This is a genomic window from Lactobacillus kullabergensis (genome assembly GCF_003151025.1).
Taxonomy (GTDB): domain Bacteria; phylum Bacillota; class Bacilli; order Lactobacillales; family Lactobacillaceae; genus Lactobacillus; species Lactobacillus kullabergensis.
Genome location: NZ_CP029477.1, coordinates 1,478,348 through 1,536,018, shown reverse-complemented (window position 1 = coordinate 1,536,018; position 57,671 = coordinate 1,478,348). Strand labels below are relative to the sequence as shown.

The window sequence follows — 57,671 nt, the reverse complement described above, 5'->3', positions numbered from 1 at the left end:
CACTTATTGATGCATTGGGTCCTATACTCAGAACATTTTGTATAAAATTTGATGCTTCATGATTCCTTATTTGAGTATCTAAATTTGTTATAAAGTCATTAAGATTTTGATATGTTAATTGCTGCAAAAATGCCTGACCTGAATAATTATTTAATAGTTGAATTGAATCTGAGTCAGAAAATGAATTGCGGAAATACTCTGATAAGGCTGACTCAGATTCTTTACAATGATAATTTGTTGTAATTTTATTTATTTGCTCTTGAGAATACTCAGCATAGGGACTAAGATATCTTGTAATAGATTGAGGAAAAGAATGAATATAAGGCATAATACAATTTGAGTATATACTCATAAACAATGATATTCCTTTCATGTACATTTCTAACTCATCTTTTTTTAACAAACTTTCTTTATCAACAAGACCAAGTTTTTTTTCTGATCTATATTTGTTTATAAGTAGAGCTCCAAAAAAGTTAAATTTGTTCTCCATTTCAGTATCTACGTATATAGTTCTACTATTATAAAAGTTGCCATTCTTATCTTCTAATAAAGTTTTATGTATTTTTCTGAATTTAATTACATAATCTAATTTTGTTAAAGTTTCAGTACATTTAACTAGATCATTTCTAAGCATAATTAAAAATCCTTTCTTTTTAATAAATTTACTATGTTAATTATCCGTTTTATGATCAGATAGTAATAAAGAGCTCGAATATATATGTTTAGTGTTTTCAATGTAATCGAGTATTATATTGGGAATATACCTATGAATATAACTTAGAAAAACTTTTATATAATTGACATCTCCACTAGGATCTTGGCGTATATACGGTGTCCAGATTTGTGGATAATATCGGCATAAAGTACAAAGACCGAATAAAGCAATATAAGATCCAAATAATCCATAAATCTTTTCTGATAGATCATTAACTTCGTTAAAAGAAACTGTCAGATAATACTGTCCATTATAAGCACTTTTGATTAAGGACTTGCCGTTTAATTTTTTTCTTAAAACAGCTCCTCCTTTAAAATTACGTTCTGGTTTGAAATAATTTTTATTATACTTTTTATCATTATCAATTAGTAATTCTAATGTGGAAAAATCTATAATTTCTGATTTAGTTACAAAAGCAGTATCATCATTTGTAACAATCCTATTCACTGGAATGATGTGAGTTTTAGTAATGCCAAATTGATTAATAAACTGAAACGCTAATTCAGGAATAGCAGAAAGACAGTCTTGAATTGTCCATATTTCGGATGAATTTAATAATTTTTTTTCAAGACTCTGATAATAATAAGCAAACCCGTCTTTTTTACCATTATGTACAGTAATAGAAAGTTTTAATAAATCTGTCTTATATATATCATCTTTTTTCAGTGTTAAACCATGTCCATTTATTTCAGGAACTATTCCAGTTAGTAAAGCACTTGAAGCAAAAAGTAAATTAATAGTGCCATAATATAATAATATTGGTGAAGTTTGAATTGTTACGTGTGTACTTGCATTGAAGAACTCTTTAGCTTGAAGTATTGACCCAGAAATAGAATTGATTAGTTTTTCAGAAGCTTCTTTATTTTTTAGATATTTTTTAATATTATAAGGGTAAGAATATTTTTCGATATTAACCCATAGATCTCTGATAGGGTTTTCTGAAAATATAATTTGTCTCTTCATTTATATCACTCCAAGAAAATAATTTTTTAATGTAATGATTTTGCTTCATTTAAAAAATATTATCATGTAAATTCCAAATAAAATTTTCATATTTTATAAAGTCTTATTTTACATTGGTTTTATTTTTAATCTGGATAGATTTGATACTCTTATTTTACACCTTATAAAGTGTTTAAAATATAAATTAATATTGTTTGTTAAATCAGTATTTAGAATAGAATAATCAATTATTTGGACTAAAGAAACCTTTAAAATTTTTAAATTTATATTTTCACAGAAAAGACTTATACTAAGAAATACTTGCAATTTAAATAAGCTTTTATATATGGATAAAAGGTTAATAATCAAATGTCCAAACTGATCTAAAGCGTCAAAGCATTAGTTATATATCTATCTGCTAATTTGACACCCTTGCTCATTCATTTTATTATTAGATAAATTTAATAAAATTGATTTAGCATTAAATGAAAGACGCAAGCATATGACATTAAGGGGACTGATTGGCTCCAATAAACGACGAGCAATTTTTATTATCTTACTTTATTTTATTTTTGCTGTTACTGGCTCACTTGACCAATATTTTTTTCAATTTGCAGTTAACGGACTAAGCGTTGGCAATTTGTCCGTTTACATTCGCTGGCAATTAATTGAATTTATCCCGGTAGTTTGTGGTGTATTTATTTTGCCTTTAGCGACTTACCTTTTTAACGCACAGATTCAGGAATATCTTGATCAATTAAGAGGGCAAATGGTAGACCATTTTTATACTGAAAACGATGCGACTGTGGGGCAAATGCAGAACTATCTGCAAAGCAATCTCGATACCTTAACCAGCGATTTTGCTCTGCCCTGGGTTAATGTTCTTAGCAATTTGTTCATCATTTTGCTTTCTGCCGGTGTCCTTTTTAGTTTAAACTGGTCTTTTGTTTTACTAACTGCAATTTTTGTTCTAATTGATTTAAGCTTACCCAAAATAATAGCGCGCAGATACATGACAGTAAGATTCTGTTAATTGATGAAGGCACAAGTGCAATTGATCAGGAGGGAACCAGAACAATCTTGCAAGAACTCCTTAAAATGCCGAGTACTGTCATTTTTATCGCGCATAATTTCGATGAAAAACTGCAAAGTTTATTTGACCGCGAGATTCATTTAAGTAAATAAGTTAATTTTGAACACTAAAAGCGTTGACCAAAATTTGATCAACACCTTTTTTATTTTTGTGTCTTAATTTTATCTTTTTGTGATTACTATTTTGTCTCTTATTGTAAAATGCGCTACAAATTTGATTTGAATTAGTATGCTTAATTCAAATTAAGGAAGAGGTGTCGCTATGTTAATTGAAACACAAGGATTAACTAAAAAATTTGGGAATAAAATTGCCGTTAATAAAGCTGATATCCGAATAAAGCAAGGACAATTAGTGGCGTATTTAGGTACGAATGGTGCAGGCAAGTCAACCACAATAAATATGTTAACAGGACTATTAAAACCAACTTCAGGTATCATTTCAAAAGCCTCAAATCTTAAAATTGGAGTAGTTTTTCAAAATAGCGTTTTAGATAATGTTTTAACAGTCAAGGATAATCTTTACTTAAGGGCACAGATGTATCATAAATTTTCTAATGAGTGGCTTGAACACCTAATTGATTTGATCGGCATCAAAGAATTTTTAAATCAAAAATTTAGCACTTTATCAGGTGGTCAAAAAAGAAAGGTAGACATAGCTCGAGCATTGATTTGTAATCCGGATTTGCTTTTTTTAGATGAACCAACTACAGGACTTGATATCCAAACAAGAAATGCTATTTGGAAATTATTGACTAAACTGCAGCAGCAACAAAACCTTACTATTTTTTTGACAACTCATTATTTAGAGGAGGCAGAAAATGCTGACCAAATGTATATTTTGGAAAATGGTAAAATTCTTGCCAGTGGCTCTGCAGCTGAAATTAAGACGGAATTTGCCCCTAATAAATTGATTCTTACTGTTAAGGAAGCCAAAATTTTACAGATTAAACAAAAAGTTATTCGACTCAGTCAAAATCAAGTTGCGATTGACATATTATCCCCTCAAGAAGCAATTGAAATTTTAAAAAACAATCAAGAAAATATTATCGATTTTTCATATCGCAAAGGAACAATCAATGATGCCTTCCTTCAGATTACCGGAAAGGAGATACATTAAATGTTTGCATTATTTCGTAGAAATTTGAAAATTTATTTCTCTAACATTCCTGCTGTATTCATGTCATGCTTGGGTGCACTGATTTCTTTCTTTATCTATATTGGCTTTTTGCAAAATAATTTAAGAAGTAATTGGCAGCAATTGCCTCATGTGACTAAAATGTTGGATTTATGGATGATAGCGGGTATTGTTGCGGTTTCTGGTATTACTACGGCTTTTCAGGCCTTAGGTCAACAAGTAAGTGACCGCGAAACGCGAGCCGACGCTGATTTTGAACTAACTGGCATATCACGTTTTGCAGAAAATTTTGCTTACATTTTATCCGGAACAACAGTCAGCTTTTTTATGCAAATCATCACCTTTATCGTAATGGCCATGTACTTTTCATTAGTTGATCATATCTCGATTCCTCAATCAGCACTTTTACCCGGACTTTTGTATATCTTGGTAGGTGCGATTGCAGCGACTTTATTAGATGAAATAATCGTGCTTTTCATGCATTCCAGCACTACTTTTAGCAGGCTTTCCGCTGTTTTAGGAGCTGCTGCTGGGTTTGCTGTAGCGACCTATTTGCCATATGGTATATTGGTTTCTGGAGCACAAAGTTTGGTAAAATTAGTACCAAGTAGTTATGAAGCAGCTGCTTTAAGATATTTTTTACTTAAGCAGACACTGGCCACTTTTCCTGCTAATGTAAAACGGCATTTAACTAATTATTTAGGAATACAATTTAAGATGAATAATTGGCGGCTGAATAATATGCTCGTTTTACTATTAATGATTGCAATACTAATTTTAGTAATTGGTTTGCTTTCTTTTATCACTGATAGGAGGAGCAATAAGTAAAGTGAAAATTGAATTTAAAACGGATTCTGATTTAAATGAACAGGAAATTGAAGTTGAAATTAAAGCAGCTCAAAAAAGTGAAGCAGTTAATAATTTAATTAATTATTTGCACAAATTTGGTGAAAAAAGGTATGATCTTTTACCAGTTAAAGTGGAAGACAGAATAGTAACCATTAAACGAACAGAAATTATCAAAGTAGAGATCCAGACAACAGATATTACCTTTTATACTACTAAAAACATGATAAAAACAACTGGTCGATTATATCAGGTACTAGAAAAACTGGGTGATGGGTTTATCCAAGTTTCGAAACATGGCATTATCAATATAAATTTTTTGGAATCGATAGAAGTAGGTTTTGCGGGAAATATGATCGCACTTTTAAAAAACAATCTAAAAGCTGATGTTTCCAGATTATATTTGCCTGCATTAAAAAGAGAGTTGGGTCTGTAAAATGAGAAAATTAAGTAATTTCATTAACTATTTCTTTACCGGTGTGGGCTTTGGTGCAGCTACTTATTTGATAATACTGACTTTTGCTTCTCCTAGTATTCCTACCCGTTTAGGTGTTATTTCTGTTTTAATTATTTCTGGATTAATAGGAATTTTATCAATGATTTTTGCGATGGATGTACCACCTGCTATTGCCTTTAGCGTTCATATCATAGGGACATTTTTGCTGGTGTTGTTAATGTGCTGGATAAATAAGTGGCCGATTAATTTTTGGTTGGTTGGTGTCTTTGTCTTAGTTTATATTGTTATTTGGCTAATCGTTATTTTGTCACAGAGGCAGACTGTAAAAGAAATTAATTCGAGTATTAAAAAAAGAAATGCGAAAAAATAGAGTCTTATATACATTATTAGTTTTTATTATTTAAGTAAAGTTTACTAATGTTAAACAAAATTTTCGTCTCATATTACATTAGTATTTACAAGTTAAAAGACTAATAAATCAAAATTTGCTAAATTGATTTATTAGTCTTTTTTGATGCGATTTTTTGTCAATAATTAGCAAGAAATAACTCTAGCTATTTTTTGCTTGTATTTTTTTAATAACTTTTTATTTGTTTCGTCAGTATATAAGGCATTTACATCAGATAGTTGCCCAGCACTAAATGTGGAAAAAGTTTCTAACTTCTCTTTACTAATGGCAACAACTATATTTTTACTTTGCTTGATTAATGTAGTTTTAAGTGTAGCTTCATCATTGTTTGGATAGGTAATACCCATTTTAAAATCTATAGAGGAAACACCTAATAATGTACATTCCAAATTTAATTGCGAAATTTCATTGATACTCTTTGTTCCTAAAATTACTTTTGTTCTTGGGTTTAAAGAGCCACCAATAATTTCAATTTTAATTTGTTTGTTACGGCTGAGAGATAAGGCAATTACGGGAGAGTTAGTTATTATTGTTCCATGATATTTGTTAAGTAATTCTTCAGCGATAATTTGATTAGTAGATCCACTGTCTATAAAAATAGTTTTGAACTGTATAAGATAATCACAAATTACTTTTGCAATTTTCTTCTTGCTTGCAACGTCTTGAGTTAGACGATAGTCATAATCTAAAACGCCTTGGATTTTCATAACACCACCATGTGTGCGCTTTACAAGTCCTTTATTACTTAAGCTATTGAAGTCTTTTCTTATAGTGTCTTCAGTGACATTGAATTTTTTAACTAAAGCATTAGTTTCTGCTTTACCGTTTTGTTCCACAATTTTCAATATCATTTGTTGTCTTTCTGTTTTTAACATCAAAATCCTACCTTACTTAATTGTTTTATATTGTTTTTTTATTATATATCTTTTTTGAAAAAATTGCCTTAAACATCAAAAATTACTGTTATTTTTTAAATTATGCTTGAAATCGATTACAAAATTGTTGTATTATACATTTGTAAATAATTGTTTTTAATTGTTTATACTAAAAACAATTAAAAACATGATTTAAGGAGGAAAATATGTTAGCAGAATTACAAAAAAGCGGATTACCTATTTACCAAAACAGTAGATCAAAAAAGCTATTGCTTGAAGCACCTTACATGCTAAAAGGATATGGTGAAAAAAATGTTTTGCAAATGAGCGAATTATATGAAGATTCATCACATAATGATAAGCATGAAAATGTATATGATGTTTATCGCGGAATTATTTGCGATCAGGATAGAGAACTCTTTGAACGCTACAAATTTCAATATGATATCACGGTTATTCATCAAGGCCAGGTTGGGTTTGAATGCAAAAAGACTAGTGGTCACTACCATGGCTGGGAAAGTAATAAGAAGCATTCTTATCCTGAGGTATATGAAGTTCTCAGTGGTACGGCAATGTTTGAACTACAAAAGTCAATGAATTTTGATGTTAAAGAAAAAAATGACATAAAAGTTGACGATATCATTTTAGCCAAAGTTGAAGCTGGGCAAGCAATTATAGTTCCGCCAGATTATGGTCACTGTTCCATTAATATTGGCAATGGGGATCTGGTTTTCTCCAATTTAGCTTATCAACCATGTGAAATATTTTATGATAATGTTCGCTATCACCATGGTCTAGGTATCTATATTGGTAAGGAAGATGACAAATTAAAGTTTAAAAAGAACGATCATTATAAAAACCTACCAACAGTGAAAATAGCCTTACCGGTTGAAAATGGAAGCCTCGGAATTAAATTTAATCAACCAGTATATAAGACTTTTCTAGAAACTCCGGATAAATACAATTTCTTGGGAAATCCGGATAAATATGTGGATACAATTATGAAAATGTTTGATATAAAGGAGAGTTTTTAATTATGAAAAAATTACACGTAGCACTTGATTTAGAAACAATTGCACAAGCAGAAAAAGTTTTAGCTGAGGTTGGACCATATGTTGATATTATCGAAATTGGGACACCATTGATGATTTCGGAGGGAGCCCAAGCAGTAAAAGAAATTAAAGACTTATATCCAGATAAAGAAGTTTTTGCTGACATAAAAATTATGGATGGTGGTCAGCCAATGTCCGATGTAGCGTTTAAGGCCGGTGCTGATATGGTTTCTGTCCTTGGAGCTTCTGAGGATGCAACAATTAAGGAAGTTATTGAAAATGCTAAAAAATATAATGGCAAAGTTCTCGTAGACATGTGTTCAGTTAAAAATATTGCTGAACGTGCCAAAACTGTTGATGAGTGGGGTCCGGATTATATTTGTGTCCATGTAGGCTATGACATACAAAACACAGGTGTAAGTCCAATTGAAGAAGTTAAGTTTTTGAAGGGCATTAAAAGTAAAACTGCTGCGGCTGGTGGCATCAAGCTGAGCACATTTGAAGATGCATGCAAAGCAGATATTGATGATGTTGTTGTTGGTGGTGGACTAGCGAAAGTTGATAATCCAGGTGAAGTTGCTAAGAAAATGTATGAGATTATTGGACAATATCGGTAAGAAATATGGAATATAACACAAAAGAAATAGCTACGATTGCTGGTAAAGAAATATCTGATATAGAAAATAAAATATCTGATAAGGATATTGAATTATTAATGAAAAAAATTAAAGGTGCAAAAAAAATATTTGTTGCTGGTGCGGGACGTTCACTTTTAATGTTGCGTGCGTTCGCAATGCGACTAATGCACTTAGGTTTTGACAGCTATGTAGTAGGAGATACCATTACACCTGCTTATAGTAAAGATGATCTTTTGATTATTGGTAGTGCTTCAGGAGAGACTGGCAACTTAATTTCAATTTCGAAAAAGGCGCAGGAGATTGGTGGACAAATTTTTGTTTTGACTATATTTCCAGAGTCTACTCTTGGAAAAATGGCTGACAAATTTTTGAGAATACCAGCTTATACTGATAAGTTACCGGAAAGTGCAGAAAATAAAAAGAACATACTTCCGGGCGGAAGCATGTTTGAGATTTCAATGCTTGTTCTTTTAGACTCAATGATCATTCCACTGGGTGAATATCAAAATGTTGCAACCAATAAGTATTTTGACAGACATGCCAACTTAGAATAGGAGCTGCGAAAAATGATTAAAAATAGTCAAGCAATTTCAGTTCCTAAAAGTATAATAGAGTCTATTTGTAAAAATAGGGATTATTTAAGTGAACTAGATTCATTGGGTGATGGTGATCATGGAATTAATATGTCTAAAGGAATGGATTTAGCACAAAAACTTATTAATGATGAGCATATTAATGATATGACTGGAGGCTTTCAAGCAATTAAAACAGCCCTAATGGATCACATAGGAGGTTCAATGGGACCATTATATGGCATGTTTTTCAGGGGATTTATTAAGGCTACAGCAGATAAAGAGGAAATTAACGGTGATACGGTTAATGAGATGTTGCATAAAGCCTTGAATAATGTTGAAAGCATTACGACTGCTAAGTTAGGAGATAAGTCACTTTTAGATACTTTAATTCCCGCAGTCAAAGGTTTTGATCAAGAGTGGCAAATTCATAAAAATTTGATTTCTAGCTTACAAAATATGCAAAAAGAATCGCAAAAAGGTTTTGAATCAACACGTAATTTAAAAGCAAACATTGGAAGAGCAGAACGCTTAGGAGACAAAACGGTTGGGCATTTGGATGCAGGTGCTGCCTCTTGTAACTTGATTCTGCAAGCTTTTGCAGAATCAATAATTAGTCTTGAAAGAGGAATTTAAAATGCAGCGATTTATTAATAATCCCGATGACGTTGTTGATGAAATTGTTAAAGGGTATCTTCTGGATAATAGAGCTTTAGAAACTTTGCCAAATAATTTTCGTGTTGTGAAAAGGAAAAAAATACCTAAACGGGTAACTTTGGTTTCAGGTGGAGGTAGTGGTCATGAACCTTCATTTATTGGTTACATAAGACCTGGGATGCTTGATGTCGCTGCAATTGGAGAAATTTTTTCATCTCCTACAGCTAAATCTTTCAGAGAAGCGTTTAAAGTAGCAGATCAAGGAGCAGGAGTCGCGTGTATTTTTGGCAATTATTCTGGAGACAACATGAATGTCAAAAGTGCAATTATGGATGTTGCAGATGAAGGAGTAAAAGTTAAAAGTGTTGTATCTCGTGATGATATTGCTTCAGCACCAAAATCTGAAAAAGATCGAAGACATGGTATTGCGGGATTGTACTATATGTGGCTAGTTGCTGGAAAGGTAGCTGAACAGGGTGGATCCCTTGAAGAAGTTTGTGCGGCAGCACAAAGAGCTGCAGACAATACAGCCAGCATATGTGTTGGATTAAAAGAACTGACTATTCCAGCAGTTGGTCATCCGAATTTTAAGATTCCGGATGGAAAGTATGAATTAGGAATCGGGCATCATGGAGAACCCGGACTAGAAAAGTATACTTTAAGTTCGTCAAATGAGATTGCTAAAAAAATGGTAGGAGAATTGATTGAGGATTTAGATATTTCTGAAAAAAATGAGGTAGCAATTATGTTATCTGGACTTGGCAGTACTCCTATTGGTGAGCAGTACATCTTATTTCAAGATGTTATGTACTGGCTCAAAAAACAAGATATTAAGGTGGTATCTACTAAAGTTGGTAATTTGGTAACATCATTGAATATGAATGGGGCAGCATTAACGATATTAAAACTTGATTCCAAATTAAAAGAATGGCTAATAAATAAATGTTAATTTTTAAAGAAGGGGATAGCTTATGAAAAAATTAGGAATGAAGTTTGTGGCAAAACTCACTAATATAGGTGCGTCACTGCAAACTCCGATTGCAATTTTACCTGCTGCAGGGTTACTTTTAGCATTTGGTACTATTTTTACTAGTCAAAGTTTTTTGGCTATGATGCCATTTATGCGAAACCCAGCAAGTGAAAGAATCTTTAATGTGGCATTACAATGTGGGAACATAATTTTTAGTAACTTGCCATTAATATTTTGTGCTGGTGTCGCTATTGGATTGACAAATGATGCTGGAGTAGCTGCACTCTCCTCCATTGTCGGCTATTTAATTATGTGCGTGACAATGGGAGGGACTTTGGGCGTAAGTGATAAAATGGTCCAATCATCTAATGCTTATGCAAACATTTTAGGCATACCGACGTTACAAACGGGTGTTTTAGGAGGCATTCTTGTCGGTGTGATGGTTTCATACATTTATAATAAATTCTATGATGTTAAACTCCCTACAGCTTTTGCATTTTTTGCAGGTAAAAGAAGCGTTCCAATTATCACAGCCTTTGCTGGTTTTGCAATGGGTTTAGTTCTTTGCTTGGTTTGGCCTCCAATCCAAGGAGGAATAAATTGGCTTTCTGATGCAATTGCTAATAGTAGTTCCGTTTTTGCTGGTTTTATGTTTGGTTTTGTTGAAAGACTTACCATTCCATTTGGGATGAATCATATTTGGTGGCCCACTTTTTGGTTACAAGCTGGCTCTTATGTTAATAAAGCTGGGCAAACCATTCACGGCGATCAGTTAATTTTCTTTGCTCAATTAGCTGATAATGTAAAAATAACTGCCGGTACTTTTATGAATGGTGAATTTATATTAAAAATGTTTAGTATGCCGGCTGCTGCTTTAGCTATGTATAAAACTGCTTATCCAAAAAATAAAAAACGTGTGGGAGGAATTATGCTCTCAGGAGCTATTACAGCATTTGTTGCTGGAGTTACAGAGCCTCTTGAATTTCTTTTTATATTTACTGCTCCAGTATTATTTTTAATTCATGCGGTAATTACCGGCTTAGGCTTTTCAGTAGCTAATTTAGTTGGAGCTCACCTTGGTTTATCATTTTCTGGTGGATTTTTTGATTACTTGTTTTTCAATGTTTTAACTAATAGAACAAATTGGTGGATTGTTATTCCAATTGGTATAGTATTTTTCGGCCTATATTATTTTATGTTTAAATTTGCAATAGAAAAATTTAATCTTAAAACAACTGGTAGAGAAGACGAGTCTGCTGAAAGTGAAAATAGTGCTGATACTTCAGAAACAAGTGGCGAAATTTCCAATGTCAAACTGATTTCCGGTATTATAAAGAACTTAGGTGGGAAAAATAATATACAAAACGTTAATGCTTGCTATTCTCGCCTTCGTGTGGATGTAAATGATATTAGTAGAGTTAATAGATCATCATTTACTAATTTAGGAGCGTCAGGTGTAACCTCTGTGGGCAATAATATTCAAATTATATATGGCAACAAAGCTCCTGCTATTAAAGATGAAGTTTTAAAAATGCTAAGAGGCGAAAACATTGCCAGTTCTTCTTTATTGAATAGTGAAGAAGATAAAACAAATTCTGAAAATGTTGATGCTTTAAATGATGTAGTTTCTCCGTTTACTGGTCAGTTTATTCAATTGTCTAAAATTCCAGATGAGGTATTAAGTAAGAAAACTTTAGGTGATGGGTATGGGGTAAATTTAACTGATGGTAAAATAGTTGCCCCTATTTCTGGTAAAGTAACGACTGTTTTTCCAACTAAACATGCACTTGGATTTACTGATAATTTTGGCAATGAAGTATTACTTCATATCGGGATTGATACTGTAAATTTAAAGGGGAAAGGCTTTAATATTCTAATTAAACCAGGAGATAATATTGTTAAAGGACAAAAAATAGCTGAAGTAAACTTAGATATAATCAAAGAAAATAATTTATCTCCTATTTCAGTAATGATTTTCACTAATTTAAGCAAAGAAAGATATACAGTTAAGCCTTTGGAAACAAATAAGGTTAAAGCTGGAGAAGAAAATATTTTAACAATTAACTCAGCTAACTGATCAATCTTTTTTGGGGTCTTTTTGATGTCAAAAATATGGATAAAAAGTCATTTAAATTATTTATATAAATCAAATTATATTCTATTGTTTGTTTCTGCAATAATTTATTTAGTATATGTTTATCTTAATACGTCAAAAATTTATAATTTTGAAAGTTTTGCTGAAACTTTACAACTTAATCCAAAATTTGCAGTTATTATTATGCTTGCATCAATTAACGCATTAGTCGGATGGTATTTATGGACAAAAGAAAGAATTTTTATGATGAACTTAAAAACAATCTGTTTATGGCTATTCGTTTTAATTTGTTGTCAAGCATTCCTTTTAAACCTTGTGCTAACTATAGAGTCAATATTGTTGTTAACAAGTGCTGTGCTAAATCATAAAAATTTTAATAAAGAAGCCTCATTTTCTCTACCTAGTTTTATACTTTTACTATTTGTTTTAGGTATTTATCTTTTATGCTTTTATCTTATGTTGAATTTATAAAATTAAAAAAAGTTTAAAAACAAGGTTAAAGAAATGGAACTTTTTGAATTGTAAGAAATTTTTATTAACTTTTTGACAGTCAATAGAATGAATTTTATTAATTTCAGAATTGGTATACAAAAAAGCGAGTCACATCAATATGACTCGTTTTTTATGATTTTAATTAATCTTCTATTTGCTGATAAATAACATCAGCAACATGTTTAGCAGAATAAAAGACAAATCCTGCCTCAGTACCCGGCATGTTAGGTCCGTAAGTATCACCAATCAACATTCCGGCTGCATCATTCCCTGCAGCGTATAAACCCGTAATTGGTTTGCCATTTTGATCTATAACGTTATGTTTAGTATCTGTCTTTAATCCACCCATTGTGCAAAATGCGCCAATTCCGAGTTCTATGGCGTAGAAAGGTCCATTTTCAACTGGAATCATAAAGTCCACTTTTTTACCAAAGTCAACGTCTTTTCCACTGTGAGCTAGTTTGTTGTAACGATCAACGGTCTTTTTTAAATTAGATAAATTAACTTTATTTGCTAATTCATTGATTGAATTAGCTTTTGTAAGATAAGGTGCACCTTCATCAAAGGCCTTTTGCATTTCTTCTTTGAGATGTGGCAGTTTAGTATCATGGTAATCCCAAGTACCCATTGGTTTGTATAACTTTTCATTTGTCAAATGATCTATCGTACTTTGATCCAAAATTGTAAATACTTTACCTTGAGTAAATAAAGCATTTCCTGCTAATGCAAAGTTGTCTACAACTTCTTCGTTAACAAAGCGATCGCCATTCTCGTTAACCCAAAGTAGCGACTGCTGATCAGCTGCGCCATTAAGTTCAGAATAGCGGTAAACATAACCCGGCTTAGTATGGTCTTTTAAATAGCCACCAAAAAGCATTGCTGTACCCATTGCATATTTTTGTGCTCCTACTTTCCAGGCAAGTTGTAGACCATCGCCGGTATTTTTCTCAGAATTTACTGGAATTAGCTGATCAACATTATAATGAGTTTCGTTCTTGATCAGCTCCTTGTTATTTAAGTATCCACCTGTTGCTAAAACAACAGCCATAGTATTGACAGTTTTTGTAGAGTGATCTGCTAAATTTTCAATATTAACACTTTCAACTTGTCCGTTACTGCTCAAATTGACTTTTGTTACTGCAGTTGATGTAATGACATCTGTCCCCTGCTTTTTAGCTTTTGGTTCCAAAACATCATGAATTACCGACTTACCTAAGCCCTTGAATAGGTGCCATGTCCGATAACCACTGCCTAAGGGAGCAACATCTAAATATTCGACACCTAAATCTTTTAGCCATTTAATTATTCCAGCTGAAGCATCGATGTACTCTTTCCAAACTTGGGTATCAGCGCGGTAATGAGAGTAATTAAGCTCTTCAGATAAGACATCTTCTTTTGTTAGTTTTACATCATGTTGCTTTTGTAAGTAAGAATCTACTGCAAAAGCACCTTCAATATATTCTCCACTACCACCAGTATTTCTGCCTTTTTCAACTACTAAAACTGACAAACCATTGTGGCTTGCTTCATATGCAGCAGTAAAACCAGCTGCACCACCACCGACAATAATTAAATCATATTTATCTTTGACTTCCATTTTTATCCTCCTAAACTTTTTATAAAAATTATAATCGCTTACATCAAAATGGTGTTATAGTTAATTTAGACGTGAGTAGAACATAAATGTACAGGTAAAAGGTATAGGTAAAATGGACAGTGAACAATTAAAAGTATTTTTAGCAGTTGTCCAACAGGGCAGTTTTGGCAGAGTAGCAGAAGAACGTTACGTTACTCAAAGGGCAGTATCACGGCAGATTTCCCGGTTGGAAAACGAAATTGGAGTAAAATTATTTAACCGTACTACTAATAGTATTCGTCTCACAGCGGCAGGAAAATACTTTGCTGGTAGGGCACAGGAATATCTTAATAATTTTGATTCAACAATTTCTGAGTTGCAAAATATTTCAAATTCGGATGAATGCACTCTTTATCTGAGTTATTTTTCCATTTTTGATGCCTTCATAATGGAAAAAGAAATTATTAATTATAAAAGAAAAAAACTTCTACCTGAGATTCGATTCATTACGGTAGAAGAAAGTGTAGAACATATTCTTGCTGATCTTGTTTTAAATAAGCTTGATTGTGCTTACATCAATCATTATGGTTCGTATAACATTCCTCAAGCTTCTCTTTATGAGTTTGTACCAGTTTATTCGAATGAAATGGTTCTAGGCATAAGTAGAGAAAACAGTCTAAGTAAAAAGAAATATATTGATGAAAAGGATCTAGAAGGCAGAACTTTATTTTATTATAGCAATGAAAATTCAGACTTTATGCGTAAGACTTTCACAGCAACTTTGCATAAGAGTGATACTAAATATGAAATTAAAAGAGTATCATCAATTGAACAATTAATGACGAGTACTGCTTTAAATCAGGGAATAGCATATATACCAAAAGGATTAATTGATCACATAATGCAACCTGATTCAGAAATTGTTTACCGTCGTTTTCATTCACAAAAACAAAATCAGAATTATTCTATGCAAATGATTTTTTTAAAAAATAATCATTCTCAGGCTCTTAAAAGCTTTGTTAACTCAGTAAAAAAGTTCCAAGTATAAAAGTTCATACTTTGTTATTGTACTTTTAAGTTTGATTTCTCTTTTGCACATAAACATAAACTGGCCAGCCGCTAAGAGTCAATAAAATACCTGTAAGTGACAAAAGTGGCTGGGTTAGCGTTGTGGTAACAACAATAAATAAAGCACCACAGATCCCAAGAATAGGTGGAAAAGGATACCAAGGAGTTTTATACGGTCGTAAAAGATCTGGTTGTTTTTTACGTAAGATAAGGACGCCTAAAAATAATAAAATTGAAAAAATCCAGGAAACATAAACCAGCATGTTGGTTAATGAATCAAATGTACCAGAAAAAATCATAATGGTTGCAATTACGCATTCAAAAATCATGCTGTTGGTAGGCACAATAGTTTTAGAATTTAATTTACTGAAAAAGTTTGCAGCTGGCAATTTCTTTTCTTTGCCTAAAACATAAGGCATTCTGGATCCCAAAAGAAGGTGGCCATTAATCGCACCAAACACTGAAACTAAAATTCCTGTAGCAACCAAAGTTCCCCCCACACTACCAAAGAGCTTTTTGGCGGTAAGTAGAGCTGTTGTCTGGTTACCTACAACTTTTGACCAGGGAATGACTCTAACATAACTCCAGTTAAGAAGAGTATAAATGATTGTTACCCCAAAAAGTCCCCAAATAATAGCTTTGGCTAAAGTTTTTGCGGGATTTTTGATTTCACTGGCTAAGTTGCCGATACTTAACCAACCATCATAAGCAAAAAGCACAGCTAAAAGAGCCTGTCCGAAGGCCATTGCTCCCGAAGCAGATGCTATTTTAGGCGCTGGAGCTCCTGCTAGCTGATTAGGTCCACTATAAAACAAAGCAAAGATTATAATTGCAGCAATTGGCAATAGTTTAATAACTAAAGTTATTTTTTGTACCTGACCACTCAATTTTGATCCGATCCAATTGATCAAAAGAATTGCCAGCATCACGATTAGAGCAATCACTGTAGTAGACAAGTCTTTAAAATGCGGTATTTCTTTTAGTTGGGTTGCAAATACGATTGAAAGTGCAGCGATATTTGCCGGATAATAGACGATTATTAGCGACCAGCCAAACAAAAAGGCAACTTTGGGACCGTATATTTCTTCCAGATATCTGACGGGTCCGCCATCTTTGGGATATATTGACGCTAACTCAGCTATGCTTAATCCTGCCATTAGAGTAATGAAGCCGGCAAATGGCCATACTATGATACTTAGCCAGGCATTGTGAGTTAAAGCTGAAATGTTAGCAATTTTGAAAAAAGCACCGCCACCAATCATGGTGCCCATGACAGTGGCTAGAGCGGCGAAAAAGTTGAGTTGTCTTTTCATATTTTTACCTTACTTAAATTGAATGATAAAAGTAATTATATGCTTTGATAGACAAAATTAAAAGATGATGATTTGAAAATTAAAAAAACTTTTTCTGAAAGCGTTACGCAGTATTTGCTAATTTATATTTACATAACCCATTTGATCGGGTAAAATAAACATGACTATCGGATAGTTATTACTAATGATTATTAAGTAAGCTAAACCTGTTTGTCACACAATTTAAATCATCAATTTGGTTCTTGTGTGCAAGCAGGTTTTTATTTTTTATTGAAAGGAGGAGAATTGAGTGTTTATTAAGCGTGGGATCAACAATAATGTTTCTTTTGTAGTCGACGACAAAGGTAAAGAATTAATTGTTACAGGAAGAGGAATAGCTTTCGGAAAACATGTTGGCGATGAAGTTGATGAAAGCAAAATAGAATATTATTTTCCAGTATTACCTCAAGAGATCTCCTCAGCTATGGCAAAATTGTTGGTTAATATACCAATTGAATATTATGCAATTGCTAATGACATAGTTGACAAGGCAAAATCAAAGTTAAAACAGGAGTTAAATCAAAGTCTAATCGTAGCTTTAACTGATCATATTTACAGAGCAGTTGAGCAGGCTAAAAAGGGCATAAAAATTTCGAATCCATTGATTTTAGATATAAAAAGGATTTACCCTCAAGAGTTTGAAGTTGGTCTTTTTGGCATCAAATTAATTCGTAATATGACTGGTTGCAATTTGGCTGAAGACGAAGCAGCCACAATTGCTTTACATGTAGTGAACAGTGAGTTGGAAAATAAGGGAGATTTTAACGGTTATCGTGTAGTTGAGATAGTTCATTGGGTTACGAATTACGTTTTTGATTATTTTAAAATTGATTTTGCTGAGAAAGCAGATCCACTGTATTATCAGCGCTTTGATACTCATGTTCGCTTTTTTGCCCAAAGAATTTTAGATAATGATTATAAAGAAAATGACGTTAATTCTTCTCTGCTAGTTGTTTTGTCTGATAAACAATATCAAAGGGAAAAAGATTGTGTGAACAGTCTCAGTGCTGAATTTGCTCAAAAATTTGGCATCACCATTTATCAGGAAGAACGCGCCTATTTAGTACTTCATATTCACAATATGTTGAAAAACATAATCTCAAAGGAGAAATAAAAATGGGAAAATATACCTCATTGAGTAAATTTATAGTAAAAAATGTGGGTGGAAAGGACAATGTTGTCTCATTAATTCATTGTTTTACCCGCTTGCGTTTTGTTTTAAAAGATGAAAGCAAGGCAAATACCGAGGCTCTTAAGAAAAATGAAGAGATAGTTGACGTGATCCAAGCTAACGGACAATATCAAATAGTGATTGGCATGCACGTAGAATCAGTTTTTGACGAGATTAACAGCCTCTACCACTTTAGCGGAGGAGAAACTGTAGCAGACGAAGAGGCCCTGAAAGAAGATACGAAACTAATTGATAAAAAACAATCCTTATGGGATAAAGCAGTAGACCTTTTATCTGGTATCTTTGTCCCAATTTTGGGAGTTTTATGTGCGAGCGGTATGGTTAAGGGACTGCTGGCAATTTTGACCACAGCGGGTGTCTTAAAGAATACAGATGGCACATATATTATCTTGTATGCTATTGGTGACGCTTTATTTTATTTCTTTCCAGTATTTTTAGCAGTTACGGCTGGTAAAAAATTTCATGTTGATCAAATGACCTCGCTTGTTATTGGTACGGCAATTATTTATCCTACTTTGATACAGGCAATGTCAGGCAAAGCTGCAGCAACAGTTTTGTCGGGTACGATTTTTCAAACTAAGGCTTATTTAACTTTCTTACATATACCTGTTTTGTTAAATAACTATACTTCGACTGTCATTCCTATTATCCTTGCAGTTTGGGCAGCATCTTATGTCCAACGTTTTGCTAAAAAAATCAGTCCGGCATCCGTGGCAAATTTTCTTGTACCATTAATAACCATATTGGTGATTGTGCCACTAACTTTATTAGTAGTTGGTCCAGTATCAATTTGGTTGTCAGATATTATTGCTTGGATTGTAAAAGAGTTATATAAACTTAGTCCAATCTTATTAGGTGCCTTTATCGGAGGAATGTGGCAAATATTAGTAATCTTTGGCGTGCACAATGCCATTATCCCAATAGTACTGAACAATTTAGCCACACAAAAATTTGATGTTATTTTTGCCGCCAATATAGCCTGTCCTTTTACTCAGCTTGCAGCACTTTGTGCACTGGCTTTGATCCTTAAAGATACTAAGCAAAAGCGCAATACTATTGCTTCAATTTTCCCAGCAATTTTTGGTATTACTGAGCCGGCAATTTATGGTGTTACTTTGCTACTAAAGAAACCATTTTTCATAAGTTGTATTTCTTCAGCTATTGGTGGTATTTTAGCAATGTTAATGGGAGTTAAATTTTATCAAATGGGTGGACAAGGTATATTTGCTTTTCCTTGCTTCCTTTCTCCTAATGCTACTAATTTTTCCGGTATTATTAGTGCAGTGATAGTAGTATTAATTTCCATGGCAATTTCATTTTGCTTAACCCTCATTTTTTGCAAACCAAAAAAGCAAACAAATAATATTTAAGAAAAGGAGCATTGCAAATGACCAAAATAAATTTAAAGGGCAATCCATTCTACTTGAAAGATGAGCAGATTGATAATATTAAACTGCTCATGTCTAAGATGACAGTCAGAGAAAAAGTGGGCCAATTATTTTGCTTATTGGGCAATTATTCAACCGAACAAGAAATAAAAGAGGTTATTGAGAACTATCGGCCTGGTGGCATGATGTTTCGTCCGCAAAAGAGTTCTAGCATTCAGGACTTGCAGCGTTATATTCAGGAAGTTTCCCCAATACCACTATTGCTTGGCGCCAACCTTGAATCTGGTGGAGACGGCATAGGTACTGATGGGACCTTTTACGGCAGACAAATTGAAGTAGCGGCTTCTAATGATAAAAAGAACGCCTACCGCTTAGGATTAATTTCTGCTCGTGAAGGTGGCGCTGTGGGATGTAATTGGTCATTTGCTCCAGTAGTAGATTTTAATAAAAATTTTGCTAACCCGATTATAAATGTTAGAACATACGGTGATAATCCTGATACTGTTATATCAATGGCTCAGGAATATATGAAAGCATGCCAAAGTTCAGGCATGGCAGTCGCAATTAAGCATTTCCCAGGAGACGGCGTTGATGACCGCGACCAGCATCTTCTGACATCAGTTAACTCACTAAGCGTTTCTGATTGGGATAAAACATATGGCAGGATCTACCAGGCAATGATTGATAATGGAGCACTGACGTTAATGGCCGGTCACATTTATCAACCTGCTTATACGAGGTACTTTAATCCAGATGTGAAAGATGAAGATATTTATCCTGGTTCTCTATCATACGAATTGCTTCATGATTTATTAAGAGAGAAACTAGGATTTAATGGTTTGATTTCAAGTGATGCTACTAACATGGCCGGTTTTAGTTCACAAGGAAAAAGAGCAGAGCTGTTGCCTCAAGCAATTAATGCTGGTTGCGACATGCTTTTATTTACCAGAGATTTGGATGAAGATTTTAATTTTGTGCTGGATGCAGTGAACGAGGGCATAATATCAACAGACAGATTAAATGATGCTGTTACTAGAGTATTAGCTACTAAAGAATCATTGCAACTATTTTTAAAGCAAAGAAATAAGACTTTGGTTCCTGAAAAAGAGGCTTTAAAAGTTTTAAAATGTCCAGAACATGTTAAATGGGCTAAAGAATTAGCTGATGAATCAATTACTTTAGTTAAAGACAAGCAGGATGTTCTACCTTTAACATTGCAGAAAAACAAAAAAATTCTTGTTTTCGTTATAGGTGATGTTGTTAGTGCCAGTGGCAAACCGCCTGTTTCAAGTATTTTTATATCAAGATTGAAAGAAGAAGGGTTTAATGTAACTGTATTTGATCCTGAAAATGAAGATTTAAAGGATTTAATGGTTAATGGATCAGTCAGAGAACTAAAAGCCAGGTTTGATACTGTAATATATTTTGCTAATGTTAAAACAGCCAGCAATCAAACAACCGTCAGGTTAAATTGGCTTAAGCCAATGGGCTATAACGTTCCTTGGTTTGTACATGAAATCCCTACTATTTTTATTTCAATCGCTAATCCATATCACTTGCAGGATGTTCCAATGGTAAAAACTTATATCAATGCTTATACCGCAAATGAATATGTTCCAGCAATTTTAGTAGATAAGTTGCTAGGCAAATCTCCATTTAAAGGTAAGAGTCCAGTTAATGCATTCTGCACTTATTGGGATACACATATCTAGGGAGGGAAATATGCTTAATTTTTTCAAGAGAAATGAAACTATTTATTCCCCATGCTCAGGCCTTTTTAAAACAATTGCTGAAGTTAATGATGAATTGTTTGCTACTAAAAAAATGGGTGATGGTTTTGCGGTAGTTCCTGCGGAGACGGAGATTTATTCTCCAATTACGGGAGTTATAACCATGTTGGCTCCAAGCAAACATGCTATTGGCATTAAAAGTAAAAATGGGACGGAAATAATGATTCACATGGGTATTGACACCGTTGAGCTTAACGGAGCCCCTTTTACCATTAAAATAAAGAAAGGTGATAAGGTCAAAAGAGGTCAGTTACTTGCCAATTTCGATTATAAGCAGGCAAAAGATGCAGGCAAGGAAACCGATGTAATTGTGATCATTTTAAATAACAAGAATATTGATTTGGATCAAACTAGTATGAGTCAGGTTAATTCACAAACAGAGATTGGATCTTTACCTAAATAAATATTTTAGGAGATATATATTAATAAAATTAATAACACATTTGAGGGTAATTTCAAATGTGTTATTATTTTTGGTAGAAGTAGGTTATTTGAAAATTATGCTAATTAAGAGGTTTTAAAGTTTAAATGAATAAAGTTACAGTTATTGGTAGTATTAATTTAGATACTAATTTGCGCGTCAAACAAATGCCCAGACCAGGTGAAACCGTTCATGCGTCAGAACATTATTCTGCCGCAGGCGGTAAAGGCGCAAATCAAGCAGTTGCTGCGGCAAGGTCAGGATGTGAAGTTAGCTTTATTGGTGGTGTAGGTGATGATGCACCGGGAAAAGAGATGTTGGGCTCACTTAAGAGAGAAGGCATTAATACCCAAGGTATTATCACAGCTAAAAAAGAATCAACCGGACAAGCATTTATTACAGTAGATGATAATGGTCAGAATTCAATTACTATTTATGCAGGTGCAAATTATGCTTTTGGACCAGCTGAAGTTGAGCAGAATCAGGATTTGATTAAAGATTCTGACTTTCTTATCGCACAATTTGAGACCCCACTTGCAGCAACAATTAAAGGTTTCGAAATTGCTCATGATGCGGGCGTAAAAACAATTTTAAACCCAGCTCCTGGAATGGCTAAAATCCCTGCTGATTTGTTGAAGCTTACTGATATCATTACACCAAACGAAACAGAAGCTGAAACCATCACTGGGATAAAGGTGACTGATGAAAGAACTGCGCAAATGGCTGCTTCTAAGCTTCATGATCAGGGCGTAAAAATAGTTATTGTTACAATCGGTACTAAAGGAGCATTTTACGACTATCAAAATAAAAGTGAACTGGTTCCAGCTTTTAAAGTCAAGGCTGTTGATACTACAGCTGCTGGCGACACTTTTATTGGTGCAATGACCAGTATATTGCAGCCAGATTTGTCTAACTTAAAAGATGCAGTTCTTTTTGCTAATAAAGCTTCATCAATTACTGTGCAAAAATATGGTGCTCAGCCCTCAATTCCTTATGCAAAAGATATTAAAGTTGGTAAATGACGACCTGATTTTTAATTTTAGTTTCAGAAATTAAGATTGCTTTATTTAGTATAGCGAAAACATCTTTTTAAACCCTATCTTTAGTATAATAAAAGAGTAATTGAGAGTTTGCTGAGATATTTCAACAGTTTTAAAAAGAAAGGCACTTAATTATGACAACAAAAATAGGTATTATTGGAGACGGTCATGTTGGCTGTACGGTTGCACATGAATTAATTATTTCAGGTTTAGTCGATGATTTAGTAATGATCGATGTTAATGAGGGCAAGGTTAACGCTGATGCAATTGACTTTGAAGATGCAATGGCCAATTTGCCATATCATACCAACATCATTGTTAATGATTATGATGCACTAAAAGACGCTGACATTGTCATTAGTACATTAGGGAAAATATCATTAGAAACAAAGGGTGATCGGTTCCAAGAACTTGAATATAACAAAAAGCAATTAAGCCCGATTACAGAATCTATCAAAAATAGTGGCTTTAACGGCATTCTGATTGTTATTTCCAACCCAGTAGATGCAATAACCAGTCTTTATCAGCAATTAACTGGTTTACCCAAAGAACATGTTTTGGGCACTGGTACTTTACTTGATACAGCAAGAATGAAAAAAGTTGTTGCTAAAAAGTTTAATGTTGATCCTCGTTCTGTGAGTGGTTTTGCATTGGGTGAACATGGCGATACTCAGTTTACAGCCTGGTCAACAGTAAAAGTATTTGAACAGCCATTAACTGAATTGGCTAAAAATGAATCATGGCAGCCAAGTGACTTAGAAGATGAAATCAAATTTGGTGGTCAAAATGTGTTTATGGGCAAGCATTACACTAATTATGGGGTTTCGGCTGCTGCGGTGAGAATAGTGCGGGCCGTTTTAACAGATTCACGGACAGAATTACCAGTATCAAGTTACCAAGAAAAGTATGGTACTTACATGTCTTATCCTGCAATTGTTGGTCGAAAAGGCATAGTTCACAAAATTAATTTACAGCTAACTCCAGCTGAAGAAAAATTGTTGGAAAAATCTGCTGCAGCAATTAAAGAAAAGTCACAGGCTTAAGAAGATAAAATAAATACACCAAACGCGCTAAACAAGCGCGTTTTTTATTAGCCCAAAGATAGAAAATGAGAGTAATATTAAGCAAAGTTATTGACAAAAAGTAAGTAAAAGCATAGCATAAGAAGCACTGATAGATGTTTTAGAAAGAAGTGCAGTTAATGAAACAAATGCAAAGACTGGAAAAGAAATGTATTTCATTAGATCATTTGCAAAATATTTGTTTCTTTTAGTATTCGCACTCAAATTTAAAACAATAAGTATTTAGGACCTGCGAATAAAGTATCCGCAGGCCTTTTGTTATGTTAGAACTACTGTGACAAATAATGAGACTTCTGAGTCCATTTAAGTACTGCAGGGGGAGGTTAAAAATGAGCTGGCAAATTATTAATCAAAGTTTGCCTATTTTTGCAAAAGCTTTTCAACTGACTATCTGGTTGTCTGCTGTTGGCATAATTTTTTCTATTGTAGTGGGAGTTTTCTGCAGTTTAATCCAATATTTTAAAGTACCAATTTTGAGTCAACTAATAACAGCTTATGTAGAGTTAGCAAGAAATACACCTTTATTAATTCAATTGTTTTTCCTATACTATGCTTTTCCAGTTATTGGACTAAAAATGTCAGCCCAAACTTGCGGCATTATTGGTCTGGTATTTCTTGGTGGAGCATATATGGCTGAAGGTTTTACAGGAGGTTTTGCCGGGGTCAGTGCCACTCAGATTGATGATGGTAAAGCTTTAGGGATGAATAATATGCAATTAGCCCGTTATGTTGTCTTTCCGCAAGGCTTTGCGCTAAGTATGCCTGCCTTAACAGCAAATATTATATTCCTGATTAAAGAGACTTCTATTTTTTCAGTAATTGCTATTCCTGAATTAACTAATACAGCTCTGGATCTAATTGGAATGTATTACCGGACAAATGAGTATTTGCTAATTTTGGTGATTGCCTACGCAATTATTTTAATTCCAATTATTTTACTTTTAAATTATTTAGAAAGGAAGGTACGCTATGGCACATTCGGCGATTAATGTTTTCTTTGCCGGCAATAACTTTAGCAGAATTTTGCAAGGCTTGTGGACTTCCGTTTGGATTGCAGGTGTTAGTCTGGTTATCGGTCTTGTTTTAGGTACATTCCTTGGTGTATTGCGCACTTTACCTAATAAAATAATTCGGCTTATTTTGCGGCTATATCTGGAATTCTTCAGGATAGTTCCCACCATCGTACTATTATTTTTGTTCTACTATATTTTACCGCGCAGCTTTCACATCAATTGGCCAGCCAGTTGGATGGCAGTTTTAGCCTTTGCCCTATGGGTTGCTGCTGAGTTTAGTGATATCGTTCGTGGAGCAATAGAATCAGTTCCTATTGCTCAAAAAGAATCAGGCTTAGCTTTGGGCTTAAGCAAAGTGCAGCTTTTTCGCTACGTTTTATTGCCCCAAGCCGTGCAGCTTGAGTTGCCAGCAACTATTAATCTGGCTACAAGAGTGATTAAGACTACCTCTTTACTAATGATGATCAGTATTATGGATGTCATCGCGATTGGACAACAGATTATTGAAGCGAATAACCAAAAATATCCGACAGCAGTTTTTTGGATTTACGGTCTGATTTTCTTTTTATATTTCATAATAGATTATCCATTATCAGTATGGTCTAAACGGCTAGCAGCAAAGCAGGACAGGTGAGATAAATGACAAAAGAAGTTTTACGCGTTGAACATCTAAACAAGTTTTATGGTGATTGGCAAGCTTTACATGATATTAGTTTTACTCTGCATCAAGGTGAAGTTTTGACATTATTAGGTCCTTCCGGTTCTGGTAAAAGTACTTTAATTAGGTGCTTAAACGGCTTGGAAGATTTTAAAAGTGGCTCGCTCTATTTTAAAGGACAAAAGATTGAGAACGATGCTAAAAATTGGCAGGCTTTACGTCAAAAAATTGGCATGGTTTTTCAAAGTTATGATTTGTTCCCTAACTTTACCGTTCTTGAAAACATTTTGCTGGCACCGGTAAAAGTACAAAAAAGACCTGAAGAAGAAGTCAAAAAAGAGGCTCTGCAGCTGTTAAAACGAGTAGGATTGGAAAAATACGTTGATACTTATCCTCGAGAATTGTCTGGTGGACAAAAACAAAGAATTGCTATTGTCAGAGCACTGGCCATGCACCCCGAAGTAATGCTGTTTGATGAAGTTACAGCTTCTCTTGATCCCGAGATGGTTCGGGGCGTTTTACAAATTATGACCGATTTATCTCGCGTTGATCATATGACAATGATTATCGTAACCCACGAAATGAACTTTGCACGCCAAATAGCAGATCAGGTTTTATTTCTAGAGGAGGGCAAAATTTTGGAAAATACACCTGGCAAAGAATTTTTTGAACATCCCCAAACAGATCGTGCTCGTGATTTCTTGACTAGTATGGACTTTTAAGGAGTAAATAATGAAGAAAAATAAAAGCAGAAATATTATTATTGGTGTTTTAGTAGTCTTAATTATTGCAGTTGCTGCTTTTTTTGGTATTAAGTCATCAAAAAATAATAGCAATAATGCGAATGAAAGCAGCGTGACTGCGATTAAAAAGCGGGGCGTTTTACGAGTTGCCGTGTTTGGTGATTTGCCTCCTTATGGTTGGGTTGATGATCATGGTAACCGTCTTGGTTATGATGTTCGTCTTGCACGGCAAATGGCTAAGGATTTGGGTGTTAAGGTGAAATTTACCCAGGTTAATGCGAATAATCGCGTAGATACTCTTAATTCAAATAAAGCTGATATCGTTTTAGCTAACTTTACTGAAACACCTGAGCGTAAACAAGTTGTTGACTTTGCCAAGCCATACATGAAGGTATCAGTTGGAGTTATTTCTCCTAAGAATGCACCAATTACAAGCGCTTCTCAGCTAAAGGGTAAAAACATGATTGTCAACAAGGGTACAACAGCAGAAAATTACTTTACCAAAAAGGGTGGGGTTGATTTACTGAAATTTGATTCCAAAACGCAGCAGTTTAATGCTTTTAAAAATAAACGCGCTGCTGCTTTAGCAGATGACAATTCATATCTTTATGCTTGGGTAAAGAAGAATCCTAATTACACTGTTGGTATTAAAAATATTGGCCCTAATCAATTTATTGCTCCTGCAGTTAAAAAGGGCAATAAGTCACTTTTAAATTGGACGAATAAAGAAATTACTAAGTTAGCAAGTAAAAAATTCTTTATTGCTGATTATAATAAGGAACTCAAACCATACTTTGGCAAAGAAGTTAAGCCGAGCGACATTGTTTTAAATTGATGCAGCTGCTATAATAAATAAGTCTTGAATTTTATTATCAAAAATGATAAGGTATTAAACGTTAATCGATTAATCTATGACTTGAAATAGGAGTCATGGCAAAGGAGTAATAATTATGAAACAAGATATTCATCCAGATTACCAACAAGTAGTCTTTATGGATTCAGCAACTGGTGCTAAGTTTGTTGCTGGTTCAACATTAAAGCCAAAAGAAACAGTGGATTATGAAGGTAAAACTTACCCACTAGTTCGGGTTGAAATTACTTCAGATTCTCACCCATTTTACACTGGCAAGCAAAAGTTTGCTCAGGCCGATGGTCGAATCGAAAAGTTCAACAAGAAGTATGGTATGAACAACAAGTAATATCTTCAATCTGGTGGAAGGCAGTCCCATTGGGGCTGCTTTTTTATGTAAAGCACAATTGTTATACTACCTAAATAAGGAGTATAATTATTACTTTAGCAAAAAACTCTTTTCGGCTAGGAGATAAAAAGATGAAAATGCAACTGGCAGAAATAGCCAAAGCAATAAATTCAAAGTGTGAAGGCAATGATCAGACCGTTATTACTTCTGTTGCCTTTGATTCTAGAAAAATCGCTGCTGGCGGCTTATTTGTACCGCTAAAAGGCGATAGAGACGGTCATGATTTTATCAATAGTGCAATTAGCAACGGAGCAAGTGCTACATTGTGGCAAAAGGATCATCCTAATAAGCCTGATAATATTGCAGTTTTAGAAGTTGATGATCCGTTAACTAGTATGCAGGAACTGGCTCAGTACTACTTAAATAAGGTTAACCCTACTGTTGTGGGTATTACCGGATCAAATGGTAAAACCACTACTAAAGATATGACAGCAGCAGTTTTAGCGAAGAGATTTAATGTTCATAAAACTGATGCCAACTTTAATAATGAAATTGGCGTTCCCATGACTATTCTAGATATGAAACCAAATACAGAAATTTTGGTTTTAGAAATGGGTATGGATCATGCTGGACAACTGCATCAACTAAGTGAATTGACCCATCCTGACGTTACAATTATTACTATGATTGGCGAAGCTCATATTGAATTTTTAGGTTCACGTGCAGCAATTGCCGATGCTAAAATGGAAATTACCGACTTTTTACGTGAAGATGGCGAACTTATATATAATGGAGACGAACCGCTTTTACGTGAACGGGCGGCAAAAATACCACAAGCAAAAGTTACCTTTGGTTTTGCCAAAAATGATACAGTTTATGCAACAGGTTATCGCAGTTACAAGCATCATGCTACCTTTACGATTAATAACTCTGATCATAAATTTACTATTCCCATGATTGGCAAACACAACGTTTCTAACGCGCTTTCTGCTCTTTGTGTCGGCAGGCACTTTGGTGAAAGTGATGAAGAAATCGCTACAGCTTTGGAAAAATTTACTCCGACGGCTGACAGAATGGAATGGGAAAAAGGTGATGTTGGAGAAGACATCATGAGCGATGTTTATAACTCTAATCCTACTGCCGTCCGTGCTGTGATAACCAGTTTTGGTCAGATTCAGGTTCCTGCAGGTAGTCGGCGAATCGCTGTTCTGGGTGATATGTTAGAATTAGGAAACAGGTCAGCTGCTCTTCATGCTGGTCTGGCGGATTGTCTCGACCCTCAGGTAATTAATGAAGTTTATTTATTTGGTACAGAGATGAAAAATCTGGCAACTGCACTTAAAGAGAATTATAAACCGGAAAACCTGCATTATTATACCAAAGACCAAATGCAACATATGATTACTGACTTGAAAAATGATATAAAGCCGAACGATATTGTGGTTTTGAAGGGTTCGCATGGGATGCACCTGGAAAAAGTAGTAGAACGGCTTAGATAAGGAGAATTTTGTGAAATTTTCAGAATTAGGATTAAAAGATGAGCTGTTAAAGGCAATTAAGCGTTCAGGCTTTGAGGAAGCTACGCCAATTCAGGAACAAACTATTCCTTTAGCTTTAGCTGGCAAAGATGTAATTGGACAGGCTCAAACAGGTACCGGTAAGACGGCAGCTTTTGCTTTACCGATCTTGCAAAATTTAGATAAGCACAATAAAGTAATTCAGGCACTAATTATTGAACCGACTCGTGAACTAGCTATTCAAACACAAGAAGAGCTTTTTAGACTTGGTCGTGACGAGAATGCACGGGTACAGGTTGTCTATGGTGGTGCTGATATTGGTCGTCAAATTCGTTCTCTTAAAAATCATGTACCAGCAATTTTGGTAGGTACACCGGGACGTTTACTTGATCATTTAAAACGTAAAACGATTGATTTGGAAAATGTTAATACCATTGTTTTAGATGAAGCTGATGAAATGTTAGACATGGGTTTCATCCAAGACATTGAAAGTATTTTGAGTTACGTTAAAAACCGTAAACAGACCTTGTTATTTAGTGCCACAATGCCAAAACCAATTTTGAACATTAGTGAAAAATTCATGAACAATCCTGAAATTGTGCGCATTAAGACTAAAGAATTAACTGCTGACTTAATTGACCAGTATTTTGTGCGTGCTAAAGATTCAGAAAAATTTGACATCATGTGTCGCTTGATTGATGTTGAAAGTCCAGATTTGGCAGTGGTTTTTGTCAGAACTAAACGGCGCGTTGACGAGGTTACCAGGGGACTTCAGGCACGGGGATATAATGCCGCGGGGATTCATGGCGATCTCTCTCAGGCGCGGAGACTTACTGTATTAAAGAGATTTCGCGCTGGCAAGCTGGATATTTTAGTGGCAACAGATGTTGCTGCACGTGGTCTGGATATTTCCGGTGTAACACATGTATACAATTATGATATCCCCCAAGACCCTGATTCTTATGTTCACCGCATTGGTCGTACTGGTCGTGCTGGTCAAAATGGTAGTTCCATCACTTTTGTTACGCCAAATGAAATTGGTTATATGAGAACGATTGAGCAGTTAACTAAGAAAAAAATGACGCCTCTTCGTCCACCATCTGATGATCAAGCCTTACGTGGCCAATTGAAGGTCGCTAAGTCCAAGATTGAAGATATTATGAAAGAGGACTTATCCAAATATACCGATGATGCAAATGAATTGTTAGAAAACTATTCAGCAGTTGATTTGGTATCTGCCTTTTTGAAGAATTTGTCCAAAGACTCTGCAAATGTTGAAGTCAAAATCAGTTCGGAAAAGCCTTTGCCATATAAGGGCAATGGTCGTGGAGGTCGTGGTCATTATAGTCGCGGAAGGAATAGTCGTGGCTATCGCGGTGACCGTAACCGTAGCCGTGGCAATTATCGCGGAGGACATTCTCGCCGTTCTGGTAATGGCAAAAACTTCATTATTAAAAATAAAAAAGGTTAACATTTTACTAAAAAAGAGTTGTGGCAATTTACAACTCTTTTTTAGTACTATATTTTTGATATTAAGAGGAAAACAAAATGATCGTTGGAGTCGGCATTGATGCAATTGAAGTTGAACGTGTAGAAAAAATTATTGCCAAAGGGGATAATTTTGCTCGTAAGGTATTAACTCCCAAAGAATTCGAGCAGTATCAAAAACTATCAGGTAGACGTAAAGCGGAATATTTAGGTGGTCGCTTTTCTATTAAGGAATCCTTTGTCAAAGCTATCGGAACAGGTTTTGGCAAAGGTGTTGGCTTGCAAGATATAGAAACGTTGTGGGATGAATTGGGACATCCAATTACTACTTCCGCTAAATTTGATGGCAAAATTTTTCCTAGTATTACTCATGATCGGAATGAAATAGTTACATTAATTGTTTTGGAGAAATAAACATGGTTCCTGGAATTCACAGACCTGCAGCAGTATATGTTGATTTAGCTGCAATTAGACAAAATATCAAAGAAGAAATTAAACATTTAAGACCTGATCAAAAGCTGTTTGCTGTAGTTAAAGCAAATGCATACGGTCATGGTGCAGTACGAATTGCTCAAGAAGCAGTCAAAGTCGGTGTTAGTGGTTTTTGCGTTGCTATTTTAGACGAAGCGTTAGAATTGCGGAGAGCTGGAATTATTCAGCCAATTCTAGTTTTGGGAGTGACTCCCGTAAAATATGCTCCATTAGCAGCTGTCAATGGTATTTCTTTGACAGTTCCTAATTTAAAATGGTTACAAGATTCTGAGCCAGAACTAAGTCAGAACCACTTGCAATTAAAAATTCACTTAGCGGTAGATTCTGGCATGGGTCGCATTGGCTTTAGCGAAGATGAAGAGTTTATTGCTGCGAATGAATTTTTGCTTAATAATCAAAACTTTAATGTTGAAGGAATGTTTACCCATTTTGCTTCAGCTGATAGCAGTGATGATTCCTACTTTCTGAGTCAAGTTGACCGTTTCGCACATTTTAAAAAATTATTGAAGTTAAAGCCAAGATGGATTCACGTTGATAACACTGCAGCCAGTGTTTTTAATAAGAGGGTTCACAGTGATTTAGTCCGTTTTGGCATTGGCATTTATGGTTTAAACCCGTCATCAAATCCAGCAGGCCCGGATTTAAAAACCGCAATTAAATTGAAACCGGCAATGTCTTTTGTTAGTGAATTAGTTCAGGTTCATACCATTCATAAGGGTCAGGGTGTAGGTTATGGTTCAACTTATATTGCTGATCAAGATGAGATTATCGGGACCGTACCAGTTGGATATGCGGATGGCTTTATTCGTAAATTTCAGGGCTTTAAAATTAAGGTGGGATCTGAGTATTGTCCTATTGTTGGACGCGTTTGCATGGATCAGTTAATGGTTAAATTGCCTTGCAAAATGGCAGTAGGAACCAAAGTGATTTTGATTTCCAATGATCCGCAAGCGCCCAACAGTATTAAAAAAGCTGCTGACTATGTTGACAGCATTCATTATGAAGTTGCTTGTTTACTGGATGATCGTTTACCGCGGATTTATTATAATTAATAAAAGAGGCAAGCAAAAAAGCACATCAAGCTGATGTGCTTTTTATAATGATGATATTTAATTGTTATCTTCTTGATTGATATAAACACCTGGATTTTCATCGCTCATCAGTGTCATTCCAGCTTGAAGATCCTCAATTTCAGCAACAACATAACTTTTACGTTCAAGACGTCTAACAATTTCTTTTAAAGTGTCTTCAGTAAGTCCTGCCGGTAATGTAAACAAGATACGTCTCACAGCATTGTCCGTTTCACCGGCTGTAGATGCATCAAGACTCATTACACCTGCTATTGCACAAAATTTACTGATAATTTTGGTCATTTTAGCCAAATTTCCACGAGAATTATCAGTTAACACTGTAAGTACATACGATCCCGTCTTCACATTCCATGCATCTGATAACATGTCAAGCAGTCTTGAGTGGGTTAAAATACCATAAAATTTATTTTCTTCATCTAGGACTGAAATATAAGGTAAGTCTTTGATTGTGAAGAAAACTTTAAAAAACGGTGAATTAACCTTGATGGTTTTAGTAGCATTTTTTAATAAATACGTAACTGGTAGGCTCATGTCCTTACCCTGAGATTTATGGCGGTAAATATGCATTTTATAAATATTACCGCGGAAAATGGTGCCGGTATCATCTAAAATCGGTACACATCTAAACCCAGAATCTTCCAGAATTTTTAATGCTTCTTCAAGCGTAGCGTGTTCGTTAACTGTTGTTAAGTAATCTTTTTTAATAACTAAAGATTTGATAAGCATGAAACTGCCTCCGTTGTAAAAATAATCCCAACAATTATATCATAAACAAATCAAGGATTAAATAAATATGAAAGTAAAATAACTATTCAAAATGATTTTAGCACTTGCAGTACAATTAAAAAAGCTAATTTAGCTAATGAAATCAAAGTGTAATAGTCTTTGAAAAAATTAAAGCAGTTGATTGTGCTATCATTATTACGATAAAAAGTAAGGGGAAATTTGATGAAAATTATAGCTGGTCTGGGCAATCCAGGCAAAAAATATGATGGAACAAAACATAATACTGGCTTTATGGCTTTAGATTATTATTTAAAAGAAAATAGCCTAACACTTGAAAGGGAAAAGTTTGAAGGAAAATATACCAAGCAGAAGATTGCTGGTGTTGATGTTATCCTTCTTGAACCACAAACATTTATGAATGATTCGGGAAGATCAGTTGCTCAATTTGCCCGCTTTTTCAAGGTTAATCCGCAAGAAATTTTGATTATTCATGACGACATGGATATGCCTTTAGGTAAAATCCGCATCCGTGCAAATGGTAAATCTGGGGGTCATAATGGTATTAAGAGTATTATACGTGATCTCGGCACTAACGACTTCAACAGGCTGAAAATTGGTATTAGGCATCCTGATAATGTTACAGAAGCCAGCGTCGTTTCATGGGTTTTATCACAATTTAATACTGAACAAAAAAAGTTGATGGATGAAGCTTTTACAACGGCTAGTGAAGTCATAACTGACTTTATCGCTGGAAAAAGCTCGCAGTATTTAATGAACAAATATAATTAAAAATGCGTTTAACAAATATTATCGAAAAAGATCATGATCTGATAAATTTTATTGCCAATATTAGCAAAACAAAAAATTCTTTAATCACCGGAGCAAATGCCGGTGCTTTTGACTTGCTCTTATGTCAAATAGTAAAGACTCTAAATGAGCCGTTAATTTTGCTGGAGGAAAACGAAAATAAAGCACAAAAAATATACAGTGAATTAAATGCTATTATGCCGGAAGACAATGTGCAAATTTTTCCGGTTGACGCATCAATTGCAACTCAAACTGCTGTTACTTCGCCTGATGAATTAAGTAGTCGTATTCAGGCGCTTAATTTTTTATTGAGTAGACAGTCAGGAATTATTGTAACTAATCCCCAGGGCTTGCAGTATAAGTTGTCTGCTCCAGAAAAATATGGGGCAGCAAGACGCAAATTCGCTCCAGAAAATGAATATGACCTGGCTGAACTGACCAGCTGGCTTGTGCAGGTGGGATTTCAACGCGAAAATCTGGTGGCTAAACCAGGAGAGTTTGCGTTAAGAGGAGACATTTTAGACGTATACCCTCTTGATAGAGAAAATCCAGTTAGAATTGAATTTTTTGGTGACGAAATTGATACCATTAAGGAATTTGATCTAGCTAGTCAGCGTAGTCAAAAGCAAATTGATCAATTAGTTGTAACTGCCGCTCAAGATCGGATTTTTTCTACTAATAATTTCAAACAAGCAGCACAAAAGATAAGAAAAGCTATAGCAGATTCTCCTGCACCTGAAAAAGATGTTAAGAATCATTTTGCAGAATCCCTAGATGATTTGGAGAATGGGTCTTTACCGCAAAATTACGCTTTTTTGGCAGATTTTTTAATAGCTGAGCCTAAAAATTTATTAGATTATTTGTCAGATTCAGGAGTAGTAATGCTGGATGACTGGCCTTTAATTGAGCAGTCTGTTAAGTCTGTCGATGAACAAAACGCAGGTTTCATTGACGATGAATTGAAAACTGGAGCAATGATCCCGGGACAGGAATTGCGCAGTGACTTTCATAAAAATTGGTCACAAGACAAACATAATCATATTTATTTTTCATTATTTCAGCGCAGTATCGGCCGTATAAAACTAGGACAGTTATTTGATTGGCAGACTAGAGAGCCTCAGCAATTTTTCAGCCAAATGCCTTTGATCAAGTCTGAAATAGAGTCATATCAGAAAAAAAGTCAGACAGTTATTTTACAAGCCGATAACAACAAAAGGGCCAAACAAATTAGTCAAACAATGGCTGAGTTCGGCATGGATGTCCCTGTTGTACAGTCAAACGACTTAATGGAAAATCAAACTCAAATTTGCGTTGGCGGTTTTGCCAGTGGCTTTAGTTTGCCTAATAATAATCTAGTTTATTTAACTGAGCGAGAACTTTTTAATAAGGTATCTCACCATAGTCGACGAATTAAAACTATGGAGAATGCTCAAAGATTGCGGAGTTACACTGAACTAAAGCCAGGAGATTATGTTGTTCATGTTAATCACGGAATTGGACGCTTTGAAGGAATAAAAACGTTAGAAAACAATGGTGTAAAAAGAGATTATATTACCATTACTTACCAGCATGGTGATCAGTTATTTGTTCCAGCAGATCAGCTAAAACTGGTGCAAAAGTATGTTTCTTCAGAGGGCAAGAGGCCACACGTCAATAAACTTGGTGGTAGTGAGTGGGCCAAGACAAAAAGCAGGGTACAATCTAAAGTTGAAGATATAGCCGATGAACTAATTGATTTGTATGCAAAAAGAGAATCAGAAAAGGGGTTTGCTTTTTCAAAGGACGATGACCTGCAGCGACAATTTGAAGATGCTTTTCCTTATGTTGAAACGCCTGATCAGCTGCGCTCAATTAAAGAAATTAAGCACGACATGGAGCAGGAAAAACCGATGGATCGTTTGCTTGTGGGGGATGTAGGCTTTGGAAAAACAGAAGTTGCTTTAAGAGTAGCGTTTAAGGCAATAGAAGATAACAAGCAAGTGGCTTTTTTAGTACCTACAACAATCTTGGCGCAACAGCATTATGAAACGATTCAGGACAGGTTTAAAAATTTTCCCGTTAATTATGCTGTACTTTCCCGTTTTCAAACCCCTGCTGAAGCTAAAAAGATAACGGAAGGCTTGAAAGAAGGCAAGATTGACTTAGTGGTAGGTACGCACCGTTTGCTTTCAAAAGATGTAAAATTCAAAGATTTAGGCTTGCTCATTGTTGATGAAGAACAAAGATTTGGCGTGAAGCATAAAGAAAGGCTAAAAGAACTGAAAGCAAATATTGATGTTTTAACCTTGACTGCAACGCCAATTCCACGGACTTTGCACATGTCAATGATTGGCGTACGAGACTTGTCAGTCATGGAAACCCCACCATCTAATCGTTATCCTATTCAAACCTACGTGATGGAACAAATACCGAGTGTAATTAAGGAAGCTTGTATGAGGGAAATTGCGCGCGGTGGTCAAGTTTTTTACCTGCATAACCATATCGGTGACATCGATGACGTAGTAACAGAATTAGAGAATCTAATGCCAAGTGCTAGAATTGTTAGTGTCCACGGCCGTATGAGCAAAAATCAAATGGAAGATATTCTGTATCGGTTTTTAAACAGAGAATTTGATATTTTAGTTACCACAACAATCATCGAAACTGGTATTGATATGCCTAATGTCAATACTATGTTGATTGAAAATGCAGATCACTATGGTTTAAGTCAGCTATATCAATTGCGTGGCAGAATCGGACGCAGTGCTCGTTTAGCATATGCTTATTTTTTATACCAGCCTAATAAAGTTTTAACTGAGGTCGGTGAAAAAAGGTTGGATGCTATTCGCGATTTTACTGAACTGGGTTCTGGTTTTAAAATTGCCATGCGAGATTTATCAATCCGTGGAGCTGGCAATATGTTAGGAGCACAGCAGCATGGCTTTATTGACAGCGTAGGTTACGATTTGTATTCTCAAATGTTGTCTGATGCAATTAAAAACCGTAAAAGTAAAAAGAAAGTCAAAAAAAGCAATGCTGAAATCAATTTAGGGCTTGAAGCATATATTCCTGATGACTACATTAGCGACCAGGAGGAAAAAATAGAGTTTTATAAAAAGATCAAAACGGCTGGTACAGATGATATCGAACAAATTCAAGATGAATTAATTGATCGTTTTGGCAATTATCCTGAGCCGGTAGAAAATCTGCTAGCTGTTTCACAACTAAAAGCTGAAGCAGATTTGGCTCAAGCACGCAACATTACTAAAGTTAATGATCATGAAGTAAAAGTTGAGTTTGCTAAAGAAGCATCTAGTGAATTGCAGGGACCAAATATTTTCAAAGCTCTAGAACATGTATCATATAAGGTTAAAATCAGTCTCTCTCCAGTTAAGAGACTAGTTGTATTGCTGGAATTACCCGAAAACATAAATCACCGGCAACTATTTGCTAATTTAGTAACATTTATGTCAGCAGTCAGTGATATCATACAAAAATAAGGAGAAAGAAATGAGAATTGATAAATTTTTAAAAGTTTCAAGATTAGTTAAAAGGCGTCCAATAGCTAAAGAAATGGCAGATCAAGGTCGAATCAAGGTAAATGACCATGTAGTAAAATCCAGCTACGATGTTAAAATTGGAGATATTATTGAAGTTGGATATGGCTCGAAAGAAGTCAAAGCAAAAGTCTGTGCTATTAAAGAAACCACGAAAAAAGCTGAAGCAAGTGAACTATACGAATTGATAAATTAGTTTTATCTTTAATGACATTTATAAGTGGTCTTGTTATAATTAAAATAGTATTTGTTTTGGTAATAGAGGTCAAAATTATGAGCGGTCCACGTATATATAATTCACTTAGTCCGGAAGAGCAGGTTGCTCGTCTGAAACGTAAACAGGAAAAAAGAGAAAAAGAAGTACATCGTGTTAGGCGGAATCGTATTATCGCAGTTTTTGTGGCTATTTTCGCATTTTTAGGAGTACAAATTGGAGTTACTCATGCTCAAACTGAGAATATTAATAGTCAAGTACAAACTTCTAAAAGGGCTCTTAAAAAAATAAACAATCAAAAGCAGGTTTTAATAACAAAAAGAAACGATTTGAAAGATCCTGATTACGTGGCTAAACTAGTGCGGTTCAAGTTTTTGTATTCTAAACCAAACGAAACAATTTACAATTTACCTGAAGGAAAAAATAATAATTAATGAAATACCAAGTTGGACAGAGAGTGACAGGAACTATTAATAACATTAATGACTTAGGCATTTTTGTTACGCTTTCTCATCATAAGACGGGGTTAGTTCACCATAGTGATTTTGGCAATAATTGGCTGCGTGAAAAGAATAATTATCATATTGGTGAACAGATACGACTAGTAATTATTCATAACTATAAAGGTAAAATTGGACTCTCTAAAATGAGAGTTAATGATCCCGATTTAATTGATCATACTAATTCTTTTTCAGACACTAAAAAAGCTGATTTTACCAGAGTATTGTCTACAACAGTATCTGATGCTAAAAAAGAAATCAAAAAATTAGAAAAAGATTTGATTAGTTATGCAAATTGATAACTTTTTTAAAGAAAATCATTTGCCATTAAACGGTAAAACCCTTGTTGTTGCAGTTAGCGGAGGACCAGATTCTTTAGCTCTGCTTGATCTGCTTTATCAAATAAAGAGAAGATATCATTTTAAGCTGATATCAGCCCATTTAGACCACCAGCTCAGACCTGATTCTTTGGAAGAGGAAAAAGTGATCTCTGCGTACTGCGTGAATAAAGGCATTCAGTCAGTTGACGGAATTTGGCTTCAAAATTTACATCCTGCTACTGGGATAGAAGCTGCTGCCAGAAAGTACCGCTATAATTTTTTGGTAAAAGTGATGCAGCAATATCAGGGCGATTACTTATTAACAGCACATCATATGGATGATTTGCTTGAGAATATTTTGCTCAAGTTTATACGCTCTGGTAATCCTAACGAAATGAATAGTTTAAGGGCAGTTGGCAAAGTTCAAGGCATGACTTTATTAAGGCCACTTTTAAGTGAGAAAAAAGAGGACTTATTGTTATACGACCAGAAACGACAAATATCTTACGTGATTGACAAGACTAACAACGAAGATGACACTCTGCGAAATAAGCTGCGCCACCATGTAATTCCTTTGCTCAAAAAGGAAAACAAGCAAGTAGGTCAAAATGCTCTTAGGTTTAGCGAACAAGTCAGTTTACTAACTACAATAGCAAATAAAAGTTTTGCTCAATTGCAGCAACCGAAACCTTTTTTAGGTATAGCATACCGTTTGCAAACAAACGCATTAGAAGGTTTGTCTAGTGATGAGAAATGTGCTTTTTGGCAGAACTTTATTTGGCGTAAATGGCATGAACGCGTTAATAAGAATTTAGCCAATTTCACTTTAATTGCGTATCAAGGCTTTTTTTATCTTTTTAATGAATTACCTTCTTTACCAATATTCCAAAAAGTCGATGTAGGTCAAAAGTTTTCTTTTAATAATCGTAAATTTTTGATTTCATTGGAGCCAGAAAAGTCCCAAAAACTAATTGGTCAGTTTGTTGCAGAAAATCAAAAACAAATTAGGGTAGGTCCAATCAAACCTGGGGCGAAATTGTTACTGAAAAATGGCAATCATACAAAGAGTAAGAAGAAATTTGCTCAAAGTAGTATTCCAAATATATTGCGACCCTATTGCTTAACCATTTATGCTGGTGATAAAGTCGTTTTTATTGAAAAAACGTATTCTAATCAGCTGGTCAGTTCAAATGAAACAAATTACTTTTTGTACGAAGACATTTAATAAGAAATTTTAAATTATTAGAGCACAATCTAAATTTGTGATAAACTTTTATTCGTATATCTCTAGAAACTTTGTGGAGGTTTTTTATGAAAAATAACCGGAATCGGCTGTTTTCAAATGGTCTTTTCTATATAGTTGTTTTCCTCTTGCTATTAGGAGGAATCAACTGGGCACTTGGTGGATCAGATAATTCTGGTAGCAGTGAAAATATTAGCTACTCCGAATTTGTCAGTGATTTGCGCAAGGGAAAAGTTAAGAATTTTAACGTTCAGCCTGCAAATGGTGTTTATACTGTTTCAGGCAGTTATAAGGAAACACAGGAAAGTAAAAGCCAGTCAAAAAACAGTTTTGACTTTTTTAACGGCAATTCAGGATCAAAAGTATCTCGTTTTTCAACTACAATGTTGCAAAACGATTCGAGCGTTTCTAATGTGCAGGAATTAGCTCAGAAGAGCGGCACTAAGATGACGACTCAAGGGGAATCACAGTCTGGAAACTGGGTTTCTACAATTGTGATGCTTGTACCGACTATTCTCTTCATCGTTATGCTTTGGATGATGGTTAGCCAAAGTGGCGGTGGCCGAGGTGGCAACGGTGGCATTATGAACTTTGGTCGCTCTCACGTTAAACCTGAGGATCCAAAGAAAAATAAAGTTCGTTTTTCCGATGTTGCTGGTGAAGAAGAAGAGAAGCAGGAATTAGTAGAAGTGGTTGAATTCTTAAAGAATCCAGCTAAATTTACCAAACTTGGTGCTAAAATTCCGTCTGGTGTTTTACTTGAGGGTCCTCCGGGTACTGGTAAAACGTTGCTTGCTCGTGCCGTAGCGGGAGAAGCAAATGTACCTTTCTTCTCAATTTCAGGTTCTGACTTTGTTGAAATGTTTGTTGGTGTTGGTGCTAGTCGTGTACGTGACCTATTTACTAATGCCAAGAAAAATGCTCCAAGTATTATTTTCATTGACGAAATTGATGCCATTGGTCGTAGACGTGGTGGCAACGCTAGTGGCGGTGGCAATGATGAACGTGAGCAAACTTTAAACCAGTTGTTAGTTGAGATGGACGGTTTTGAAGGTAATGAAGGCGTAATTGTTATTGCGGCTACTAATCGTTCCGATGTCTTGGATCCAGCCCTGCTCCGGCCTGGCAGATTCGACAGAAAAATCTTGGTTGGAACTCCTGATGTTCGCGGTCGTGAAGCTATTTTACGTGTTCATGCCAAGAATATGCCGTTGGCTGATGATGTTGACTTAAAGGAAATTGCTCGCCAGACGCCAGGTTTTGTCGGTGCAGACTTGGCTAACTTACTTAACGAAGCCGCCCTTCTTGCGGCAAGACGCAATGGTACAAATATTACTGCTGCAGATTTGGATGAAGCAGAAGATCGTGTTATTGCCGGTCCTGCTAAGAGAAATAGCTTGATTTCTCAAAAAGAAAGACGTCGAGTTGCTTTCCATGAAGCTGGTCACTCTATTTGTGGGTTAGTTTTAAGTGATTCAAGAACGGTGCGTAAGGTAACTATCGTGCCTCATGGCAGAACAGGTGGTTATAACTTGATGCTGCCTAAGGATGATCAATTCCTGTTAACCAAGAAACAGTTAATGGAACAAATCGTTGGCTTAATGGGTGGACGTGCTGGTGAAGAAGTAGTAGTTGGTGACCAGTCAACTGGTGCTTCTAACGACTTCGAGCAAGCAACACAAATTGCTCACAGTATGGTAGTTAATTACGGAATGACAGACTCATTAGGTATGGTAGAACTGGAAAAAGAAGGCGAAACCAATCCGTACGGCTTTAAACCTTATAGTGAGGCAACTTCTGCTAAAATTGATGAAGCAGTTAAGAAGTTACTTGACGAAGCTCACGCTAAAGCAGTTGAAATTGTGAAAAATAATCGCGAAAAACATCGCATTATTGCTGAAGCTTTGCTTAAGTATGAAACTCTAGATGAAAAGCAGATTATGTCTCTCTACACAACGGGCAAGATGCCTGAAAAAACTGAGCAGGAATATCCTAGTGAATCAAAGGCTTCAACTTATGAGGAAGCTAAAGCAGCTGCTGAAAAGAAAGAGAATCATTCTCAGAAAAAGAACTCTGTAAATTCTGAAAAGACACAGGAAGAAAGAGATAATTCTTTAGAATCACCTGCCCAAAAGAACGAGGAAGCAGAGGAAAGCAATCCTGAAAATCCAGAAAAGTATGAATTTCCAAAAGAATCAGAACTAGATAAAGAAGAAAAAGAACATGAGTTAAATTCTTCAGAGTCTGAAAATGAAAATTATACAGGAAAGCAAGATTCTAGTGATACTGATCAGTCATCTAATGATCATGATCATCCTCAAGAATAAGTAATAGGGCCTACAAATTAGGCTCTATTTTTTTAGGAGAATAAAATGAATGATTATTTAGTTAAAGCAATTGATAAATCGAAAAACTTGCGTCTATTAACAATAACTGCCAAAGGATTGGTTCAAGAGGCACAAACTCGTCATGATACTTGGTCAGCTTCTTCAGCTGTTCTTGGACGTAGTTTAATAGCAGGTGTTTTACTGGCAGGAGCAGAGCTTACAGACAAGGAAGAGTTGACTATCAGACTTTTAGGCAATGGTCCAGTAGGTCCAACGATAGTCACAGCCAAATCAGATTTAACTGTTAAAGGTTACGTTAAAAATCCTCACATTGCATTACCACCAAAAAAGAATGGTCATATTGATGTTAAAAAAGCAGTTGGCGAAGGGTGGCTTGAAGTAACTAAAGACTTGGGCTTAAAAGAGCCCTATACGGGTCAAGTACCTATTGTTTCCGGTGAAATTGCTGAAGACATTGCCTATTATTTAACAAAATCAGAACAAATACCTTCAGCTGTTGGTTTATCTGTATTTGTCAACCCTAATAATACTATCGGTGAAGCAAGTGGATTCATGCTACAAGCATTGCCTGGTGCAACAGATAGCTTAATTACGAAAACTATTGATCGCATCAACAATTTACCTGCGCTTTCTACGGCATTTTTAGATGGTTTGACTCCTGAAAAATTGGCAGCTATGATTCTAGGCGATGACTGTAAGATTTTAGAAAAAGATGAAGTTGCCTTCAAGTGTGATTGTTCTAAGGAAAAATATGGTAAGATTTTAGCAACAATGAAGAAAAGTCAAATCGAAGCCATGATAAATGAAGATCACGGAGCTGAGCTGACTTGTAGCTTTTGTGGCAATAAATACCACTACACAGAAAATGAATTAAAAACTATTCTGACTAAAATTAAATAATAAGTTATTGTCGTATTAGTGATAAATTTGTTTTGATTTATTTTAGTTAGAATTTTGAGAGGAAAGAAAAATGGTTGGGAAATATCTACGACAGGTAATTAATAGAATTGGAATACCAAAAATAGCACTTTTTTGCGTGTTTCTTTTTCTTGCCTATGCCGTGTATTTTGCACAACCGTATTTGATTACTGAATTATTTCAGGCCCATTTAAGCACAAATTGTCAAATATTATTAGTACTCGCCATGGCTGTCTCTTTGATGATGATGCCGTTAATAAATAGTTGTAATAATTCATTTATTCAAGCTGTAAGAAAGTTTTCTAAACAAATTTTATGGGAGTCAGTTGTTAATAAGCCTTTTAGCTACTTTTCTGATAAACCGGTAGGAAAGGTTCAAAGCTACATTAAAGATGTTTCATTTGCATGTCGTGAGTTGGAGCAATCCGGACTAGGAGTTGTAGTGCAAATGTCTGTTATGCTTATTATGTACACAATAATGTTAAGTATACAAAATATCTTTGTGGGTTTTTTATATTTATTTTTCTTTGATAGTTATATGTTGATTTCGGTGTGGATGGCGCGAAAAAATAGGGATAATGTTGCAGCATCATTAAAAAGTGCTTCAAAAGTCAATGAATATATCATTGATTATTACAGTAACATAGAAACGATTTTAGCAACTAATTCTAAAGACTTTGAAGAACAGAATATGGATAAAATCTTGAATGATGAACAAAACACTTTTATCAAAGTTCAAAAAATTACTAACGAGGCTTCTCTGTTCCAGCAATTTTTAATTGTGATTTTGGCATGCATTATTACGGTTTTAGGGCAATTTTTAATTGGCACTAAAGAAAATCAGGCACTCTCTTTGATCCTGATTCTGTTATATTCTATTGTTAATTTGTCTGGTTTTGGCACCCAGTATTTAGCGATTGAAGAATTTCTCAACAGAATTCGTTCTGGTCTGTCGGAACTGGAATACGGGAAAAATGCGGCTAAAAATTTGTCAGCTTTTAAGTTTGATCAAAATGCAAAAACAATTGCTTTTAAGCAAATCAGCTATTCCTATAAAAATAAGCAAGACGTTTTCCAAAATTTGGATTTAGAATTTAAAAAAGGTAAAATGACTGCATTAGCAGGACCAAATGGAACTGGTAAAAGTACGCTGCTTAAACTTTTAACTGGTTTCTATCAACCACAATCCGGACAAATTATTTTGCCTTTTGCCAAGCAGCCGAAATTATTATATTTACCTCAGAGTGCTCAATTATTTAATCGCTCAATTATGGCTAACATTTGTTATCCAAATAATAAAGTTGCAATTGAAGAAGTCTTCAAATTGATTGAAGAAATCAATTTAAAAACATTGATTCATACTGAAAAGGACTTAACAGCTAAGACACCTGGAGATTTTAAAAATAAAATTTCTGGTGGCGAAAAGCAAAAAATTTTATTTTTAAGGGCAATTGTATCAAAACCACAAATAATACTGCTAGATGAATTTACCAGTAATTTAGATGAAAATACAATCACTATTGTTTACCAAATGATAAAAAAATATTTACCGAATGCTACAATAATTAGTGTTGTACACCGTTTTGCAGAATTGAAATATTATGATGAAGTTGTTAATCTTAAAAAAGACTAACTTAAGTTTCAACCAAATAACATTATAGTTCTTAGGTTTTTTAAGATTAAAGATGCGGTCAGTACCAATTTTGCTATAATGAAAGAGATGGATGAAAAGAAAAGGAGAAAATTAAATGCTGAATGTGTATATTGTTCGTCACGGCCAAACAGATACTAATAAAACTTTTGGTATTAACGGGTCAGGAACAAATCTACCACTGAATGAAAAAGGTAAAAAGCAGGCAGAAAATTTAAGAGATAGTTTTGATATTAACAAAATTGATTGTGTGTATAGTAGTCCTTTAAAAAGGGCTCGTGAAACTGCAGAAATTTTAAACCAAGGCAAGCATGAAATTATTGTTGATGACCGTTTAAGCGAAATGAACTACGGCAACTGGGATGGTCAAGATGTACAAGATATAATTGAAAAATATCCTCAAGTATTTGATGAATTAGGCTATTTTAAAGAAAATTATAGTGATTATTGTTCAGGAGAAACATACCAGCATTTAGCAGACAGATTAATGGATTTCTGGCATGACTTAATCAGTAACCACAAAGACGAGTCAGTTTTATTGGTCTTTCACGGTACAGCTTCTCGTTCACTGGTTCAGAACGTTTTAGGCATTCCCAAAATAACTTTAGTTAGTGAAATACAAAATGCTGGTGTAATTAACATTTCAGTTGATGAAGCTAGCAAAAAACCGTTTTTGCGTTATTATAATAGAGTTGCACCTGGAAAATTTTTTATCGAAAAGTAATTAAAGATTTATATAGATATCAAGGGTTAACTTTTTATTACGAAAAGTACCATGAATTTTGCTTATAGAATCCTTTTTGTTAAGATATTATGGTGTTTTGAAAGGGTGATTTAGTGGATAATAGTTGGAAAATTCGTGATATAACTATTCCCAATCGTGTTGTGGTTGCTCCAATGGCTGGAGTCTCAAATTCTGCTTTTAGAATGATTTGTAAGGAATTTGGGGCTGGGTTAGTTGTCTGTGAAATGATCTCGGATCATGGCATCATTTATCGTAATAAGAAAACTATATCAATGATGAAAGTTGATCCGCGAGAACATCCTATGAGTATTCAAATATTCGGTGGGACTGAGGATACATTACTTGAGGCGGCACAATATATTGACCAGCATACTGCTGCAGATATTATTGATATTAACATGGGATGTCCGGTTCCCAAGGTTACTAAAACAGATGCAGGTTCTAAATGGCTCCTTGATTCTAATAAAATTTACCAAATGGTGCATAAAGTTGTACAAAATGTGCAAAAGCCAGTTTCTGTGAAAATGCGCATTGGCTGGGATCGCAAGCATATTTTTGCAGTTGAAAATGCTTTAGCTGCTCAAGAAGCAGGTGCCAGCATGATCGCAATGCACGGCAGAACCCGTAAGCAAATGTACATGGGAGAAGCTGATTGGGAAACGTTGCATGATGTAGCTCAAGTGCTAGATATTCCTTTTGTTGCTAATGGCGATGTTGCAACACCAGAACTGGCAAAGAAGGCACTTGATGAAATCGGATCAACTGCAGTTATGGTTGGCCGTGCGGCATTAGGAAATCCTTGGATTATTAAAAACATGGTGCATTATTTGGAAACTGGAGAGAAACTTGCACCACAAACAGTGCGTGAACGTGTAGCAACTGCCAAGCACCAGCTTAACGGATTGGTTGAATTAAAAGGGGAAAAAATTGCTGTTCCCGAGTTTAGGCAACAAGCTGCTTACTATTTAAAGGGAGTTCCCCGTTCGGCTCGTACTCGTGCTAAAATAAATGAGGTTTGGACAGCACAAGAAGTTTATGATTTGCTTGATAATTTTGTTGAAGACTATGAAAAAAGACAAAAGCAAAAGGCTGCCAGAAGTGAAGTTAAATAATGATGGAGGAAATATAATTGGCTAAAAATGAAATGAATGACCAATTAATTGTTCGACGCCAAAAATTAGATGAATTAAGAGAGAACGGCATCGAACCTTTTGGAATGAGAAAGTTTGATCGACAAGACTTAGCGCGGTCTTTGAATGAAAAATACGCTCAAGATGACAAAGATGAACTGAATGAAGAATTGCCTAAGACTAAAATAGCAGGCAGAATGCTGGCTAAAAGAGGTAAGGGTAAAGTCGGTTTTGCGGATCTTTATGATCGGACTGGTAAAATACAGATTTATGTTCGTAAGGACATTGTCGGTGAAGACAATTATAAGATTTTTAAAAAGTCCGATATTGGCGACTTCTTAGGTATTGATGGTGAAGTTATGAAAACTGATACCGGTGAGTTAACGATTCGCGCAACTCATGTGACCTTTTTATCCAAGGCTTTGCGTCCTTTGCCTGAAAAATATCATGGCTTAAAAGATGTTGAACAAATTTATCGCCAACGTTACCTTGACTTGATTACTAATAGAGAAAGCTATGAACGTTTTGTAAATAGAACTAAAATTATTCAAGCTATTCGTGACTATCTGAACAGCAAGGACTTCTTGGAAGTTGAAACTCCCGTTTTACATAACATTCCAGGTGGTGCCGAAGCACGGCCATTTATTACTCATCATAATGCTTTAGATATTGACTTGTACATGAGAATTGCTTTGGAATTACCTTTAAAGCGTTTGATTGTCGGTGATATGGAAAGAGTTTACGAAATTGGTCGGGTATTCAGAAATGAAGGACTTGATACTCACCATAATCCTGAATTTACTGAACTCGAAACTTACTGTGCTTATTGGGATTTCCATGATGTTATGGATGAAGCCGAAGGCATTATTCGTGCGGCTGCCAAAGTCGTATCAGAAGATGGTAAAGTTACTTATCAGGGTACAAACATTGATTTAGGCAAACCTTTCCGTCGCGTTCATATGGTAGATATGATTAAAGAGAAGACTGGCGTTGATTTTTGGCAAAAGATGAGCGTTGAAGAAGCTACCAAAATTGCTGAAGACCACGACATCAAGGTTGAAAGTTTTTGGAAAGTGGGTCATATCATTAACGCCTTCTTTGAGAAGTATTGCGAAGAAACAATTGTTGACCCTACTTTTGTTTACGGTCACCCAGTTGAAATTTCACCACTAGCTAAGAAAAATGCCGATGATCCTCGGTTTACCGATCGTTTTGAAATTTACATCATGGGCGAAGAATACGGCAATGCCTTTTCTGAATTAAACGATCCAGATGACCAGCGCGAGCGTTTTGAAGCGCAAATGGCAGAGCGTGAAGCTGGAAACGATGAAGCTGATATGATTGATGAAGATTATTTGCGTGCTATGGAGTACGGCATGCCACCAACAGGTGGATTGGGTATCGGAATTGACCGTCTTGTAATGCTTCTGACTGATGCGCCTGCTATTAGGGATGTTTTACTATTCCCAACAATGCGTCCTGAAAAGGTCGAAGATATTGATCGGGAAGTTAAAGAAGATTTGAAGAAAAAGAGTAATTAAAAATAAGACCATTAATTTGGTCTTATTTTTTGTTTAAATTGAAAATCCAATGTATTTGTTATAGTCAACGATTTTTTCAAGTAACTTATCTTGAATAGGCTTATTACCAGAAAAATAAAAATACCAGTTTTGCAGTAACTTAAACCAAGAACTTAGTCGAAACCAACTAATACGCTCGTCTTGATCAAGTTGATCATAGATTCGCTTGTTAAAGCAACTCACAAAAGCATTAAAATCACTAGATGGTATTTTGCCAAAATAAACTCCTTGAAAAAAGGCAAAAGCTAATCGTTGCTCCTCATCATCAATAAAAGGTCCTTGCATATTTTGAAAGACTGTTTCAATTATGGCAAAAATATCAGCACTATTATTTGCCATAAAATCTGGATGACTTAAAGTGGAGCCTAGAAAGTCGCTGCCATGAGCAACGCTATGAGCCCAACCTTTGTTTTTAACATAACCGCGAAAGTCTTTTTCTTTTTTTAAATAGCAAATACTCCAAATAAAAATAGTATTTCGTTCAGTTGTATCTAAAATAGAATGCTTTTTATCGTCCTCTAAAATTAGGGAACCCAGTAATGCACTGAATGTTCTGAGAAAAACTAAATCATTTTCTGGTTGTTCGATACCCTTAAACAGACTTTTTGAATTGACAAAGCTGGTAACAATCTTTGCTTTCTGTTCTGATGTAAGGGAATTTTCAAAAAAAACACGAGCAAAGAGTGTATAAATAACGTCATCTCGAAGATGTGGATTAAGATTTCCGATATTTTGCAACATATAGTCGATTTGACTATCTTTAAAAGTGATTTTTCCAGAATCTAAATTAACCAGTTTTTCCAGTTCTTTTTGCAATTTTGTAGCCTCTTTTCTACTCTAATGACTCTAAAATTTAATATTTATGTATAACAGAATATTATCACTTACCAGAAATTATGTTTTAGAAATCCTCACAAGGCAATCTTTCCCGTTAGAATGCATATTTCAGCGATTTTTTAATAAAAAAGGTTGCAAATTTAGTTTGGTTTGCTATAATAATATTTGTCTTGCGGAAGTAGTTCAGTGGTAGAACATCACCTTGCCATGGTGGGGGTCGCGGGTTCGAATCCCGTCTTCCGCTCTCAAGAAAAAGACTCACCGCTTTTGGTGAGTTTTTTTAATAAACGGGAAATAGCTCAGCTTGGTAGAGCGCTACGTTCGGGACGTAGAGGTCGCAGGTTCGAATCCTGTTTTCCCGATTATCCTTATCTCATACTTGTAATTTTAAATTTGCAAGTATGAGATTTTTTTCATATTTTATAAGGCAAGACCAAATAATTCTTAGCAATTTTAATTAACAATCATTTTTAAAACCAAATAATCTAATTACGTTGACTGTCTTTAGTAACAATATAACTATATAAGAATGTTAATTCGCATGATGTGTCTGTCTTTGATATAATGATTTCAAAGTTTTTTGACAGAAAAGTATGTTTCAAACAGAATATTTTACAAATTGTCAAAAAGGTTTATAGTGTATACACGTCATTTTTAAAGGTGGTGCAATGATGAAAAAATCTTATACAACCAGTGCAAATCAAGTATTAGAAATTGCACGTGAACAAGCACAGAATTTTCATCATCGTTTAATTGGTACTGAACACGTACTACTTGCGATGGTAATTGAATCTGATGGTGAAGCCGGCAAGAATTTGCGGGCCTGGGGTGCAACACCGAAAGCGATTCGTGAAGAAATTGAACGTTATACAGGCTATGGTTCAGCTGGCAAAACTAGTTACATGCAAATGTCACCCAGATTAAGCATGGTTTTGGCATATGCTGGCACTTTAGCAGAACGTGAGGGTTCCTCTAAGATTAGAACCTGCCACATTCTATTAGGCATGGTGCTCAATGAACAAATATTGGCATCTGTAATCTTACGTAATTTAAATATTGATCTTGATGGTTTGCGTAATGACATTTTACACAGTTTAGGTGAAGACGAACAAGACATGGATAACAGTGATCAATCTGATGATAGTAGCTGGTCCAGTTTTAATGGCACTGAAGAAAGCACTAATAAAAATTCAAGTACGCCAACTCTTGATCAGGTTTCAGTTAATTTAAACGAACGAGCTGAAAATGGTGAAATAGATCCTGTTATTGGTCGAGATCGAGAAGTAGCTCGAGTTATTGAAATTTTATCCCGGCGAAATAAAAATAATCCAGTTTTAATTGGGGAACCAGGAGTTGGCAAAACCGCTGTTGCTGAAGCAATAGCAACTGCAATTGTTGCTAAAAAAGTTCCACACGATTTATTAAAAAAGCAAGTGGTATCACTTGATTTAGGTGGTCTTGTTGCCGGCACTAAATACCGTGGTGAATTTGAAGACCGAATGAAAAAAATCATTAAAGAAATCACTGCAAATGGCAACATCATTCTTTTTGTAGATGAAATGCATACTTTGATTGGAGCAGGTGGAGCTGAAGGATCAATTGATGCGGCTAATATTCTAAAGCCATCTTTAGCTAGAGGCGATATTCAAATGATCGGTGCCACAACTTTTGATGAATATCAAAAATATGTTGAAAAGGATCAAGCATTAGCACGTCGTTTTCAAATTGTACGATTGAATGAACCTTCTCGCACTGAAACGCTGGCAATTTTAAACGGACTGAAATCAAAATATGAAAAATTTCATCACGTAAAAATATCACAGTCTGCATTAGAAAATGCTGTTGATCTTTCAAGTCGCTATATTTCTAATCGTTACTTACCGGATAAAGCAATCGATTTGATTGATGAGGCAAGTGCTGCTGTTAAAATTAAATCCGGTAAAGGCTCTAATAACCAGTTGCTGCAAATTAATGACCAAATTGAAAAAGTTATTAGTGAAAAAAATCATGCTGCTGTTAATCAGAACTTTGTCAAGGCTGCGCAACTCCAAGAAAGACAAAACAGTTTACAAAGAAGACAGGACGAATTAACAGCCAAATTTGATTTGGCAACTAACAAGGATGCTACAGTGCAAGCAGAAGATGTTGCAAAGGTAGTTTCAAATTGGACTGGTGTTCCTGTTACCCAAATGAATCGTGATGAAACCAAGCATTTGGCTAACCTTGAAAAAGACCTGCATAAACGGATTATTGGTCAGGAAAAAGCTGTTTCTGCTGTCAGCCGGGCAGTTCGCCGTAGTCGCAGCGGCATTAAAGATGAAAATCGACCAATTGGTTCCTTCTTGTTTTTAGGACCGACAGGTGTTGGTAAAACTGAATTAGCAAAAGCAATTGCCGCAGCTATATTTGGTTCTGAAAACAATTTAATTAGAATTGATATGTCAGAATATATGGATCAAATTGCTAACAGCAAACTAATTGGTTCTGCTCCGGGATATGTAGGTTATGATGAAGGCGGTCAGTTGACTGAGCAAGTTCGTCGTCATCCATATTCTGTAATACTATTTGATGAAGTAGAAAAGGCGCATCCAGATGTATTTAATTTGCTGTTACAAGTTTTGGAAGATGGTTTTTTAACTGATTCCAAAGGACGTAAAACAGACTTTAAAAATACTATTATTATTATGACTTCTAATTTAGGATCCCGTTCACTATTTGAAACTAAGGCTGTAGGATTTAATGCTGATAATACTAGTCAAGTAAAATTACGTCAGGATCGCGTACGCGAAGCACTAAAGCAATTCTTCAGACCTGAGTTTTTGAATAGAATTGACGAAACAGTCATTTTTGATGAACTCAATCAAAAACAATTACGTCAAATTGTTACTCTATTAACTCGTAAACTAATAGATCGTTTGCATAAACAAGGAGTTCAATTAAGAATTTCTCGTGCAGCACTCGATAAAATTGCAAAAGATGGTTATAATCCTGAAATGGGTGCAAGACCGCTGCGACGTGCAATTCAAAAGGATATTGAGGATGAAATTGCCACAATGTTAATCAAGGGTGATCTTATTAGTGGCGATATTCTTAAAATTGGTTGTAGTCATAATCATTTAAAATTTGATATTGATAAAGAAAATAACTTAGTAGGAGCGAAGTAAATTAATTGACACACTTGTAATAGTTTGTTATAGTAATGCGTGATTAAAAGGCTGATTTTCAGGATTTTGCTGATCTATTGTCCAGCAAAATAATAAAGGACAAAAACGACTTTTGTTGTTTTTGTCTTTTTTATGCATAAAATTCCGGCTTTTTGAATTTGTAATCAAAATGTAATATTAGCTTTCTCTGACAGAAAGGATGTTTTCTCCTTGTTAAACGGACACGTAGTGAATTTTGGCAAACATCGGACAAGACGTAGCTTTTCCCGCATTAAAGAAGTGTTGGACCTGCCTAATTTGACAGATGTTCAAACCGAATCATACCAATGGTTTTTGGATGAGGGTATTAAAGACGTTTTTGACGATATTATGCCAATTAGTGACTTTTCAGGTAAGCTTTCCCTGGAATATTTGGGTTTTAAACTGCAAAAGCCAAAATATACTGTTGACGAAGCACGTGACCATGATGCAACTTATGCTGCTCCAATGCACGTGACTTTAAAATTAACCAATCAAAAAACAGGTGAAATCAAAACTCAGGATGTTTTCTTCGGTGATTTACCTTTAATGACTGAATCCGGTTCATTTATTATTAATGGTGCTGAAAGAGTTATCGTTTCCCAGCTGGTTAGATCTCCAAGTGTCTATTATTCTGGCGATTATGATAAAAATGGCCGTCAAATATTTGGTACTACCGTAATTCCTAATCGTGGCGCTTGGCTTGAATATGAGACTGATGCTAAAAATGTATCTTATGTTCGTGTTGACCGTACTCGTAAACTGCCTCTGACAGTTTTAGTCAGAGCTCTTGGAATTGGTTCAGATGATGAAATTTTAGATGTTTTTGGTCAAAGTGATACATTACAATTTACTTTGGATAAGGATGTCCATAAAAACCCCGCTGATTCTAGAGTAGCAGAAGCATTAAAAGATATTTATGAACGTCTTCGCCCTGGTGAACCAAAAACAACTGATTCCTCAAGATCACTGCTTTATGCACGTTTCTTTGACCCACGTCGTTACGATTTAGCGCCTGTTGGTCGTTACAAAGTTAACAAAAAATTATCTTTAAAGAGTCGCTTATATGGTCAAACTTTGGCAGAAACGCTAGCAGATCCAGATACAGGTGAAATTATTGCTAAAAAGGGTACTGTTGTGACCCATGAAGTAATGGAGACACTTGAAAAGTATCTTGATCGTGATGACTTTAAGATGGTTACTTACCAGCCATCTCAAGAAGGCGTGTTACCTGATCCAATTAACGTACAGGAAATTAAAGTTTACTCCAAAGTAAATCCAGAACGCGTTGTCAAATTGATTTCTAATGGTCATATTGATAAGAAAGTTAAATATCTGACACCGGCTGACGTTCTGGCATCAATTAATTATTTCTTCCTATTACAAGATGAAATTGGTACAACCGATGATATTGATCACCTTGGTAACCGTCGTATTCGTCGTGTAGGCGAATTATTGCAGAATCAATTTAGAATTGGTTTGGCTCGTATGGAACGTGTTGTAAGAGAAAGAATGTCAATTCAGGATCCTTCAACCGTCACACCACAACAATTGATTAATATTAGGCCGATTGTTGCCAGCATCAAAGAGTTCTTTGGTTCATCACAATTGTCACAATTTATGGATCAGCATAACCCGTTAGGAGAATTAACGCATAAGCGTCGTATGTCAGCTTTAGGGCCTGGTGGTTTAACTCGTGATCGTGCAGGATACGAAGTGCGTGATGTTCACTATACCCAATATGGTCGTTTATGTCCTATTGAAACTCCTGAAGGTCCAAACATTGGTTTGATTAACTCACTGGCTACATATGCGGTGATTAACAAATACGGTTTTATTGAGACACCATACCGTCGTGTTTCTTGGAAGACACACAAAGTTACTAACAAGATTGATTATCTTACAGCTGATGTTGAAGATAACTATATTATTGCTGGTGCTAATACTCCACTTAATCCAGACGGTTCATTTAAAGATGATCTTGTTTTAGCACGTCATAAAGAAGATAACGTCGAAGTCAGTCCAGATAAAATTGACTACATGGACGTTATTCCTAAGCAGGTTGTTTCGGTTGCTTCTGCATGTATTCCGTTTTTGGAAAACGATGACTCTAACCGTGCTTTGATGGGAGCTAACCAGCAAAGACAAGCTGCACCTTTGATTAATCCTCACAGTTCACTTGTGGGTACTGGTATGGAATATCGTGCGGCTCATGATTCTGGAGCTGCTGTTTTGGCAAAAGCTGCTGGTACCGTTGAATACGTTGATGCCAACACAATCAGAGTTAGACGTGATGACAGCACATTAGATAAATATACACTTGAAAAATATCGTCGTTCAAATAACTCGAAATCATACAACCAGACTCCAAACGTTAACTTGGGTGATAAAGTTGTAGAAGGTGAAGTTATTGCCAATGGTCCGACAATGGATCATGGTGAGCTGGCTCTTGGTCAAAACCCCGTTATCGCATTTATGACATGGAACATGTATAACTATGAAGATGCCATCATGCTTTCTGAACGGCTTGTTAAGGATGACGTTTATACTTCAATTAGTATTGAAGATTATGAATCAGAAGCTCGAGACACTAAGCTTGGCCCTGAAGAAATCACTCGTGAATTGCCAAATGTTGGTGAAGATGCACTTAAAGATCTTGATGGTCAAGGTATTGTCCGTGTAGGTGCCGAAGTACATGACGGAGATATTTTGGTTGGTAAAGTTACACCTAAAGGTGTTACTGAATTATCAGCAGAAGAGAGACTTCTTCATGCTATCTTTGGTGAAAAAGCACGCGAAGTTCGTGATACATCACTGCGTGTTCCTCACGGTGGTGGCGGTATTGTCCGCGATGTCAAAGTTTATACTAGAGAAAATGGTGATGAACTATCTCCTGGTGTTAATACATTAGTCCGTGTATATATTGCGCAAAAGAGAAAGATTCAAGTCGGGGATAAGATGTCTGGTCGTCACGGTAACAAAGGTACTGTTGCTGCAGTTGTTCCCGAAGAGGATATGCCATACTTGCCAGATGGTACTCCAGTAGACATTTGTTTGAACCCAATGGGTGTTCCTTCACGTATGAATATTGGTCAGCTTTTGGAATTGCACCTTGGTCGTGCTGCAGCTAATTTAGGTATTCATGTGGCAACACCAGTATTTGATGGTGCCAGCGAAGACGATGTTTGGGACACTGTTCATAAGGCTGGTATCGATAAAGATGGTAAAACTGTTCTTTATGATGGCCGCACAGGTGAGCCATTCCATAACCGTGTTTCTGTCGGTATCATGCATTATCTGAAATTAACTCACATGGTTGATGATAAGATTCATGCACGGTCAATTGGGCCTTACTCATTGGTTACTCAACAACCTCTTGGAGGTAAAGCACAATTTGGTGGTCAGCGTTTCGGTGAAATGGAAGTTTGGGCACTCGAAGCATACGGTGCAGCTTATACTTTGCAGGAAATATTGACATACAAATCAGACGATGTTGTTGGTCGTGTTAAAGCATATGAGGCAATTGTTAAAGGAGAAAGAATTCCTAAACCTGGTGTCCCAGAATCATTCCGCGTTCTTGTTAAAGAACTGCAATCACTAGGACTGGATATACGTGTTCTTGATATGAATCATAAAGAAATTGAATTGCGTGATATGGATGATGATTCAAATGAGCATTTGAACATAGACACATTGTCCAAGATGGCGGAAGAGCAACAACGGAAGAAGTTAGCCGAAGAAACCGCTGATTCCGAAGATGATGAAACGGAGACAGAGCAATCTAATGTACCTGTAGATCAATCAGACGATGATAATAAGATTTCTCAATAAGTAGGAGGTTAAACTTTTGATCGATGTAAATAAATTTGAAAGCATGCAAATTGGTCTTGCCTCTCCGAATAAAATTCGTAGCTGGTCATATGGTGAAGTCAAAAAACCAGAAACTATTAATTACCGTACTTTAAAGCCAGAAAAAGACGGTTTGTTCGATGAAAGAATTTTTGGACCGACTAAAGATTGGTCATGTGCATGTGGTAAATATAAGGGTGTGAGATACCGTGGCATCGTTTGTGATCGCTGTGGTGTTGAAGTTACCTCCTCTAAAGTTAGAAGGGAGCGAATGGGTCATATTGAATTGGCTGCCCCAGTTACTCATATTTGGTACTTTAAAGGTATTCCATCAAGAATGGGACTTATTTTGGATATTTCTCCCAGACTTCTCGAAGAAGTTATCTATTTTGCGGCTTATATTGTAATTGATCCAGGCGACACTGACCTTGAATTTAAACAACTTTTGACGGAAGCTGAGTACCGTGAACAAAAGGCAAAATATGGCAATCGTTTTACCGCAAAAATGGGTGCAGAAGCAATTCGTGATTTACTCCGTAAGGTTGATTTGAATAAAGAAGTTACCGATTTAAAGAAAGAATTGGAAACTGCAACCGGTCAAAAACGGACTAGAGCAATCAGACGTCTTGATATTCTTGACGCCTTTAAAGATTCTGGTAACAAGCCTGAATGGATGGTTATTGATGCTGTTCCGGTTATACCACCAGATTTAAGACCAATGGTCCAACTAGAAGGTGGTCGGTTTGCAACTTCTGATTTAAATGACTTATACCGTCGTGTTATCAACCGTAACAACAGGTTAAAGAGATTACTTGACTTAAATGCTCCTAATATTATTGTGCAAAATGAAAAACGTATGTTGCAAGAAGCCGTTGATGCATTGATTGATAATGGTCGTCGTGGTCGTTCTGTGGTTGGACCAGGTAATCGTCCACTTAAATCTTTATCACACATGCTTAAGGGTAAGCAGGGACGTTTCCGTCAAAACTTATTAGGTAAGCGTGTTGACTATTCAGGTCGTTCAGTTATTGATGTTTCACCAAAGCTTAAGTTCTATCAATGTGGTGTTCCTCGCCCGATGGCTCTAGAATTGTTCAAACCATTTGTAATGCACGAATTAGTTAAACGCAAGATTGCTACAAATATTAAGAGTGCTAAGCGTAAAATTGATCGTGAAGATGATGATGTCTGGGATGTACTTGAAGACGTGATTAAGGAAAGAACGGTATTATTAAACCGGGCTCCTACTTTACACCGTTTGAGTATCCAAGCTTTTGAACCTGTTTTAGTGCCGGGCAAATCAATTCGTCTGCACCCTCTTGCCTGTGAGGCTTACAATGCCGACTTTGATGGTGATCAGATGGCTATCCACGTGCCACTATCTGACGAAGCTGTTGCTGAATCACGGATGCTAATGCTGGCTGCTCACCATATTTTGGCTCCTAAGGACGGTAAGCCAATTGTTACTCCATCTCAAGATATAGTTTTGGGTAATTATTGGTTAACTCAAGCTGAAAAGGGCCGTGAAGGTGAAGGAATGATTTTCAACTCACCTGATGAAGCAACCGTTGCATATAATAATGGTGACATTCATTATCACACCATTATTGGGATGTCAGCTGATTCGATGCCAGAAAAGGCATGGCCAAAAGGATATGAACATGGTATTTTTGTCACTACTTATGGTCGAATCATTTTCAATCAGATTTTCCCAGATGACTATTTCTATGTTAATGAGCCAACTGAAGAAAATTTAAATAACCCACTTGCTTCCAAGTATTTCTTGGAACCGGGCGAAGATATCCATGAAAAAATTGATAGTGTTGCAAGTGATTTGATTTCTACACCGTTTAAGAAATCATTCCTGTCTGATTCAATTGCTACAATTTATAAATATTATAAGGTTCAAAGAACATCTGAATATCTTGATGACTTAAAGACTTTAGGTTATACCAGTTCAACTACTTCTGGTATTACAATCGGCATGACCGATGTTCCTGAAATCCAAGATAAAGATGAAAAGGTTGC

The 57,671-nt window shown here is 35.4% G+C and carries 50 protein-coding genes, 2 tRNA genes and 1 pseudogene (2 of these 53 running past the window's edge); 46 read left to right on the top strand and 7 right to left on the bottom strand.

Translation table 11 applies throughout. The annotated features are described in order from the left end of the window. On the bottom strand, positions 1 to 634 hold the 5' portion of the coding sequence (locus DKL58_RS07395) for a hypothetical protein (protein ID WP_109586640.1). The gene continues 392 nt to the left of window position 1, outside the view; the window shows 634 of its 1,026 coding nt (coding positions 1–634); the start codon lies at positions 632 to 634; its stop codon lies off the left edge, out of view. 36 nt (positions 635 to 670) lie between these two features. Continuing rightward, positions 671 to 1,678 (bottom strand): YaaC family protein, encoded by a 1,008-nt coding sequence (locus DKL58_RS07390; protein WP_109586639.1) that lies wholly within the window; start codon positions 1,676 to 1,678, stop codon positions 671 to 673. 481 nt (positions 1,679 to 2,159) lie between these two features. On the opposite strand from DKL58_RS07390, the gene DKL58_RS07385 reads away from it, so the two are divergent. The 6 genes and pseudogenes from DKL58_RS07385 to DKL58_RS07365 all read left to right on the top strand — a co-directional run bounded on the left by DKL58_RS07385 (position 2,160) and on the right by DKL58_RS07365 (position 5,557). Then, on the top strand, positions 2,160 to 2,690 hold the full coding sequence (locus DKL58_RS07385; RefSeq protein ID WP_109586638.1) for an ABC transporter ATP-binding protein: 531 nt from the start codon (positions 2,160 to 2,162) through the stop codon (positions 2,688 to 2,690). Next, positions 2,660 to 2,842, top strand: a pseudogene (locus DKL58_RS09710) (ATP-binding cassette domain-containing protein); the annotation flags it as partial. The gene DKL58_RS07385 and the pseudogene DKL58_RS09710, both read left to right, overlap by 31 nt. Positions 2,843 to 3,011: 169 nt before the next feature. After that, positions 3,012 to 3,866 (top strand): ABC transporter ATP-binding protein, encoded by an 855-nt coding sequence (locus DKL58_RS07380; protein WP_109586637.1) that lies wholly within the window; start codon positions 3,012 to 3,014, stop codon positions 3,864 to 3,866. Continuing rightward, positions 3,867 to 4,712 (top strand): hypothetical protein, encoded by an 846-nt coding sequence (locus DKL58_RS07375; protein ID WP_045928488.1) that lies wholly within the window; start codon positions 3,867 to 3,869, stop codon positions 4,710 to 4,712. A gap of 1 nt (position 4,713) precedes the next feature. Continuing rightward, positions 4,714 to 5,166, top strand: coding sequence for a LytTR family DNA-binding domain-containing protein (locus DKL58_RS07370; RefSeq protein ID WP_109586636.1), 453 nt, complete (start codon positions 4,714 to 4,716; stop codon positions 5,164 to 5,166). Between the two features lies 1 nt (position 5,167). Then, positions 5,168 to 5,557, top strand: a complete 390-nt coding sequence (locus tag DKL58_RS07365; protein WP_109586635.1) for a DUF3021 family protein — start codon at positions 5,168 to 5,170, stop codon at positions 5,555 to 5,557. Positions 5,558 to 5,721: 164 nt separating this feature from the next. Here DKL58_RS07365 and DKL58_RS07360 read toward each other — a convergent pair whose 3' ends face one another. Next, a complete protein-coding gene (locus DKL58_RS07360; protein ID WP_109586634.1) occupies positions 5,722 to 6,471 on the bottom strand; it encodes a DeoR/GlpR family DNA-binding transcription regulator in 750 nt (249 codons plus the stop codon). A gap of 206 nt (positions 6,472 to 6,677) precedes the next feature. Between DKL58_RS07360 and DKL58_RS07355 the strand changes: the two genes are divergently transcribed. The 7 genes from DKL58_RS07355 to DKL58_RS07325 are packed head-to-tail and all read left to right on the top strand — an operon-like array spanning position 6,678 to position 12,926. After that, on the top strand, positions 6,678 to 7,505 hold the full coding sequence (locus DKL58_RS07355; protein WP_109586633.1) for a glucose-6-phosphate isomerase family protein: 828 nt from the start codon (positions 6,678 to 6,680) through the stop codon (positions 7,503 to 7,505). A 2-nt stretch (positions 7,506 to 7,507) separates the two neighbouring features. Next, entirely contained in the window at positions 7,508 to 8,140 is a 633-nt protein-coding gene (gene hxlA / locus DKL58_RS07350) for a 3-hexulose-6-phosphate synthase (RefSeq protein WP_109586632.1), read from the top strand. A 5-nt stretch (positions 8,141 to 8,145) separates the two neighbouring features. Then, positions 8,146 to 8,715: a 6-phospho-3-hexuloisomerase gene (gene hxlB / locus DKL58_RS07345; RefSeq protein WP_109586631.1), complete on the top strand. Its 570-nt coding sequence runs from the start codon at positions 8,146 to 8,148 to the stop codon at positions 8,713 to 8,715. A gap of 12 nt (positions 8,716 to 8,727) precedes the next feature. Then, a complete protein-coding gene (gene dhaL, locus DKL58_RS07340) occupies positions 8,728 to 9,369 on the top strand; it encodes a dihydroxyacetone kinase subunit DhaL (protein WP_109586630.1) in 642 nt (213 codons plus the stop codon). 1 nt (position 9,370) lies between these two features. After that, positions 9,371 to 10,339 carry a dihydroxyacetone kinase subunit DhaK gene (locus tag DKL58_RS07335; RefSeq protein WP_109586629.1) on the top strand — a complete coding sequence of 323 codons (969 nt, stop codon included), beginning with the start codon at positions 9,371 to 9,373 and terminating at the stop codon, positions 10,337 to 10,339. 22 nt (positions 10,340 to 10,361) lie between these two features. Beyond that, positions 10,362 to 12,437 carry a glucose-specific PTS transporter subunit IIBC gene (gene ptsG / locus DKL58_RS07330; protein ID WP_109586628.1) on the top strand — a complete coding sequence of 692 codons (2,076 nt, stop codon included), beginning with the start codon at positions 10,362 to 10,364 and terminating at the stop codon, positions 12,435 to 12,437. A 24-nt stretch (positions 12,438 to 12,461) separates the two neighbouring features. Then, positions 12,462 to 12,926 (top strand): hypothetical protein, encoded by a 465-nt coding sequence (locus DKL58_RS07325; RefSeq protein WP_109586627.1) that lies wholly within the window; start codon positions 12,462 to 12,464, stop codon positions 12,924 to 12,926. 163 nt (positions 12,927 to 13,089) lie between these two features. On the opposite strand, the gene DKL58_RS07320 is transcribed toward DKL58_RS07325, so the two are convergent. Continuing rightward, complete coding sequence (locus tag DKL58_RS07320) at positions 13,090 to 14,544, bottom strand: vinyl phenol reductase (protein ID WP_239386369.1); 1,455 nt, start codon at positions 14,542 to 14,544, stop codon at positions 13,090 to 13,092. A 112-nt stretch (positions 14,545 to 14,656) separates the two neighbouring features. On the opposite strand from DKL58_RS07320, the gene DKL58_RS07315 reads away from it, so the two are divergent. Then, positions 14,657 to 15,571: a LysR family transcriptional regulator gene (locus DKL58_RS07315; RefSeq protein ID WP_109586625.1), complete on the top strand. Its 915-nt coding sequence runs from the start codon at positions 14,657 to 14,659 to the stop codon at positions 15,569 to 15,571. A 25-nt stretch (positions 15,572 to 15,596) separates the two neighbouring features. On the opposite strand, the gene DKL58_RS07310 is transcribed toward DKL58_RS07315, so the two are convergent. Further along, on the bottom strand, positions 15,597 to 16,904 hold the full coding sequence (locus DKL58_RS07310) for an APC family permease (RefSeq protein ID WP_109586624.1): 1,308 nt from the start codon (positions 16,902 to 16,904) through the stop codon (positions 15,597 to 15,599). 289 nt (positions 16,905 to 17,193) lie between these two features. On the opposite strand from DKL58_RS07310, the gene DKL58_RS07305 reads away from it, so the two are divergent. The 15 genes from DKL58_RS07305 (at position 17,194) to alr (ending at position 32,018) form a co-directional block, all read left to right on the top strand. Continuing rightward, positions 17,194 to 18,057, top strand: a complete 864-nt coding sequence (locus DKL58_RS07305; protein ID WP_109586623.1) for a PRD domain-containing protein — start codon at positions 17,194 to 17,196, stop codon at positions 18,055 to 18,057. Between the two features lie 2 nt (positions 18,058 to 18,059). Continuing rightward, positions 18,060 to 19,505 (top strand): PTS transporter subunit EIIC, encoded by a 1,446-nt coding sequence (locus DKL58_RS07300; protein ID WP_109586622.1) that lies wholly within the window; start codon positions 18,060 to 18,062, stop codon positions 19,503 to 19,505. A 17-nt stretch (positions 19,506 to 19,522) separates the two neighbouring features. Next, complete coding sequence (locus DKL58_RS07295) at positions 19,523 to 21,235, top strand: glycoside hydrolase family 3 protein (protein WP_109586621.1); 1,713 nt, start codon at positions 19,523 to 19,525, stop codon at positions 21,233 to 21,235. 10 nt (positions 21,236 to 21,245) lie between these two features. Beyond that, positions 21,246 to 21,716 carry a PTS sugar transporter subunit IIA gene (locus tag DKL58_RS07290; RefSeq protein WP_109586620.1) on the top strand — a complete coding sequence of 157 codons (471 nt, stop codon included), beginning with the start codon at positions 21,246 to 21,248 and terminating at the stop codon, positions 21,714 to 21,716. A gap of 125 nt (positions 21,717 to 21,841) precedes the next feature. Further along, entirely contained in the window at positions 21,842 to 22,756 is a 915-nt protein-coding gene (gene rbsK / locus DKL58_RS07285; protein ID WP_109586619.1) for a ribokinase, read from the top strand. A 152-nt stretch (positions 22,757 to 22,908) separates the two neighbouring features. Beyond that, a complete protein-coding gene (locus DKL58_RS07280) occupies positions 22,909 to 23,817 on the top strand; it encodes an L-lactate dehydrogenase (protein WP_109586618.1) in 909 nt (302 codons plus the stop codon). 368 nt (positions 23,818 to 24,185) lie between these two features. Continuing rightward, the gene (locus tag DKL58_RS07275; protein WP_109586617.1) at positions 24,186 to 24,845 is read left to right on the top strand and encodes an amino acid ABC transporter permease; all 660 of its coding nucleotides are present in this window, start codon (positions 24,186 to 24,188) and stop codon (positions 24,843 to 24,845) included. After that, positions 24,826 to 25,503, top strand: coding sequence for an amino acid ABC transporter permease (locus DKL58_RS07270; RefSeq protein WP_109586616.1), 678 nt, complete (start codon positions 24,826 to 24,828; stop codon positions 25,501 to 25,503). Before DKL58_RS07275 ends, DKL58_RS07270 begins: the two co-directional genes overlap by 20 nt. Before the next feature lie 5 nt (positions 25,504 to 25,508). Next, positions 25,509 to 26,249: an amino acid ABC transporter ATP-binding protein gene (locus tag DKL58_RS07265; protein ID WP_046332481.1), complete on the top strand. Its 741-nt coding sequence runs from the start codon at positions 25,509 to 25,511 to the stop codon at positions 26,247 to 26,249. A gap of 10 nt (positions 26,250 to 26,259) precedes the next feature. Next, positions 26,260 to 27,105 (top strand): transporter substrate-binding domain-containing protein, encoded by an 846-nt coding sequence (locus DKL58_RS07260; protein WP_109586615.1) that lies wholly within the window; start codon positions 26,260 to 26,262, stop codon positions 27,103 to 27,105. Between the two features lie 115 nt (positions 27,106 to 27,220). After that, positions 27,221 to 27,469, top strand: a complete 249-nt coding sequence (locus DKL58_RS07255) for a type B 50S ribosomal protein L31 (RefSeq protein WP_034981446.1) — start codon at positions 27,221 to 27,223, stop codon at positions 27,467 to 27,469. A gap of 131 nt (positions 27,470 to 27,600) precedes the next feature. After that, positions 27,601 to 28,968, top strand: coding sequence for a UDP-N-acetylmuramoyl-tripeptide--D-alanyl-D-alanine ligase (locus DKL58_RS07250; protein WP_109586614.1), 1,368 nt, complete (start codon positions 27,601 to 27,603; stop codon positions 28,966 to 28,968). 10 nt (positions 28,969 to 28,978) lie between these two features. Then, complete coding sequence (gene cshA / locus DKL58_RS07245; RefSeq protein ID WP_109586613.1) at positions 28,979 to 30,457, top strand: degradosome RNA helicase CshA; 1,479 nt, start codon at positions 28,979 to 28,981, stop codon at positions 30,455 to 30,457. A 77-nt stretch (positions 30,458 to 30,534) separates the two neighbouring features. After that, positions 30,535 to 30,888 (top strand): holo-ACP synthase, encoded by a 354-nt coding sequence (gene acpS, locus DKL58_RS07240; RefSeq protein ID WP_109586612.1) that lies wholly within the window; start codon positions 30,535 to 30,537, stop codon positions 30,886 to 30,888. A gap of 2 nt (positions 30,889 to 30,890) precedes the next feature. Beyond that, positions 30,891 to 32,018, top strand: coding sequence for an alanine racemase (gene alr, locus DKL58_RS07235; protein WP_109586611.1), 1,128 nt, complete (start codon positions 30,891 to 30,893; stop codon positions 32,016 to 32,018). Between the two features lie 57 nt (positions 32,019 to 32,075). On the opposite strand, the gene cbpA is transcribed toward alr, so the two are convergent. Further along, positions 32,076 to 32,783: a cyclic di-AMP binding protein CbpA gene (cbpA, locus tag DKL58_RS07230; RefSeq protein ID WP_109586610.1), complete on the bottom strand. Its 708-nt coding sequence runs from the start codon at positions 32,781 to 32,783 to the stop codon at positions 32,076 to 32,078. Positions 32,784 to 33,005: 222 nt separating this feature from the next. Between cbpA and pth the strand changes: the two genes are divergently transcribed. The 12 genes from pth (at position 33,006) to lysS (ending at position 47,736) form a co-directional block, all read left to right on the top strand. Beyond that, positions 33,006 to 33,572, top strand: coding sequence for an aminoacyl-tRNA hydrolase (gene pth / locus DKL58_RS07225; protein WP_109586609.1), 567 nt, complete (start codon positions 33,006 to 33,008; stop codon positions 33,570 to 33,572). A gap of 2 nt (positions 33,573 to 33,574) precedes the next feature. Further along, on the top strand, positions 33,575 to 37,069 hold the full coding sequence (gene mfd, locus DKL58_RS07220) for a transcription-repair coupling factor (protein WP_109586608.1): 3,495 nt from the start codon (positions 33,575 to 33,577) through the stop codon (positions 37,067 to 37,069). Positions 37,070 to 37,079: 10 nt separating this feature from the next. Continuing rightward, the gene (locus DKL58_RS07215) at positions 37,080 to 37,322 is read left to right on the top strand and encodes an RNA-binding S4 domain-containing protein (protein WP_034981430.1); all 243 of its coding nucleotides are present in this window, start codon (positions 37,080 to 37,082) and stop codon (positions 37,320 to 37,322) included. 74 nt (positions 37,323 to 37,396) lie between these two features. Continuing rightward, positions 37,397 to 37,774: an FtsB family cell division protein gene (locus DKL58_RS07210; protein ID WP_109587022.1), complete on the top strand. Its 378-nt coding sequence runs from the start codon at positions 37,397 to 37,399 to the stop codon at positions 37,772 to 37,774. After that, entirely contained in the window at positions 37,774 to 38,139 is a 366-nt protein-coding gene (locus DKL58_RS07205) for a S1 RNA-binding domain-containing protein (protein WP_109586607.1), read from the top strand. The genes DKL58_RS07210 and DKL58_RS07205 overlap by 1 nt, the downstream gene beginning before the upstream one ends. Next, complete coding sequence (gene tilS, locus DKL58_RS07200; RefSeq protein WP_109586606.1) at positions 38,129 to 39,385, top strand: tRNA lysidine(34) synthetase TilS; 1,257 nt, start codon at positions 38,129 to 38,131, stop codon at positions 39,383 to 39,385. The genes DKL58_RS07205 and tilS overlap by 11 nt, the downstream gene beginning before the upstream one ends. A gap of 86 nt (positions 39,386 to 39,471) precedes the next feature. Then, complete coding sequence (gene ftsH / locus DKL58_RS07195) at positions 39,472 to 41,730, top strand: ATP-dependent zinc metalloprotease FtsH (RefSeq protein ID WP_109586605.1); 2,259 nt, start codon at positions 39,472 to 39,474, stop codon at positions 41,728 to 41,730. Positions 41,731 to 41,775: 45 nt separating this feature from the next. After that, entirely contained in the window at positions 41,776 to 42,651 is an 876-nt protein-coding gene (hslO, locus tag DKL58_RS07190; RefSeq protein ID WP_045928467.1) for an Hsp33 family molecular chaperone HslO, read from the top strand. Positions 42,652 to 42,721: 70 nt separating this feature from the next. Beyond that, positions 42,722 to 44,302, top strand: a complete 1,581-nt coding sequence (locus DKL58_RS07185; RefSeq protein ID WP_109586604.1) for an ATP-binding cassette domain-containing protein — start codon at positions 42,722 to 42,724, stop codon at positions 44,300 to 44,302. 115 nt (positions 44,303 to 44,417) lie between these two features. Continuing rightward, the gene (locus DKL58_RS07180; RefSeq protein WP_109586603.1) at positions 44,418 to 45,044 is read left to right on the top strand and encodes a histidine phosphatase family protein; all 627 of its coding nucleotides are present in this window, start codon (positions 44,418 to 44,420) and stop codon (positions 45,042 to 45,044) included. A gap of 113 nt (positions 45,045 to 45,157) precedes the next feature. Then, positions 45,158 to 46,177 carry a tRNA dihydrouridine synthase DusB gene (gene dusB / locus DKL58_RS07175; protein ID WP_109586602.1) on the top strand — a complete coding sequence of 340 codons (1,020 nt, stop codon included), beginning with the start codon at positions 45,158 to 45,160 and terminating at the stop codon, positions 46,175 to 46,177. Between the two features lie 17 nt (positions 46,178 to 46,194). Then, entirely contained in the window at positions 46,195 to 47,736 is a 1,542-nt protein-coding gene (gene lysS, locus DKL58_RS07170; RefSeq protein WP_109586601.1) for a lysine--tRNA ligase, read from the top strand. 33 nt (positions 47,737 to 47,769) lie between these two features. On the opposite strand, the gene DKL58_RS07165 is transcribed toward lysS, so the two are convergent. After that, on the bottom strand, positions 47,770 to 48,591 hold the full coding sequence (locus DKL58_RS07165; protein WP_109586600.1) for a DUF2785 domain-containing protein: 822 nt from the start codon (positions 48,589 to 48,591) through the stop codon (positions 47,770 to 47,772). A 193-nt stretch (positions 48,592 to 48,784) separates the two neighbouring features. Here DKL58_RS07165 and DKL58_RS07160 point away from each other — a divergent pair. From DKL58_RS07160 to rpoC, 5 genes are all read left to right on the top strand, one after another. Beyond that, positions 48,785 to 48,856: transfer RNA gene (locus DKL58_RS07160), tRNA-Gly, on the top strand. Positions 48,857 to 48,900: 44 nt separating this feature from the next. Continuing rightward, a tRNA-Pro gene (locus DKL58_RS07155) sits at positions 48,901 to 48,974 on the top strand. A 309-nt stretch (positions 48,975 to 49,283) separates the two neighbouring features. After that, positions 49,284 to 51,776, top strand: coding sequence for an ATP-dependent Clp protease ATP-binding subunit (locus DKL58_RS07150; RefSeq protein WP_109586599.1), 2,493 nt, complete (start codon positions 49,284 to 49,286; stop codon positions 51,774 to 51,776). Between the two features lie 210 nt (positions 51,777 to 51,986). Beyond that, a complete protein-coding gene (gene rpoB / locus DKL58_RS07145; RefSeq protein ID WP_109586598.1) occupies positions 51,987 to 55,625 on the top strand; it encodes a DNA-directed RNA polymerase subunit beta in 3,639 nt (1,212 codons plus the stop codon). A 16-nt stretch (positions 55,626 to 55,641) separates the two neighbouring features. Beyond that, positions 55,642 to 57,671 carry the 5' portion of a DNA-directed RNA polymerase subunit beta' gene (rpoC, locus tag DKL58_RS07140; RefSeq protein WP_109586597.1) on the top strand. Its footprint extends 1,630 nt past the window's final position, so the window shows 2,030 of its 3,660 coding nt (coding positions 1–2,030); the start codon lies at positions 55,642 to 55,644; the stop codon falls past the right edge of the window.

Excerpts from the sequence above, each read along its gene's own strand:
- DKL58_RS07390 (WP_109586639.1), bottom strand. The coding sequence starts at position 1,678 with ATGAAGAGACAAATTATATTTTCAGAAAACCCTATCAGAGATCTATGG.
- DKL58_RS07385 (WP_109586638.1), top strand. The coding sequence starts at position 2,160 with ATGACATTAAGGGGACTGATTGGCTCCAATAAACGACGAGCAATTTTT.
- DKL58_RS07380 (WP_109586637.1), top strand. The coding sequence starts at position 3,012 with ATGTTAATTGAAACACAAGGATTAACTAAAAAATTTGGGAATAAAATT.
- DKL58_RS07375 (WP_045928488.1), top strand. The coding sequence starts at position 3,867 with ATGTTTGCATTATTTCGTAGAAATTTGAAAATTTATTTCTCTAACATT.
- DKL58_RS07365 (WP_109586635.1), top strand. The coding sequence starts at position 5,168 with ATGAGAAAATTAAGTAATTTCATTAACTATTTCTTTACCGGTGTGGGC.
- DKL58_RS07360 (WP_109586634.1), bottom strand. The coding sequence starts at position 6,471 with ATGTTAAAAACAGAAAGACAACAAATGATATTGAAAATTGTGGAACAA.
- DKL58_RS07355 (WP_109586633.1), top strand. The coding sequence starts at position 6,678 with ATGTTAGCAGAATTACAAAAAAGCGGATTACCTATTTACCAAAACAGT.
- hxlA (WP_109586632.1), top strand. The coding sequence starts at position 7,508 with ATGAAAAAATTACACGTAGCACTTGATTTAGAAACAATTGCACAAGCA.
- hxlB (WP_109586631.1), top strand. The coding sequence starts at position 8,146 with ATGGAATATAACACAAAAGAAATAGCTACGATTGCTGGTAAAGAAATA.
- dhaL (WP_109586630.1), top strand. The coding sequence starts at position 8,728 with ATGATTAAAAATAGTCAAGCAATTTCAGTTCCTAAAAGTATAATAGAG.
- DKL58_RS07335 (WP_109586629.1), top strand. The coding sequence starts at position 9,371 with ATGCAGCGATTTATTAATAATCCCGATGACGTTGTTGATGAAATTGTT.
- ptsG (WP_109586628.1), top strand. The coding sequence starts at position 10,362 with ATGAAAAAATTAGGAATGAAGTTTGTGGCAAAACTCACTAATATAGGT.
- DKL58_RS07325 (WP_109586627.1), top strand. The coding sequence starts at position 12,462 with ATGTCAAAAATATGGATAAAAAGTCATTTAAATTATTTATATAAATCA.
- DKL58_RS07320 (WP_239386369.1), bottom strand. The coding sequence starts at position 14,544 with ATGGAAGTCAAAGATAAATATGATTTAATTATTGTCGGTGGTGGTGCA.
- DKL58_RS07315 (WP_109586625.1), top strand. The coding sequence starts at position 14,657 with ATGGACAGTGAACAATTAAAAGTATTTTTAGCAGTTGTCCAACAGGGC.
- DKL58_RS07310 (WP_109586624.1), bottom strand. The coding sequence starts at position 16,904 with ATGAAAAGACAACTCAACTTTTTCGCCGCTCTAGCCACTGTCATGGGC.
- DKL58_RS07300 (WP_109586622.1), top strand. The coding sequence starts at position 18,060 with ATGGGAAAATATACCTCATTGAGTAAATTTATAGTAAAAAATGTGGGT.
- DKL58_RS07295 (WP_109586621.1), top strand. The coding sequence starts at position 19,523 with ATGACCAAAATAAATTTAAAGGGCAATCCATTCTACTTGAAAGATGAG.
- DKL58_RS07290 (WP_109586620.1), top strand. The coding sequence starts at position 21,246 with ATGCTTAATTTTTTCAAGAGAAATGAAACTATTTATTCCCCATGCTCA.
- rbsK (WP_109586619.1), top strand. The coding sequence starts at position 21,842 with ATGAATAAAGTTACAGTTATTGGTAGTATTAATTTAGATACTAATTTG.
- DKL58_RS07280 (WP_109586618.1), top strand. The coding sequence starts at position 22,909 with ATGACAACAAAAATAGGTATTATTGGAGACGGTCATGTTGGCTGTACG.
- DKL58_RS07275 (WP_109586617.1), top strand. The coding sequence starts at position 24,186 with ATGAGCTGGCAAATTATTAATCAAAGTTTGCCTATTTTTGCAAAAGCT.
- DKL58_RS07270 (WP_109586616.1), top strand. The coding sequence starts at position 24,826 with ATGGCACATTCGGCGATTAATGTTTTCTTTGCCGGCAATAACTTTAGC.
- DKL58_RS07265 (WP_046332481.1), top strand. The coding sequence starts at position 25,509 with ATGACAAAAGAAGTTTTACGCGTTGAACATCTAAACAAGTTTTATGGT.
- DKL58_RS07260 (WP_109586615.1), top strand. The coding sequence starts at position 26,260 with ATGAAGAAAAATAAAAGCAGAAATATTATTATTGGTGTTTTAGTAGTC.
- DKL58_RS07255 (WP_034981446.1), top strand. The coding sequence starts at position 27,221 with ATGAAACAAGATATTCATCCAGATTACCAACAAGTAGTCTTTATGGAT.
- DKL58_RS07250 (WP_109586614.1), top strand. The coding sequence starts at position 27,601 with ATGAAAATGCAACTGGCAGAAATAGCCAAAGCAATAAATTCAAAGTGT.
- acpS (WP_109586612.1), top strand. The coding sequence starts at position 30,535 with ATGATCGTTGGAGTCGGCATTGATGCAATTGAAGTTGAACGTGTAGAA.
- alr (WP_109586611.1), top strand. The coding sequence starts at position 30,891 with ATGGTTCCTGGAATTCACAGACCTGCAGCAGTATATGTTGATTTAGCT.
- cbpA (WP_109586610.1), bottom strand. The coding sequence starts at position 32,783 with ATGCTTATCAAATCTTTAGTTATTAAAAAAGATTACTTAACAACAGTT.
- pth (WP_109586609.1), top strand. The coding sequence starts at position 33,006 with ATGAAAATTATAGCTGGTCTGGGCAATCCAGGCAAAAAATATGATGGA.
- mfd (WP_109586608.1), top strand. The coding sequence starts at position 33,575 with ATGCGTTTAACAAATATTATCGAAAAAGATCATGATCTGATAAATTTT.
- DKL58_RS07215 (WP_034981430.1), top strand. The coding sequence starts at position 37,080 with ATGAGAATTGATAAATTTTTAAAAGTTTCAAGATTAGTTAAAAGGCGT.
- DKL58_RS07205 (WP_109586607.1), top strand. The coding sequence starts at position 37,774 with ATGAAATACCAAGTTGGACAGAGAGTGACAGGAACTATTAATAACATT.
- tilS (WP_109586606.1), top strand. The coding sequence starts at position 38,129 with ATGCAAATTGATAACTTTTTTAAAGAAAATCATTTGCCATTAAACGGT.
- ftsH (WP_109586605.1), top strand. The coding sequence starts at position 39,472 with ATGAAAAATAACCGGAATCGGCTGTTTTCAAATGGTCTTTTCTATATA.
- hslO (WP_045928467.1), top strand. The coding sequence starts at position 41,776 with ATGAATGATTATTTAGTTAAAGCAATTGATAAATCGAAAAACTTGCGT.
- DKL58_RS07185 (WP_109586604.1), top strand. The coding sequence starts at position 42,722 with ATGGTTGGGAAATATCTACGACAGGTAATTAATAGAATTGGAATACCA.
- DKL58_RS07180 (WP_109586603.1), top strand. The coding sequence starts at position 44,418 with ATGCTGAATGTGTATATTGTTCGTCACGGCCAAACAGATACTAATAAA.
- DKL58_RS07150 (WP_109586599.1), top strand. The coding sequence starts at position 49,284 with ATGAAAAAATCTTATACAACCAGTGCAAATCAAGTATTAGAAATTGCA.